The sequence below is a fragment of the Phycobacter azelaicus genome (assembly GCF_014884385.1).
In the GTDB taxonomy this organism is placed as follows: domain Bacteria; phylum Pseudomonadota; class Alphaproteobacteria; order Rhodobacterales; family Rhodobacteraceae; genus Phycobacter; species Phycobacter azelaicus.
In genome coordinates this window covers 510,182-567,852 of sequence record NZ_WKFH01000003.1, presented here as the reverse complement: position 1 = coordinate 567,852, position 57,671 = coordinate 510,182, and the positions used below count along the sequence as shown (strand labels likewise).

Annotated in this window: 45 protein-coding genes, 1 tRNA gene and 1 pseudogene; 21 read left to right on the top strand and 26 right to left on the bottom strand. The window is 59.2% G+C overall.

Going from position 1 to position 57,671, the window contains the following annotated elements; all coding sequences use genetic code 11:
• The first annotated feature begins 282 nt into the window (after positions 1 to 282).
• The 5 genes from INS80_RS03775 (at position 283) to INS80_RS03755 (ending at position 4,376) form a co-directional block, all read left to right on the top strand.
• Positions 283 to 486, top strand: a complete 204-nt coding sequence (locus tag INS80_RS03775; protein ID WP_192964340.1) for a hypothetical protein — start codon at positions 283 to 285, stop codon at positions 484 to 486.
• Positions 487 to 875: 389 nt separating this feature from the next.
• Positions 876 to 1,547 carry a CDP-diacylglycerol--glycerol-3-phosphate 3-phosphatidyltransferase gene (gene pgsA / locus INS80_RS03770; RefSeq protein ID WP_192964339.1) on the top strand — a complete coding sequence of 224 codons (672 nt, stop codon included), beginning with the start codon at positions 876 to 878 and terminating at the stop codon, positions 1,545 to 1,547.
• Positions 1,544 to 1,792 carry a molybdopterin converting factor subunit 1 gene (gene moaD, locus INS80_RS03765; RefSeq protein ID WP_192967175.1) on the top strand — a complete coding sequence of 83 codons (249 nt, stop codon included), beginning with the start codon at positions 1,544 to 1,546 and terminating at the stop codon, positions 1,790 to 1,792. The genes pgsA and moaD overlap by 4 nt, the downstream gene beginning before the upstream one ends.
• Positions 1,793 to 1,796: 4 nt before the next feature.
• A complete protein-coding gene (locus INS80_RS03760) occupies positions 1,797 to 2,243 on the top strand; it encodes a molybdenum cofactor biosynthesis protein MoaE (RefSeq protein ID WP_192964338.1) in 447 nt (148 codons plus the stop codon).
• 189 nt (positions 2,244 to 2,432) lie between these two features.
• A complete protein-coding gene (locus INS80_RS03755; RefSeq protein WP_192964337.1) occupies positions 2,433 to 4,376 on the top strand; it encodes an FAD-binding monooxygenase in 1,944 nt (647 codons plus the stop codon).
• On the opposite strand, the gene INS80_RS03750 is transcribed toward INS80_RS03755, so the two are convergent.
• The 6 genes from INS80_RS03750 to INS80_RS03725 form a co-directional block, all read right to left on the bottom strand.
• Entirely contained in the window at positions 4,358 to 5,332 is a 975-nt protein-coding gene (locus INS80_RS03750; RefSeq protein ID WP_192964336.1) for an ABC transporter ATP-binding protein, read from the bottom strand. The two genes, INS80_RS03755 and INS80_RS03750, sit on opposite strands and share 19 nt — an antisense overlap.
• Positions 5,329 to 6,309: an ABC transporter ATP-binding protein gene (locus INS80_RS03745; protein WP_192964335.1), complete on the bottom strand. Its 981-nt coding sequence runs from the start codon at positions 6,307 to 6,309 to the stop codon at positions 5,329 to 5,331. Before INS80_RS03745 ends, INS80_RS03750 begins: the two co-directional genes overlap by 4 nt.
• Complete coding sequence (locus tag INS80_RS03740; RefSeq protein ID WP_192964334.1) at positions 6,306 to 7,193, bottom strand: ABC transporter permease; 888 nt, start codon at positions 7,191 to 7,193, stop codon at positions 6,306 to 6,308. The genes INS80_RS03745 and INS80_RS03740 overlap by 4 nt, the downstream gene beginning before the upstream one ends.
• The gene (locus INS80_RS03735) at positions 7,193 to 8,170 is read right to left on the bottom strand and encodes an ABC transporter permease (RefSeq protein WP_192964333.1); all 978 of its coding nucleotides are present in this window, start codon (positions 8,168 to 8,170) and stop codon (positions 7,193 to 7,195) included. Before INS80_RS03735 ends, INS80_RS03740 begins: the two co-directional genes overlap by 1 nt.
• Before the next feature lie 77 nt (positions 8,171 to 8,247).
• A complete protein-coding gene (locus INS80_RS03730) occupies positions 8,248 to 9,804 on the bottom strand; it encodes an ABC transporter substrate-binding protein (protein ID WP_192964332.1) in 1,557 nt (518 codons plus the stop codon).
• A gap of 112 nt (positions 9,805 to 9,916) precedes the next feature.
• On the bottom strand, positions 9,917 to 10,876 hold the full coding sequence (locus INS80_RS03725) for a LysR substrate-binding domain-containing protein (RefSeq protein ID WP_192964331.1): 960 nt from the start codon (positions 10,874 to 10,876) through the stop codon (positions 9,917 to 9,919).
• A gap of 139 nt (positions 10,877 to 11,015) precedes the next feature.
• On the opposite strand from INS80_RS03725, the gene INS80_RS03720 reads away from it, so the two are divergent.
• Genes INS80_RS03720 through INS80_RS03705 form a run of 4 tightly spaced genes read left to right on the top strand, consistent with a single transcriptional unit; the run spans position 11,016 to position 16,707 of the window.
• Complete coding sequence (locus tag INS80_RS03720) at positions 11,016 to 12,602, top strand: amidohydrolase (protein WP_226892548.1); 1,587 nt, start codon at positions 11,016 to 11,018, stop codon at positions 12,600 to 12,602.
• 4 nt (positions 12,603 to 12,606) lie between these two features.
• Entirely contained in the window at positions 12,607 to 13,524 is a 918-nt protein-coding gene (locus INS80_RS03715) for a CobW family GTP-binding protein (protein WP_192964329.1), read from the top strand.
• Positions 13,525 to 13,583: 59 nt separating this feature from the next.
• Positions 13,584 to 14,282 carry a phosphoribosyltransferase gene (locus INS80_RS03710; RefSeq protein ID WP_192964328.1) on the top strand — a complete coding sequence of 233 codons (699 nt, stop codon included), beginning with the start codon at positions 13,584 to 13,586 and terminating at the stop codon, positions 14,280 to 14,282.
• A complete protein-coding gene (locus INS80_RS03705) occupies positions 14,275 to 16,707 on the top strand; it encodes a Lon protease family protein (RefSeq protein ID WP_192964327.1) in 2,433 nt (810 codons plus the stop codon). The genes INS80_RS03710 and INS80_RS03705 overlap by 8 nt, the downstream gene beginning before the upstream one ends.
• A gap of 46 nt (positions 16,708 to 16,753) precedes the next feature.
• On the opposite strand, the gene INS80_RS03700 is transcribed toward INS80_RS03705, so the two are convergent.
• Together INS80_RS03700 and INS80_RS03695 are read right to left on the bottom strand one after the other, a co-directional pair.
• Entirely contained in the window at positions 16,754 to 18,154 is a 1,401-nt protein-coding gene (locus tag INS80_RS03700; RefSeq protein ID WP_192964326.1) for a M20 family metallopeptidase, read from the bottom strand.
• 88 nt (positions 18,155 to 18,242) lie between these two features.
• Entirely contained in the window at positions 18,243 to 18,680 is a 438-nt protein-coding gene (locus tag INS80_RS03695) for a nuclear transport factor 2 family protein (RefSeq protein ID WP_192964325.1), read from the bottom strand.
• 263 nt (positions 18,681 to 18,943) lie between these two features.
• On the opposite strand from INS80_RS03695, the gene INS80_RS03690 reads away from it, so the two are divergent.
• Positions 18,944 to 20,599, top strand: a complete 1,656-nt coding sequence (locus tag INS80_RS03690; RefSeq protein ID WP_192964324.1) for an FAD-binding dehydrogenase — start codon at positions 18,944 to 18,946, stop codon at positions 20,597 to 20,599.
• Positions 20,600 to 20,612: 13 nt separating this feature from the next.
• On the opposite strand, the gene INS80_RS03685 is transcribed toward INS80_RS03690, so the two are convergent.
• The 11 genes from INS80_RS03685 to INS80_RS03635 all read right to left on the bottom strand — a co-directional run bounded on the left by INS80_RS03685 (position 20,613) and on the right by INS80_RS03635 (position 31,216).
• Entirely contained in the window at positions 20,613 to 21,263 is a 651-nt protein-coding gene (locus INS80_RS03685) for a TetR/AcrR family transcriptional regulator (RefSeq protein WP_192964323.1), read from the bottom strand.
• Complete coding sequence (locus INS80_RS03680) at positions 21,260 to 22,291, bottom strand: 2-dehydropantoate 2-reductase (protein ID WP_192964322.1); 1,032 nt, start codon at positions 22,289 to 22,291, stop codon at positions 21,260 to 21,262. Before INS80_RS03680 ends, INS80_RS03685 begins: the two co-directional genes overlap by 4 nt.
• Before the next feature lie 184 nt (positions 22,292 to 22,475).
• Positions 22,476 to 23,138: a GntR family transcriptional regulator gene (locus INS80_RS03675; RefSeq protein WP_192964321.1), complete on the bottom strand. Its 663-nt coding sequence runs from the start codon at positions 23,136 to 23,138 to the stop codon at positions 22,476 to 22,478.
• Between the two features lie 179 nt (positions 23,139 to 23,317).
• A complete protein-coding gene (locus tag INS80_RS03670) occupies positions 23,318 to 24,466 on the bottom strand; it encodes a M56 family metallopeptidase (RefSeq protein WP_192964320.1) in 1,149 nt (382 codons plus the stop codon).
• The gene (locus INS80_RS03665) at positions 24,456 to 24,851 is read right to left on the bottom strand and encodes a BlaI/MecI/CopY family transcriptional regulator (protein ID WP_192964319.1); all 396 of its coding nucleotides are present in this window, start codon (positions 24,849 to 24,851) and stop codon (positions 24,456 to 24,458) included. The genes INS80_RS03670 and INS80_RS03665 overlap by 11 nt, the downstream gene beginning before the upstream one ends.
• A gap of 319 nt (positions 24,852 to 25,170) precedes the next feature.
• Entirely contained in the window at positions 25,171 to 25,449 is a 279-nt protein-coding gene (locus INS80_RS03660) for a DUF2160 domain-containing protein (protein WP_192964318.1), read from the bottom strand.
• A 1-nt stretch (position 25,450) separates the two neighbouring features.
• Entirely contained in the window at positions 25,451 to 26,248 is a 798-nt protein-coding gene (locus tag INS80_RS03655; protein ID WP_192964317.1) for a carbohydrate ABC transporter permease, read from the bottom strand.
• A gap of 11 nt (positions 26,249 to 26,259) precedes the next feature.
• The gene (locus INS80_RS03650) at positions 26,260 to 27,123 is read right to left on the bottom strand and encodes a carbohydrate ABC transporter permease (protein WP_192964316.1); all 864 of its coding nucleotides are present in this window, start codon (positions 27,121 to 27,123) and stop codon (positions 26,260 to 26,262) included.
• Positions 27,120 to 28,205 carry an ABC transporter ATP-binding protein gene (locus INS80_RS03645; protein ID WP_192964315.1) on the bottom strand — a complete coding sequence of 362 codons (1,086 nt, stop codon included), beginning with the start codon at positions 28,203 to 28,205 and terminating at the stop codon, positions 27,120 to 27,122. Before INS80_RS03645 ends, INS80_RS03650 begins: the two co-directional genes overlap by 4 nt.
• Positions 28,206 to 28,213: 8 nt before the next feature.
• Positions 28,214 to 29,290, bottom strand: coding sequence for an ABC transporter ATP-binding protein (locus INS80_RS03640; RefSeq protein ID WP_192964314.1), 1,077 nt, complete (start codon positions 29,288 to 29,290; stop codon positions 28,214 to 28,216).
• 192 nt (positions 29,291 to 29,482) lie between these two features.
• Complete coding sequence (locus INS80_RS03635; RefSeq protein WP_192964313.1) at positions 29,483 to 31,216, bottom strand: ABC transporter substrate-binding protein; 1,734 nt, start codon at positions 31,214 to 31,216, stop codon at positions 29,483 to 29,485.
• Between the two features lie 658 nt (positions 31,217 to 31,874).
• On the opposite strand from INS80_RS03635, the gene INS80_RS03630 reads away from it, so the two are divergent.
• The 6 genes from INS80_RS03630 to INS80_RS03605 all read left to right on the top strand — a co-directional run bounded on the left by INS80_RS03630 (position 31,875) and on the right by INS80_RS03605 (position 43,591).
• A complete protein-coding gene (locus tag INS80_RS03630; RefSeq protein WP_192964312.1) occupies positions 31,875 to 34,160 on the top strand; it encodes a FecR domain-containing protein in 2,286 nt (761 codons plus the stop codon).
• Positions 34,161 to 34,188: 28 nt separating this feature from the next.
• On the top strand, positions 34,189 to 39,075 hold the full coding sequence (locus INS80_RS03625; RefSeq protein ID WP_192964311.1) for a PKD domain-containing protein: 4,887 nt from the start codon (positions 34,189 to 34,191) through the stop codon (positions 39,073 to 39,075).
• Positions 39,072 to 40,808, top strand: coding sequence for an adenylate/guanylate cyclase domain-containing protein (locus INS80_RS03620; RefSeq protein ID WP_192964310.1), 1,737 nt, complete (start codon positions 39,072 to 39,074; stop codon positions 40,806 to 40,808). Before INS80_RS03625 ends, INS80_RS03620 begins: the two co-directional genes overlap by 4 nt.
• A gap of 76 nt (positions 40,809 to 40,884) precedes the next feature.
• Positions 40,885 to 42,027 (top strand): THUMP domain-containing class I SAM-dependent RNA methyltransferase, encoded by a 1,143-nt coding sequence (locus INS80_RS03615; RefSeq protein WP_192964309.1) that lies wholly within the window; start codon positions 40,885 to 40,887, stop codon positions 42,025 to 42,027.
• Positions 42,028 to 42,106: 79 nt separating this feature from the next.
• Positions 42,107 to 43,345, top strand: a complete 1,239-nt coding sequence (locus INS80_RS03610) for a lytic murein transglycosylase (RefSeq protein ID WP_192964308.1) — start codon at positions 42,107 to 42,109, stop codon at positions 43,343 to 43,345.
• Positions 43,346 to 43,514: 169 nt separating this feature from the next.
• Positions 43,515 to 43,591: transfer RNA gene (locus tag INS80_RS03605), tRNA-Met, on the top strand.
• A gap of 478 nt (positions 43,592 to 44,069) precedes the next feature.
• Here the strand turns inward: INS80_RS03605 and INS80_RS03600 are convergent.
• The 3 genes and pseudogenes from INS80_RS03600 to INS80_RS03590 all read right to left on the bottom strand — a co-directional run.
• Positions 44,070 to 44,447, bottom strand: a pseudogene (locus INS80_RS03600) (integrase core domain-containing protein); the annotation flags it as partial.
• A 29-nt stretch (positions 44,448 to 44,476) separates the two neighbouring features.
• Positions 44,477 to 45,064 (bottom strand): hypothetical protein, encoded by a 588-nt coding sequence (locus INS80_RS03595; protein ID WP_192964307.1) that lies wholly within the window; start codon positions 45,062 to 45,064, stop codon positions 44,477 to 44,479.
• Between the two features lie 251 nt (positions 45,065 to 45,315).
• Positions 45,316 to 46,260, bottom strand: coding sequence for a tyrosine-type recombinase/integrase (locus INS80_RS03590; protein WP_192964306.1), 945 nt, complete (start codon positions 46,258 to 46,260; stop codon positions 45,316 to 45,318).
• Between the two features lie 180 nt (positions 46,261 to 46,440).
• Here INS80_RS03590 and INS80_RS03585 point away from each other — a divergent pair, with 180 nt between their 5' ends.
• Complete coding sequence (locus INS80_RS03585; protein ID WP_192964305.1) at positions 46,441 to 47,139, top strand: hypothetical protein; 699 nt, start codon at positions 46,441 to 46,443, stop codon at positions 47,137 to 47,139.
• Positions 47,140 to 47,744: 605 nt separating this feature from the next.
• Here the strand turns inward: INS80_RS03585 and INS80_RS03580 are convergent.
• The 3 genes from INS80_RS03580 to istA all read right to left on the bottom strand — a co-directional run bounded on the left by INS80_RS03580 (position 47,745) and on the right by istA (position 50,541).
• Positions 47,745 to 48,029 (bottom strand): hypothetical protein, encoded by a 285-nt coding sequence (locus INS80_RS03580; RefSeq protein ID WP_192964304.1) that lies wholly within the window; start codon positions 48,027 to 48,029, stop codon positions 47,745 to 47,747.
• 201 nt (positions 48,030 to 48,230) lie between these two features.
• The gene (gene istB, locus INS80_RS03575; protein ID WP_050687164.1) at positions 48,231 to 49,022 is read right to left on the bottom strand and encodes an IS21-like element helper ATPase IstB; all 792 of its coding nucleotides are present in this window, start codon (positions 49,020 to 49,022) and stop codon (positions 48,231 to 48,233) included.
• Positions 49,012 to 50,541 (bottom strand): IS21 family transposase, encoded by a 1,530-nt coding sequence (gene istA, locus INS80_RS03570; RefSeq protein WP_192964303.1) that lies wholly within the window; start codon positions 50,539 to 50,541, stop codon positions 49,012 to 49,014. Before istA ends, istB begins: the two co-directional genes overlap by 11 nt.
• 123 nt (positions 50,542 to 50,664) lie before the next feature.
• On the opposite strand from istA, the gene INS80_RS03565 reads away from it, so the two are divergent.
• The 3 genes from INS80_RS03565 to INS80_RS03555 all read left to right on the top strand — a co-directional run bounded on the left by INS80_RS03565 (position 50,665) and on the right by INS80_RS03555 (position 54,087).
• Positions 50,665 to 51,675, top strand: a complete 1,011-nt coding sequence (locus INS80_RS03565) for a FecCD family ABC transporter permease (RefSeq protein ID WP_369411362.1) — start codon at positions 50,665 to 50,667, stop codon at positions 51,673 to 51,675.
• Between the two features lie 288 nt (positions 51,676 to 51,963).
• Complete coding sequence (locus INS80_RS03560; RefSeq protein ID WP_192964302.1) at positions 51,964 to 52,380, top strand: universal stress protein; 417 nt, start codon at positions 51,964 to 51,966, stop codon at positions 52,378 to 52,380.
• A gap of 42 nt (positions 52,381 to 52,422) precedes the next feature.
• On the top strand, positions 52,423 to 54,087 hold the full coding sequence (locus INS80_RS03555) for a BCCT family transporter (protein WP_192964301.1): 1,665 nt from the start codon (positions 52,423 to 52,425) through the stop codon (positions 54,085 to 54,087).
• A 96-nt stretch (positions 54,088 to 54,183) separates the two neighbouring features.
• Here the strand turns inward: INS80_RS03555 and INS80_RS03550 are convergent, their stop codons facing one another.
• Positions 54,184 to 55,860 carry an alpha/beta hydrolase gene (locus tag INS80_RS03550; RefSeq protein ID WP_192964300.1) on the bottom strand — a complete coding sequence of 559 codons (1,677 nt, stop codon included), beginning with the start codon at positions 55,858 to 55,860 and terminating at the stop codon, positions 54,184 to 54,186.
• Between the two features lie 368 nt (positions 55,861 to 56,228).
• Between INS80_RS03550 and INS80_RS03545 the strand changes: the two genes are divergently transcribed.
• Complete coding sequence (locus INS80_RS03545) at positions 56,229 to 57,173, top strand: alpha/beta hydrolase (protein ID WP_226892547.1); 945 nt, start codon at positions 56,229 to 56,231, stop codon at positions 57,171 to 57,173.
• The last annotated feature ends 498 nt before the right edge of the window (positions 57,174 to 57,671 follow it).

The window sequence follows — 57,671 nt, the reverse complement described above, 5'->3', positions numbered from 1 at the left end:
GGAGCATCTATTAGTGGGGAAGGCGGGCACCTTCAGAAGGTGATGTAGCGAAAAGGCTTCTCGCCACGGTGCATGGGCCGTGGCGGGGTCGCGCCGCCTCGGTCGGCAAATCCTGTTGCCCTCCAGGACGGCGCCTTCCCTGCTGGTTCCCTCCTATGCCAATTTGATCACTGGGGCCTTCATGTTTGTGATAGGCTTTTCCTTTTCAGTCTTCCTGGGGCTTTCTTTTCATGCCCGGCTTGCAGGAGACGCGGCTATGCGAGGATCCCTGATGACCCTGTGATGCATCGTTACGACTGGCTGAACCCGGTGACCACCTTCCTGCGGGTGTTACCATCCTGTTCCTGGCAGCAAGAACACGGTTGGCTGTGGCTTCTTGGCGGCCCTGATATCGGCCCTCACCTGCGCCATGATCTGTGTGATTCTCTTGGGCATGCACATGCCAACCTCGCCAGCCTGATTGAAGGTGCGCTCTTGTTTGGGTGATTTTGGTCCAATCTGGGAGAGCTGTTTCGCCGCGCGTCTGGAGGCAGCGTTGTCAACCATTCCTTTGTTTTAACAAATATCGGGAGCTGTTGCAGGTCAAAGCGGCAGCGAACATCACTAAGGCATCGGTCGCACTCCCCCGATCACAGCCTGCTTTAGCACCGTTGATTGTGTTGCGCTGTTGTCGTTCGGGCTGTGTTTGCGCTGGTTCTAATGCGCGTCAGAGCGCAGTATCTTCCTTTCCAGATCAAAGAACACCGTCGAGACGGCGCAGAGATTAAGTGTGAATCGTGTTCCTCCGCCCCAGGATGCGAAGCCACGACCGGACGAGAAGCGAATTTTACACTGTCCTGCTTTCCACTTCTGAAACAGCGGGATAATGTGCCGCCATGATATGGACCTTGCCGAATATCCTGACTGTTGTGCGGCTGCTTGCTGCACCCGGTCTTGCCATCATGTTCCTCTACTTCCACCGCCCGCTCGCGGATTGGTTTGCGCTCTTGCTGTTCGTGGGGGCGGCTGTGACCGACTGGTTTGACGGCTATCTGGCCCGGGCCTGGAAGCAGGAAACCAAGATCGGTGCCATGCTGGATCCCATCGCAGACAAGGCCATGGTGGTGATCGCGCTGATGATCCTGGTCGGCTATGCGGCAGAACACTGGGCCCCCTGGCTGGTGCTGCCTGCGACGGTAATCCTGTTTCGCGAGGTCTTTGTGTCCGGCCTGCGGGAATACCTTGGCGACACGGCAGGCACGCTCAAGGTCACTCAACTGGCCAAGTGGAAGACCACAGCGCAGATGACGGCCATTGCCGCGCTGTTCTGTCAGGGTGTTTTTGAACACTATCTGGTGATGTCTTCTTTCGGGATGGATGATGCCCTGATTGAAGGCGTGTTATCCGGTACTGTTGAGGATACTGTCGGCCTGCGCTGGAAGTACGAGGGTATGGTCTGGACCGGTCGGGTTGGCCTGTGGCTCTTGTGGATTGCTGCGGCGTTGACGCTGATCACTGGCATTGACTATCTGAAAAAGGCCCTGCCTCATCTGAAGGAGACCCGCTGATGGACATTCTGTATTTCGCCTGGGTGCGCGAGCGGATCGGTCTGCCGCGTGAAACCCTTGATACTTCTGCCGCCACGGTGAGGGAACTGGTCGAGGAATTGCGCGCTCGTGAGCCACGCTATGAGGCGGCTTTTGCCGATGTTTCTGCGCTGCGCGTGGCGCTCGATCAGGAGCTTTCCGACTTCGATGCTTCCCTCAAGGGCGTGCGCGAGGTTGCCTTCTTTCCGCCCATGACCGGGGGCTAGGGCGATGCGGATCAAGGTTCAGGAGGCTCCATTCGATCTGGGAGCAGAGACCGAAGCCTTTGCCGATGCGGTCGATGGCGCAGGCGCGGTTGTCACCTTCACGGGTGTGGTCCGCGAGGCCGACACTGGCGCGATGGCCGCGATGGAGATTGAGCACTACCCCGGGATGACTCAAAAGGCGCTGGAGAAGATTGCCTCCGAGGCGATGACCCGCTGGGATCTGGCCGATGCGCTGGTGATCCATCGCCATGGACGGCTGGTTCCGGGTGATCGGATCATGATGGTCGCGACCGCTGCGCGCCACCGCAAGGACGCCTTTGAGGCGGCTGAATTCCTGATGGATTACCTCAAGTCCCGCGCCCCCTTTTGGAAGAAGGAAATCCTGAAAGGGGGAGAGGCGGAGTGGGTTGCCGCAAAGGACGCAGATGAGGATGCGCTCAAGCGGTGGTAAGCCTGCCTTTCGGGGTGCCTCATAAGAACCTGAAAAAGAATAATAAAGGGATGGTGCCTTGTCCGAATATAGGCGCTTGGAGGCGGCTTTGCGCCTATAAAAGTAAGTATGCATATGAATTTCTATTGACCCTGAGGTGCTGATTACATAAGTATGCTTATTAAATGGCGCGCCGCGGAGGGAGAACGCATGCAATATCATCTGAATGGTTTTCGCCCCGGTGATCCGGCAGTTTCACCAAAGGCAGGTCTGGCTGATGCAGGGACCTTGCCCGATGAGCTGGATGTTCTGATAGTCGGAAGCGGTCCAACCGGGCTTGTTCTGGCCAGCCAGCTTGCGGCATTCCCGGACATCCGCACTGGGATCGTAGAGCAGAAATCCAGCCCTCTTGAGATCGGTCAGGCGGATGGTATCGCCTGCCGCTCGATGGAGATGTTCGAAGCCTTCGGGTTCAGCGAAAAAGTTCTGAAAGAAGCCTATTGGGTCAATGAGACCACCTTCTGGCGCCCGGATGCAGAGGATCCGTCCAAGATCACCCGCAGCGGCCGCATCCAGGATACCGAAGACGGGCTGTCGGAGTTCCCCCATGTAATCCTCAACCAGGCACGGGTGCATGATTTTTTCCTGGAAACCATGCGCAATTCGCCGACCGGTTTGGAGCCCTGGTACAATCACCGCATCAAGGATCTGACTGTGGAGCAGGGCGCGGAGTATCCCGTCTCCGTCACTCTGGAACGCACCGATGAAGGCCATGAGGGTGAAACGCACGAACTCAGGGCCAAATATGTGGTGGGCTGCGATGGCGCGCGCAGCCGCGTGCGCGAGGCAATCGGGCGCAGGCTGACCGGGGATTCCGCCAATCAGGCCTGGGGCGTGATGGATGTGCTGGCCATCACCGACTTTCCTGATATCCGCATGAAGGCCACCGTGCATTCGGCGGAAGAGGGCAATCTCCTGGTGATCCCGCGCGAGGGCGGCTACATGGTGCGGCTCTATATCGAACTGGACAAGCTCAAGGCGGATGAACGGGTCGCCAGCCGCAACATCACCCTCGATAAACTGATCGCTGCGGCCCAGCGGATCCTTCATCCCTACACGCTGGACGTTAAAGAAACCGCATGGTGGTCGGTCTATGAGATCGGCCAGCGGCTGTGCGACAAATTCGACGATGTCCCGGCCGAGAATATCGACCATCAACTGCCGCATGTTTTCATCGCAGGCGATGCTTGTCACACCCACAGCCCCAAGGCGGGGCAGGGCATGAATGTCTCCATGCGTGACGGTTTCAATCTGGGCTGGAAACTGGCCGCCGTGCTGCGCGAACAGGCCGTGCCCGAAATACTGCACAGCTACTCTGCCGAGCGGCAGGGGGTGGCAAAGATGCTGATCGATTTCGACCGCGAATTTGCCCGCATGTTCAGCGCGAAACCCAAATCAGAGGACAACGAGGACGGGGTCGATCCCGAGGAGTTCCAGAAGTATTTTGTGCAGCACGGGCGGTTCACCGCGGGCACGGCTATTCAATACGCGCCCTCGGTTCTGATTGGTGAGGATACCCATCAGGCGCTGGCGACCGGTTTGCCGCTTGGCATGCGGTTCCACTCGGCACCGGTCATCCGGCTGCCTGACGCGCGCCCCATGCATCTGGGCCACGTGGTGCGGGCCGACGGGAGGTGGCGGCTCTTTGCCTTTGCGGGTGCAGATGATCGCGGCGGCGAAGGTGGCGCTCTTCATGCCTTGTGTCAGTTCCTGGAAACGAATGCCGCATCGCCGCTGCGTCGCTACACGCCAGCGGATGCCGACATCGACGCAGTCCTTGATCTGCGCGCAGTGCTGCAGCAGGACTTCCGCAGCCTGACACCGGGCGACATGCCTGAGCTGTTGCGTCCGCTCAAAGGCCGCTATGGCTTGCGCGATTATGAGAAGGTGTTCTGCCCGGATCTGAAATCAGGTCAGGACATCTTTGACATGCGCGGCATTGACCGCAAGCAAGGCTGCATGGTTCTGGTGCGCCCGGACCAGCATGTGGCCCAGGTGCTGCCGCTGGATGCCCATGAGCAACTCAGCCAATTCTTTGACGGCTTCATGATCCCGTGCAGTGATCTGCGCAGCGCTCAGGTGGCGGCAAAGTGACAGGCCACTTGGCTGGCACCGCAGGCCTTTAGAACCGGTTGCTCCTGGCGGCAGATCTCCTGCGCCATGGGGCAACGGTCAACGAAGGCGCAGCCCTTAGGCGGATTGATCGGACTGGGTGGATCGCCCGACAGTTTCAAGGGGCGCACGTAGCCCTTTGATTTCCGCCGTACCAGTGACGGCGCCGCCGCCAGCAGTGCCTGCGTGTAGGGATGTTTGGGACTGTCGAACAAATCCTCGCGACTGGCCTGCTCGACAATCTGCCCAAGGTACATCACCGCCACGTCGTCGCATAGGTGCCGCACCACGCCAAGGTCATGACTGATGAAGAGGTAGGAGAGTCCGAGTTCACGTTTCAGCCGTGCCAGCAGGTTCAGGATCTGCGCCTGAATGGCCACATCCAGCGCGCTGACCGGTTCGTCACAGACCAAAAGCTTGGGGTTGGTGGTCAGAGCGCGTGCGATGGATATCCTTTGCCGCTGCCCGCCAGAAAACTGATGCGGAAAGAGGTTCAGTTGATCGGGGCGCAAGCCGACCAGTTCGAACAGTTCCTTCACCCGCTCAAGACGGCTGGCGGCGTCGCCAATACCCATCAGGTCCATCGGCTCACGGACGATATCGACCACCCGGGCGCGCGGGTTGAGCGAGGAATAGGGATCCTGAAAGATCAGCTGAATATCCCGCCGCCGCGCCCGCATGGCCTCGTCATCAAGCGGGAGAAGATCTTCGCCTTCGAACAGGATCTCGCCGCCCGCAGCAGGAACCAGCCGGATCGTTGCCATGGCCGCGGTGGTCTTGCCCGACCCGCTTTCGCCGACAATGCCAAGGGCGCGGCCTTTCTCCAGTGTGAATGAGACACCGCGAACCGCCTCGAGGAAGGGGTGCGGCGCAAAGAGCGAGGGTTTGGGGAGGGCAAAGCGGACCTTCAGGTTCCGCACGTCCAAGAGCGCGCTCATATCCGGCCCTCCTCGACCGCGTGACAGGCCGCGGGGTGGTGCCCATGGGCGATCAATCGCGGCTGTTCGGTGTCACAGCGCATCTGTCGGTGGCTGCAGCGGTCGGCAAAGGCGCAGCCCGCGCCGAGCAGGTGCAAGGGCGGCACCACACCAGGTATTTCCGCAAGGGTATCCTGCATTTCACCTTTGCCGAGTGCCGGAATGCACGAGATCAGTCCACGGGAGTAAGGGTGTTGCGGATAGTCCAGCACGTCGTCGGCGCGGGCTTCCTCGATTACGCGGCCCGCATACATCACCGCGACGCGGTCCGCCATTTCACTGATCGCGCCCATGTCGTGGGTGATCAGAATAATTGCAGAGCCGAAATCGCGCTGGATCTCGTTCAAAAGGTCAAAGATCTGGGCCTGCACGGTCACGTCCAGCGCCGTGGTGGGCTCATCTGCGATAAGTACCTTGGGGCGACAGCTGACGGCCATGGCAATCATCACCCGCTGGCGCATGCCACCCGAAAGCTGGTGTGGATAGTCCCGCGCGCGGGTGTCGGGTGACGGAATGCCGACTCGGTCGAGCAGGGCAATGGCATCGCGGAAGGCCTGATCGCGGCTCACATTCTGGTGCAGCATGATCGCCTCGGCGATCTGATCCCCGACGGTGAAGACCGGGTTGGGCGAGGTCATCGGCTCCTGAAAGATCATCGCCATTTCTGCGCCGCGCAGTTCCCGCATGCGGGCCTCGCTGGCCCGGGTCAGATCCTCGCCATTCAGCCGGATGGCGCCACCGGCGATGCGGCCCGGTGGCGTGGGGATCAAACCCATGACCGACAGGGCGGTGATGGACTTGCCACAGCCGCTTTCGCCGACCACGCCCAGTGTCTCGCCCTCTCGTACCTGCATGGAAATGCCATCCAGCGCTGTCACCTCGCCGTAGCGGGTGTTGAAGGTGACCCGCAGGTCCTCGATCTGCAAGAGATGGGTCATCGTTCCCTCAGTTTCGGGTTGAAGGCATCGTTCAGCCCGTCTCCGATCAGGCTCACGGCAAAGACGGTGAAGAAGATGGCCAGCCCCGGAAAGGTCACCGGCCACCAGGCATCGAGGATGTACTCCCGGTTGGCGCCGATCATCAGGCCCCAGCTCATCACGTTGGGATCGCCAAGACCAAGGAAGCTGAGACCCGCTTCGAACAGGATGGCGACGCCGACGGTGAGCGTGGCGGAGACGATCAGCGGTGGCAGGGCGTTGGGCAGGATCACGGTCCAGATAATCCGCTTGTCCTTTGCGCCGATGGCGCGGGCGGCGGTCACATATTCGAGGTTCTTGATCTTCATGAACTCGGCCCGTGTCAGGCGCGCGGTCTGCGGCCAGCTGACCACTCCGATGGCAAAGGCGATGGTGAACAGGCTTGGCGACAGCAACGTCACCAGCACCATGGCGAACAAAAGCGCAGGCAGCACCTGGAAGAACTCGGTCACCCGCATCAACAGATTGTCGACCCAGCCGCCATAGTATCCGGACAAGGCGCCCATGGCGATCCCGATCACCATGGTGATCGCGGCCGCCACGGCGCCTACGGCAAGGGTTGGCCCTCCGCCGGTCAGCATGCCCGCGATGATATCGCGGCCAAGGTAGTCGGTTCCGAGTGGGAACTCGGGCGCTACGCCGGGTGGCTCATGCGGGGCCCAGACGATATCGAAGGGATCGCCACTGTAAAAGAAGGTGCCATATAGCGTGGCCAGGATGATGACCGTCAGCAGGACCACCCCGACCAGGGCCGGGATATTGCGACGGAACATGCGCCAGGCTTCCAGGGCGGGGCTTTCGGCCTTGTAGGCGGTCACTTGCTGCGGTGAGATTTCGTTGGTCATCAGCCTTTGCCCCTTAATCGCGGATCGGCGAGCCGGTAGCTCATGTCTGTCAGGATGTTTGCGATCACCACCATGGCGCTGGCAAAGAACAGAACGCCCATTATGGTCGGATAGTCGCGCCGCAGGATGGAATCAAAGGCCAGTCGCCCCATGCCCGGCCAGTTGAAGACCGTTTCGACGAGCAGTGCGCCCGAGATGAGGTTGCCAAATTGCAGCCCCGCGACCGTCAGTATCGGCAATGCCGCATTGCGCAGGGCGTGCTTGAACAGGATGGAGCGCTCTGAGGCGCCTTTGGCCTTGGCGGTACGTATGTAGTCAGACCCCAGAACCTCGAGCATTGAGGCGCGCGACAGCCGCGCGTATTGCGCCAGGTAGATGATCGCAAGCGTAAAGGCTGGCAGGATCAGGTGGTGGAGGATATCCAGCATCTGCACAAACAGGTTCGCATCACGCAGTTTCACCGATTGCATGCCTTCGACAGGAAAGATCGGCAGGACGCTGGCGAAGAGGATGATCAGCATAATGCCGGTCCAGAACACAGGCACCGCATAGCCGATGGTGGCAAAGATCGACACGAAGGCGCTCATCACCCCGTTCGGTTTGCGCGCCGCCAGGACCCCCAGAAAGACGCCGATCGCTATTGAGAGCACCTGCGCAGTGACCACCAAAAGGATGGTCGGCAGGATGCGCTGGGCGATCAGGGTGGCGACGGGCTGGTTGAAGAAGAAGCTCTCGCCAAGGTCCCCGGTCGCCACATTGCCAACATAGATCCCGAGCTGCACGATCAGAGGTTTGTTGAGGCCGTATTCCTCGCGGATGCTCTCCAGCATCTCCTCGGTTGCGCCGCCCATCTCTCCGGCGATGACCACGGCCGGATCTCCTGGAGCGAGCCGGATCAGCAGGAAGTTCAGCACCACGACGCCCAGCATCAAAAGCAGCCCGTAGCCGATCCGCCGTATTAAAAATGAAGCCTTCATTAAGTGGTCCAGATCAAAGGGAAAAGCCGGGCGCCAGAATGGCGGCGCCCGTCGTGTTTGGGTATAGGATCACACGTTCACTCGCCCCATGAGACCGTATCCAGCGGATGCATTGAGCCCCAGATGCCGGTGGGTACATTCTGCAGCTTTGCATCATAGGCGGTGTGGTAGGGCAGGGCGTTGATCCAGTAGACCGGCAGGTCTGTGGCCACGATCTGCTGGAATTCGGAGTAAAGCGCCTTGCGCTTTTCCGGGTCGATCTCAATGGCTGCCGCATTCAGCAGCGTGTCCACCTTGTCATTGGCGTATTGCTGGGTGTTCGACCAGATCACGCCCTGACGGATATTGTCGCTGAGGTAGGTGCGGTGCACGCCGATCACCGGATCGCCCCAGTTGAACACGATATCCATGGACAGTTCAAAGTCATGCCCGCCAACGCGCCCCGCCCAGGTCGGGAAATCCGGCGCGGCGCGCACGGTCACGTCGATGCCGATCTTTTTGAGTTGCGACTTCATGTATTCGGCAATGGATTGCTGCTGCTCCTTGGGGCCGGGAATGTAGTCGATGGTCAACTCCATGCCATCGGCAAAGCCCGCCTCGGCCATCAGCGCCTTCGCCTTGTCTAGATCGGTGTCATAGGCGGGGATGCTTGCATCAAAGAACGGAGAGCCTTCGATGATTGGTCCGCGCTGGGGGGCGGAAACGCCCCGGTGGAGTGCCTTGGTGATAAAGTTACGATCCACCGCATAGGCGATGGCCTGACGCACGCGCACATCGCTGAGCTTCGGAGAGGCGGTGTTGAACGCCAGCCAGTTGATCGGGCCCACGGCGGCATAGCCATCAGCGGTGACGGTCAGGTGATCGGCCTTTTCCAGACGGCGGATTTCCTGGCTGCCGGCCATGAAGGGGTACATGTCCGCTTCGCTATTTTCCATCGCGATCAACAGGGCTGACGGGTCCTTGATGATGCGGACGATGATCTCATCCAGCTTGGGGCGCCCTTCGAGGAAGAAATTCGGGTTCTTCTTGAGGACAATCGCCTCTCCCGGTTTGAACTCTTCCAGCATGAACGGGCCAGAGCCTACCGGGGTTGCGTTCATAGGGTGGGACTTGATGTCCTGCCCATCGTCGAACACATGCTTGGGCAGAACCGGCGCCAGCGCCGGGGACAGCGCCAACAAAAGCGCCGGGTGTGGGCTGCTTAGGTTGATCACGACCGTGTGCGCATCTGGAGTGTTGATGCTTTCCACCGGGGCGAACATGGATTTGAACGGGTGGTTCGCCTTGGTGGTCATGATGGAATAGGCGACGTCTTCCGATGTCACGGCTTCCCCATCATGGAAGGTGGCGTTATCAACGAGGTTAAGCGTGACGGTCAGGCCGTCGGGTGAGACTTCCCAGCTTTTGGCGAGATAGGGCTGCGGCTCCCAGTTCTCGTCATAGCGCAGCGGCGAGGCAAAGATCTGGGTTGAGGGAACGGCGGTTGCGATGCCTGACTGCACCGCGCCGTTCAGGTGGCGGGGCACCTGGGTTGAGGCGATGACCAGCGTACCGCCGTCTGCAAAGGCGGGCAGGGCGGTAGAGGACAGTGCGGCAAAAGCCGCCGCGCCAAAGAGGCGTGACATGAGTTTCATCTGGATCTCCCTGATCGTATTTTTGCTATTACGATCAGGCTAGTCCTGCCGCTTACCCGCAGAAAACAGTCTTTTACAGGGGTGAAAGTACTATTTTTTGGGGGAATGGGGGCTAGGGGAATAGATGTGCGGGTTTTTCGGGGGCCTGCGGTTTGGAGAAGAGAAGGTCGTCGAAATCCCCTCGTTCTGCGACCTCGCGGCAGGATTCCAGAACCGATTTCACGATGGCAGATTTTTGTGATGCGGCTGTGTAGGCTACCCCATATTGTGGGGAATCCAGCTCTCCCTTGATCATGCGCGCCACGTAGCCGCTTTGTCCGACGCGGTCATTCGGGCCGCAGATGTTCATCAGCGCATAGCCGTAGTTTGCCGCCACCAGACCGCGCAGCACCGATAAACTTTTGGTGGTGTGGGCAATATGCGGGCGCAGCCCGCGCACTTCGAACAAGCTGCAAAAATAGGCACGCGTGCCCGGCAGGTCCAAGAGGATCATGGGCAGTTCGGCCAGATCCTGCAGGTCGACCTCTTGTTTCTTCGCCAATGGAGAGACGTCGGGAATCAGCGCAATCGGGGTTGCGCGGAACATAGGGACAAAGGGTTGCGCTTCGGGTGTAATGCGCCGGTAGGTGAGGGCTACATCAATCGCGCCCGAGCTCAGAAGGTCCGATATCGACTGCATGTCGCCCTCTTTCAGCTCAATTCGGATCGAAGGGTAGTCCTCTGAGATTCGCTTTAGGATTGGCGGCAGCACATAAGGCGCCGTCGGAGCATAACACCCCATGCGCAGAGTTCCGGCCACATCTCCCGTCAGGGACATCAGATCGGATTCAAAGACCCGTGTTTGCTCCAGAAACGCTTGGATGCGCTCGCCCACCGCGAGACCGCTGCTGGTTGGAACAATGCCGCGCGCGGGCAGGCGTCGCAGCAGCTCGGCGCCGGTTGTCTCCTCGATCATGTCGATGGCCGCCGTGATCGAGGATTGCGAGATATTCATCTCCACCGCCGCCCGCGCGATGGAACCTGTTCTGAGGGCCGCATCGAAATAGCGCAGCTGTTTAAGAGTGAAATGCATGAACATTCCCGCATTCTATAAGGGATACCTTGACAGTAATTACATTTTTCCACTGTTCAAAGCTTGGATATCCCAAAAGGGCAACTAAAGGTGCCCCATGTCAAAAATCACTGTTTTCAAAGCAAAAAAAATTATCACTATGGATCCGAACCGGTCTGAGGCCTCGCATGTGGCGGTTCAAGATGGCATGATTTTGGCCGTTGGCGATGCAGATTGCGCGTTGCAGTGGGGCGGGGGCGAGGTCGATGACCGGCTCAAAGACGCGGTCCTGATGCCAGGTTTCGTCGAAGGTCACGCCCACATGATGTCCGGTGCGATGTGGAATTACGCCTATGCCGGATACCATGATCGCATCGATCCGAACGGCAAGATGTGGCGGGGTATGACCGACATCGGTGCGGTTGTTTCTGGTCTGAAAGACTATGCTGCACATCTGCCCGAGGATGCGCCGCTGATTGCCTGGGGATTTGACCCCATTTTCCTGCCCAGCGAACGGTTGAAACGGGGCCATCTGGATGAGATCAGCCAGGACCGGCCCATCGCGGTGATCTTTTCCAACTTTCACCTGATGTGTGTGAATTCCAGGGCGCTAGAAATGGCCGGATATGGTCGCGAAACCAATGCGGAAGGGGTGGTGAAAGGACCCGATGGTCTACCTACCGGAGAGCTGCAGGAAATGGCGGCCATGTTTCCGGTGATGCGCCGCCTCGGCATAGATTTCCGCAGCCTTGCCCAACAGGCGCAATCGATCCGCACCTATGCGGAGGTGGCCAAGCGGGCCGGAGTGACCACGATTACGGATCTCTTTTCCACCATGGAGGACAGCGATCTTGAGGTGATGCTGGAGGTCACAGGAGACGAGAAATTCCCGCTGCGCATCGTGCCTGCGCTGGGCGCCATGGGCGCTGCTCCCGACCAGATCGCTGCGCGCGCCAAGGCCCTGCGCGCCCGTTCTACCGACAAGCTGCGCCTTGGGGCGGTGAAGCTGATGACCGACGGATCGATCCAGGGCTGGACTGCCCGTGTGAAATGGCCCGGCTATGTAGGCGGGCAGCCCAACGGGATCTGGAACACCGCCCCGGATCAGATCTATGCCTTGTGCGAAGCCATGCAGCGCGCGGGCGTGCAGATGCATATCCACGCCAATGGGGACGAGGCGTCTGAAGTGTCGATTGCCGCGATTGAAGCCGCCTTGCGCGTGGCGCCGGGGCAAGGGCACCGGCATGTCTTGCAGCATTGCCAGATGATGGGGCGTGACCAGTTCGAACGCTGCGCTGAATTGGGGATTTGCGCTAATATCTTTGCCAACCATTTCTGGTATTTCGGCGATCAGCATGCGGCCGCCACCATTGGCGAAGATCGCGCCACGCGCATGGATGCCTGCCGTACGGCTCTTGATGCGGGCGTCCACATGACGATCCACTCGGACTCCCCGGTGACCCCGCTGGCGCCCCTGTTTACCGCCTGGTGCGCGGTCAACCGCCAGACCATGAGCGGGCGCACCCTCGGCGCGGCGCAATGCATCTCGGTCGAAGAGGCCCTGCATGCGATTACTCTGGGAGCGGCTTATACTCTGCGATTGGATCACGAGATCGGCAGTATTGAGACGGGCAAGAAAGCGGATTTTGCCATTCTGGGCGACGACCCCAGGGCGGTTGACCCGGCTGCGATCAAGGACGTGCCGGTTCTGGGCACGGTCTTTGGTGGTCGGGTCCATCTGGTCTGAGCTGATGGTTGAAGACACACGCCTGCCAATGACCGTGATCGGTGGCTATCTCGGCGCCGGGAAAACAACGCTGATCAACCGCCTTTTGGCCGCGCCGCATGGAGCGCGGTTGATGGTGCTGGTCAATGACTTTGGTGCCATCAACATCGATGCGGAACTGTTGCACAGCGCGGATGAGGACACGCTGACGCTCACCAATGGGTGCGTTTGTTGCACCATGGGAGCAGATCTTTTCATGGCCATCGGGGACGTGCTCGACCGGGTTCCGCGCCCCGATCATCTGATCATCGAGGCAAGCGGTATTGCCGATCCGGCCAAGATCGCAAATGCCGCCGTGACCGAGCCAGAGCTGCGCTATGGCGGCATTGTGACAGTTGTCGACGCTGAAACCTATCCCGCGCTCTCCCGCGATCCGCATATCGGATCGCAGATCCGCGATCAGGTGGCCTGCGCCGATCTTCTGCTGGTTAGCAAGGCAGAAAGCATACCAGACGCGCTGGCTCTCAGCCTGACGGCTGGCAACAGGGGAGCGCAGATCTTGTCCACCGATGCCGAACAGGTTGGAGAGTTGCTGCTGTATTTGTCCGCGCAGAGCAAAGCGGGCCTGCCATCGGTGACGTCTCACCCCAACTACATGAACTGGCATTTCAGCGGCGACATCGTCATTGACCGCGGGAAGATGGAATGGGCCATGCAGACACGGCCTGTGGGTCTGTTCCGGGTCAAGGGTTTTGTGATCGACGGGGCGGGAGAAGGCTGGCTGGTCCAGGTTGTCGGGCAGAATATCGGCCTCTCGCGGGCGCAAGTCACGGGGGCGACCCATCTTGTGGGCATTGGCCTCGCAAGCCTTGTTTCGGTAGAGAAGTGTGAGGACTGGTGGGCGGCTGCTTGCGGTATTGAGGTCGATCAAGGAGTCTCCTGATCCCATGGGTTAAGTCTGGTGCGTCCCGTCTGGGATGACGGCCGAAGGGAGGGTGCGAGATGATCTTTCAGGATCGTAGCGAAGCGGGCAAGGCGCTGGCTGCTGCGCTTGCGGCCAAAGAGTACGATTCGCCCGTGATACTGGCTTTGCCGCGTGGTGGTGTCCCTGTCGCGATTGAGGTGTCACGTGCGTTGAAGGCGCCAATGGATCTGATCATGGTCCGCAAGATCGGCGCGCCGGGTCAACCCGAACTGGCGGTGGCTGCCGTCGTCAATGGAGACGATCCGCAGATAGTCGTAAATGAGGCGATCGCCCGTTCCTTCAGGCTGTCGCGGGCGGAAATTGAAGAAATGTCAAAACCTCGGCTGGGGGAAATCTGGCGCCGGAGGGAACTTTATCTCAAGGGACGCAGACGGCTTCTGCTTGAGGGGCGCACGGTGATCGTGATTGACGATGGCATTGCGACCGGTGCGACCGTGCGTGCGTCGCTTAGCGCGGTGCGCGCGCGCGGGCCTGCCAAGCTGGTTCTGGCTGTGCCCATCGCAGCACCGGACGTGGCGCAGGAGCTTGCGGACGAGGTTGACGAGTTTATCTGCCTCCACCGGCCCACACCGTTTGGTGCCATTGGCCGTTTCTACGCCGATTTTCCGCAGACGCCGGATTCAGAGGTCATAGCGGCATTGGATGAGGCGGAGACTGTTGCGGAGGACGCGCTGGACAACGCCCAGATCAACCGACCAAGGACACTCCATGACTGACACGGCCTTGTCACCTGACGCGCTTCGGCGGACCTGTGATCCGGCAGAGCTTGCGTTCAATACCACCGCGGACCTTGATCCGCTTGAGGGCCAATTGGGTCAGGCGCGGGGGATGGAAGCAATCCGGCTTTCTGCCCAGATGAAGCATCGACGGTTCAACCTTTATGTGCAGGGTCCGCGCGGCAGCGGGCGAAAGGCGGCTGTCTTGCGTGTGCTGGAGGAAGAGGCCGCCAGCCGTCCGGTTCCCAAGGACTGGGTCTATGTGCAAAACTTTGATGACGCGGATCAGCCCAACGCAATCTGCCTGCCGCGCGGGCAGGGGCCGCTTTTGCGCAGTGCCATGGCGCGTCTTCTGGAGGAACTGGCCAATCACATTCCTGCGCTGTTGGTGTCTGAAGACTACCAGAACAAGCGAATGGCGCTGGAACAGGAGTTCAACGCCCGCCGGGAAAAGACCTTTGACGCCCTGCGCCAGAAAGCCGAAGCCCAGAATGTCGCGATCCTCAGCACGCCCATGGGGTTTTCGCTGGCAGCCAAGCGGGATGAAGAGATCCTGAAGCCGGAGGCAATCGAAAAACTGCCCGAGGAAGAGCGCGCACAGATCCGCGCGGCAGTCTCTGAGATTCAGGCCGATCTTGAGGACTTTCTGCTTGATCAGCCCGAACATGAGCGTCAGCAGCGCGATGCGCTGACCCACCTCAATGCCGATATGGCGCGGATTGCCGTGGATGCCGCCGTGGATCGGGCTTGTCGTGGGTTCGTAGAAATCGACGAGCTTGCCCCCTATTTCCGGGCGCTGCGCGACGATCTGGTGTCCCATGCGGATCTGTTCCTTTCGCTGGAACTCGGGCGCTCAAAAGATCCGTTTCCGGCCGGTTTGGCCGCGCTGCGCGAGGATCCGCGCTTCCATCGTTACCATGTCAATGTGGTCGTCACCCACGACCCCAAAGGTACCACCGCGCCTGTGGTTGAGGAGAGCTTGCCGACCCTTGCCAACCTCACCGGCCAGATCGACTACATGGCGATGCAGGGCGTGTTGGTTACCGATTTCACTCAGATTAAGCCGGGCGCATTGCATCGGGCCAACGGCGGTTTCCTGGTACTGGATGCGCGACGTGTCCTTGGTGAGCCCCTTGCTTGGGATGCGCTGAAACGCTGCCTTGAGACCGAAGCCGTGCATGTCATCACGCCGGGTGAGCGCTTGGGGCTTATTTCCACCACCACGATGAAGCCCGAGCCGATCCCTCTGGATGTGAGGGTGGTGCTGGTCGGGGATCGCATGCTGCATATGCTGCTGGCAGAGTTTGATCCTGATTTTGAAAAGTTCTTTCGGGTCACGGCGGATTTCGGCCCCGACATGGTGCGCGGCGACGAGAGCGTCACGCTTTTTGCCCAGAGAGTTGCCGCTCTGGTACGTGATGAGGGTTTGCGACAGGTTACGGCAGACGGGGTCGCGGCCCTCGTTGATGCGGCCACCCGGCTGGCTGCGGATCAGGAAAAACTGAGCCTCAGGATCGAAACGCTTTGGGATATCCTGCGCGAGGGCAACCACCGGGCCCGCAAGGAAAAGGCCCCCGCGATCACGGCAGAGCATGTCACCGGCGCGATCAAAGCCGCCGAGGAACGCCGCGGGCTGATCCGCGACCGAGTGCACGAGATGATCCGACGGGGTACCATCATGATCTCGACCCAGGGCAGCGAGGTTGGTCAGATAAATGGGCTGACAGTTTCCGCGCTTGGCGATGAGAGCTTCGGCGCCCCGGTGCGGATCACCGCGCGGGTCCGCGTTGGTGGGGGACGCGTGGTCGACATCGAACGCGAAGCCAAGATGGGCGGCCCGATCCATTCGAAAGCAGTCTTGATCCTCTCTGGCTATCTGGCTGCTCGTTATGTGCCTCAAACGCCCCTGTCGCTTTGGGCGAGCCTTGTCTTCGAACAAAGCTATGGAGGGGTCGAAGGCGACAGCGCCTCGCTGGCGGAGCTTTGCGCTCTGATGTCGGCACTGGCGGAGGTTCCGATTTCCCAGTCCTTTGCGGTGACCGGATCGGTCAACCAGATGGGCGACGTGCGGGCCATCGGCGGCGTCAATGAAAAGATCGAAGGCTTCTTCGAGGTCTGCAAGGCCCAAGGCCTGACGGGGCGCCAGGGTGTGCTAATCCCGCGTGCGAATGTGCCCAACCTGATGCTGACGCCCGAAGTCGTTGACGCCGTGCGCGCAGGCCAATTCCAGATCCACGCAGTGTCCCATGTGGACCAGGCCATCGAGCAACTTACGGGCTTACCTGCAGGGGTGCGTGACCTTCATGGTGAATTCGAGGACGGCTCTATCAACGGTAATATCGAGGTCAAGCTGCTGGAGTTTGCCCATACCCGTGCGACGATGGGCCATTCCAAGGATTCCTCGGGGACGGGAGAGGAGGTTTAGGAACAGCAAGGGGTGCTCAATTCGCCCTTTGTTGTTCAAGCTTTTGTTAGGGCTTCTCCGCCCCTGCCAGATCCCAGAACAGGCCCGCCATCAGCCTTAATGCATCGCGGCACAGGGGCTTCAGGACGTGTTCGTTGGGCGCGTGCTGAGAGCAGCCGCGATAGGAATGCGGGACCCAAACCGTGGGCAGGCCCAGGATATCGGCAAAACAGTCGTTTGGCAGCGATCCTGCAAGGTTGGGCAGGATATGCGGGGTTTTGCCTGCAGTGCGGGTCAGCGACTGGGACACAAGCGCCACCCAGGGGTGGTCCGGGTCCAGACGGGTGGCCTTGAAGGGACCACCTTTGTCCGGCACGATTTCGATGCTTTCAAAGCCATGCCGATCCAGGTGCCTGCGAAGTGCCGGGAGGATATCGTCGGGATCCGTGCCCACCACGTAACGCAGCTGGCAGGTGGCTTTGGCCCGCCCCGAGATTGCATTGACGGGGGCCTCGGGCACACCACTCGACATTGCCAGAACCGCAAAGGAGTTCCAGCCGAATGCACGCTCGGCCGGTGTCAGGCTTTCCTCGCCCCAGTCAGGGTCCACTTTGGGTCCGCTTTCTCCTTCGATCGGCAATCCCTTAAGCGCTGCGCGAACTTTGTCTGTCAGGCTGTCGGGGCGCCATTCGGGGATCTGGATCTGGCCGCGCCGATCGCAGATGCTGGCGAGGGCATGGGAAAGGATCATTGCAGGGTCTGCCAGCAAGCCGCCCCAGTTGCCTGAGTGATGCGCCCCTTCGCGCAGATCGAGGACCAGGTCGAAATTCACGCCACCGCGCGAGCCCATGAACATCGTTGGCGTTTCCGGTTGCAGACGCGGCCCGTCTGATGCGATCAGAACGTCCGCCTGCAGGAGGTCCCTGTGGCTGCGAAAGAACTCAGCGAGGCCGGCGGAGCCTGTTTCTTCGGACATTTCGATCACGATGCGAACGTTGAAGCCAAGATGCCCGCGTTCGAAAAGAACCACCTCAAGCGCAGCGATATTGATCAGGTGCTGGCCCTTATTGTCGGCTGTGCCGCGGCCATAAAGGCGGTCGCCGTCCTCGGTCAATGTAAAGGGGGCCAGACCCTCGCGCCATTGCTCGGCCTGTCCACGCACCACATCGCCGTGACCGTACGTGAGAATGGTGGTCAAGGCGGGATCCTCAATCCGCTCTCCGACCAGAATTGGACCACCACCCGATACCGGATTTTCAAAAATCTCGCAGGTGAAGCCAGCAGCCTCCAGCCGAGGACGGGTTGCGCATTCGAGATAACGTGTCAGCTCGGAGCCATTGTCCGGTTTCTGGCTCTCGGTCGGGTATGTGATCCAGTCGGCCAGCTCACTTTGAAAGGTTCCACCGTCAAAATAGGCTTCTGCGCGGGCAATGGCGCCAGTTCGGCTGGGGCGGGATGTATCGCTCATTTGATCAGAAGGCCTTTGCATATGTCTTGTTGAAAGTCGTGGCGGGCAAGCGCTGGGGAATACATGCGACAAGCAGTGACAGGATTTTTTACTTCCAGTCCAGTTCCGCCCCGGTGAGGGCCACCAGCAGGGTGTCTTCAGGCATCTGGCCCAAACCCTCGAACATCTTGATATAATTCAGGTTGGAGTGAACTTCCGTGATCTTTCCGTCTGTGATGCGAAAGACCATCTGCCCGTCAAAGTCAAACGGAGGGCGGTGTGGATGATCCTTCACGGCCACGGTGAAACAGGTAATCACCCAATCACCCAACTCTTCGAGCACGGTAAAGGTCAGTTCTGGCGGGCATTGAAACAGGGCCTTCAGGGCTGAGACGATATCTGTCGATCTGAAATCCTTGCCCGCAACATCCGATACGGGACCGGTTGCGGTCGTATCCGGTGAGAACATGTCGTCCAGGATTTTGTCGTTGTCTTTACTCCATACTTCTTCCACCCAAAAGCGCACGAGTTCCGTTTTTCTGGTCACTGCATTCCACCCGTTTAAAAAGTCTTGCTGACTGTAAGTCGGGCCGGCTGCGCCCGTCGAGAGGGTAGTTCCGGTTCGTTCAATCTGTGCCTGAAATGTCGAAAAAACACTCTGGGCTGACCTTTGGTCCTTCTGGGCAGCTTGGTGCGTGGATGGTAGGTTTCAGTCGCGGCGGCGGGCGGGCTGTCCACGCCGATGAGGAGGAGGACCCCGTTTGCCGCGCCGCCAAAGGGGCTGCGCGTGATGGGCTGTGGAGGACAACCATGCAAGACGCTGATATTATCATCGTGGGAGGCGGTCTGGCCGGACTTGTAGCGGCGGCCGAACTTGGCGATCGCGGCAAAAGCGTCATTATCGTCGATCAGGAGCCGGAATGTTTTTTGGGTGGTCAAGCTTTCTGGTCGCTGGGTGGGCTTTTGATGATTGACAGTCCCGAGCAGCGCCGCATGGGCATCCGGGACAGCCGAGAGCTTGCTTACTCTGACTGGATGGGCAGCGCTGGTTTTGACCGGCCCGAGGATCACTGGCCGCGCAAATGGGCCGAGAGCTATATTGACTTTGCCGCCGGAGAGATGCGCCCTTGGCTTCACGACATGGGTATGCGTTGGTTTCCCATCGTGGGTTGGGCAGAGCGTGGGGGATCCTTCGCTTCTGGCCATGGCAACTCGGTGCCGCGGTTCCATTTGACCTGGGGCGTGGGACCAGGGACGCAGGAACCTTTTGAACAGCGCGTGCGAGAACATGAAAAATCGGGGCGGATCAAATTGAAGTTCCGTCATCGCTGCTCGCATCTGTTGATGGAAAACGGAGCCTGCAAGGGGATAAGCGGAGAAATCCTTGCTGAGGATCACAGTGCCCGTGGTCACAAGACCAACCGGGATATCGTGGGGGATTTCGAGTTGCGGGCGCACAGCGTTGTCGTCGCTTCTGGCGGGATTGGCGGTAACCTTGATCTGGTTCGCAAAGCCTGGCCCGCTGGCCGACTTGGCCCTGCACCGAAGGAAATGATCTCGGGGGTGCCTGCCCATGTGGATGGTCGCATGGTGGCCATTACGCAAGATGCTGGGGGGCATGTAATCAATGCCGACCGCATGTGGCACTACACCGAAGGTGTGAAGAACTGGGACCCGATCTGGCCAAACCACGGTATCCGTATCCTGCCGGGGCCATCTTCGATGTGGTTCGATGCGACCGGCAACCGTTTTGCCCCACCTGCCATGCCTGGATTTGACAGTCTTGGCACCCTCAAGGCCATTCTGGCGACGGGCTATGATTACTCTTGGTTCATCACCACCCAGAAGATCATCAAGAAGGAATTCGCCCTTTCCGGCTCCGAGCAAAATCCCGATCTGGCCTCCAAAAGCTGGAAGGAGGTGCTGAAGCAGCGGCTTTTGAACAAGAAGGCGACGCCCAACGTCGAGGCCTTCAAAGAGCATGGAGAGAATTTCGTCGTGGCAGACAGGTTGGAGGATCTGGTGACCAAGATGAATGCATTGGAGGGCAACAGCCTTTTGGACGTGGAGAAGATCCGCGCCGAGATCACGGCACGCGATGTACAGATTGCCAACCCCTTCTCTAAAGATGCGCAGATGATGGCCATCCACGCTGCGCGCAATTATCGCGGAGACAAGTTGATGCGTACGGCCAAACCGCACCGCATTCTGGATCCGGAGAACGGGCCGCTCATCGGGGTGAAGCTCAACATCATCACACGCAAAACGCTTGGCGGATTACAGACCGATTTGAACGGACAACTGATTGATGCCCACGGCAATCGCATTCCAGGTCTGTTCGCAGCAGGTGAGGTCGCCGGTTTTGGTGGTGGCGGCTACCACGGTTACAATGCGCTCGAAGGAACTTTCCTTGGCGGGTGCATCTTCTCCGGGCGCCGGGTGGGGCGGTCGGATATGATTGCTTGATGTTGGCCTGTCATCAGTCGCTCAGGTAGTTGGAAAGGTAGGACGTCAGAACCGTCAGAGTTTCCTTGGCAAAGGTGTCGGCTTGATAGCGGCTGGGTTGGGCCGCGATCAGGTCTTCCATCGTGACAGCAATCTGCAGGACGGTTTGCGCAACAACTCTTGGGTCGCCTCCTTGGAACCCATCCAACCCCTGACGCCAGCGCATCTCCAGAAAGTCCGTGACATACTCACGTTCGTGATCCTCGGCGGCGACCGCTGGCCGCTGCGAGACAAAATGCATGAGCAGCGGTGGATAGTGGGGATTGTTCTGGATGTGGTCCCGTTGCGCCAGGATGATCTGGCGCACCCTGTCTCTCCAGCCGGGCCAAGTATCGCTGTTGTCAGCAATGTCCACAATCTTGTCACGGAGTTGCTGCGCGCTTTGCAGGTAAAGCTCGTAAAGAACATGGCTCACATCGGAGAAATAGCGGTAGATCGAACTGACCGGGATCCCGGCTTCTTTCGCGATCATGGTTGTGGTGATCGCACTGGGCTGGTTTTCGGTCAGAAGCTGTGCGGTGGCGTTCAGGATCAGGTGAATTCGCACTACGGCGCGGGCCTGCTTGGGGGTTTCACGCGTTTTCATAGGGCCAAAATTCAGACTGGGCAGGAGGCTAACGGTCATGTGATCCCCAGCTGGTTGAGAAGGGCATGCGCGGACCAGACCTGCGATGGAGGGCCGACGGCCTCCGCTTGGCGGATCAAGTCGGAAATGGCTGTGTTATAAGGCGCGGCTGTGTCAGAGCGCTCAGCCAGACGCAGGATCTCATTGGTGAGCGTCTCGATCTCTGTTGGGCGCCCTGCCGCGAGATCGGCTGCCATGGACGTCATGGAGTTTATGTCCAGTCTTTGGATCTTGAGCAGTGTGTTGTTGAATAAGGCGTTGGGCAGCAAGAGCAGACGGTGAACAAACCGCGGCGACAACGGGCCGACCTTTTGCCAGTCAATCCGGGCTGCATCGTAGACGCTAAGCGCTTCGCGCAGCACTTCGGCATAGACGCGCCGATAGGCCCTTTGACAGAGCATTGTGTGAAGTGGCAGCCCGCTCAACGCATTGATCGGGTTGATCAGATTGAGCAGCAGCTTGCCGTACTGCAGCGGCTTGAGATCGCCGTGCAACTGGATAGGGACTCCAGTCCCAGCAACCATGCCTTGCAGTGCCTCGCTGGTCCTGCAGCGCTGCAAGGCCAGCTCACCGGTGCTGGAGCGGTGCAGATGATTGCCAGACTTCCACACCACGTTCAAGGGCACCATGCCGGCAACCACTTCATGGTTCGGCAATGCTTCCCGCAAATGGTCTACCGGAGAGACGCCATTGAGCAATGAGACAATGGTAGCTCCTTCCGAAGCGTTCCCACGGATCTGCTCGATGGATTCCTGCAAGCCCGTTGATTTGTGCGCCAGCAGGATAAGGTCTGCATCTGCAAGGGTTGCTGGGCTGTCTTGTAGGTCCAGCATCGACAGTGGGGTTTCCAGCGTCTGCCCGCCCGTTACCCTGAGTGGCCCAGGTGTCAGTGTCTCCCAGGTCGCCGCGCGCCCGATCAGTGTGAGTTTTATACCAGCCGCATGACAGACAGATGCCCAATGCGTGCCAACAAAGCAGCCAATGGCGCCTGCTCCAAGGATCGCAACTTTACGGGGCAGCGTGCTCAACCGACTGTTCTCCGAAGGGGCCCAACCCGCGCATGGGATGCTCGAATCCCTGGTTGGGAGATGACGACGGCACAGCGTTCTCGGCCATCCCGCAACGGAAGGTCTACACAGGAACCGTGAAATCAGAAAGACATTTCCAAGATTGGTTCACGATAGATTTGCGATCTGTGGTCGCAATGTGACGTCACCGGAGCGAGGCAATATTTTCCATCAGAATGTCGCAGGCATCCAAAATATGCCGCCGGGTCAGCTCCGCGGCCTGCGCAGCATTGCCGTCGTTACATGCATTCCAGATCGCCATATGCTCTTCATGAGCGCGTTTCATGCCGTTTGAAAGAACCAACTGGGTCCGCAGATAGCGGTCGACCCTGTCCATGGCATTGTCGATTATGTCGAGATGATATTGCAGACCGCTGGCTTGATAGAGCTCTGAGTGGAAATCCCGGTTCAACCGCCCCCAAGTCATCGGATCGTCCGACGCGGAGAAAGCCTCAAGGCACTCTTTGGCCCGCTGCAAGGTTTCTTGCGACATCTGGGGAACGGCCCGGCGGATGACTTCTGGCTCGATCAGCGCGCGGAAGTCAAAGATTTCATGAGCTTCATCCGCGGATAGTCCGGCGACGACGGCCCCTTTGTAGCGTTGTGTTTTGACCAGGCCCTGTTCTTCGAGGCGTGAAATGGCCTCTCGGACGGGAATCCGGCTGGTGTTGAACATCCCGGCGATTTCATCCTGACGAAGGGGTTCACCTTCCTTCAGGTCCCCTTCGATAATCGCCTTGCGCAGCGCTTCAAAAACGATTGAAGAGGCTGAGGCGGTTTTGGATATGTCTACGGGATTGAGCTTCATTCGGCTTGGGTCCTCCATACAGCCTTGATAGGGGCTTTTTCCCAATCTGCAAAGCTTTGGTGGGCTGGATGTGCCACCGGATCGACCCAACCGCGTAGTTGGTCGCTTGGCGGTTGAACCGTTTCCATGCGGATCGAAACGAAAACCGGTCTGATCGGAGCAACCTGATTTCGGCCAGATCACTGGCTGGAGGCTGCAAAGCTGCCAGATAGAGCGCTGAGTGACATGGGCTGAGTTGCAGAAGTGCGGGTTGCCATACGTTCAAGATTGACGATGGTCGATAGCATGATCCGGTCATGGCTCCAGTCTGCAGGGCGTTGGAGCAGCAAAGCGGTCGTCATGACGGAGGCAACCAGCAGACTGGATACAATAGCCCACCCGAGGGTGTTGTCTGAGTTTGGCTGCGCGGCGGTCACGGCATGCAGCCTGCGAACGAGGGCGGACGAGCCGCGTCTGGTCTCCCGGCGATCCGCCAGCGCAACGGTCGGGCTTCGGCGGGCAAACAGAACCGGATCTCTGGAAGCGTTGGCGCAAGCCCGGATCAGGCATTCGCAATAGCCGCGCAGATCAAAGCTCGGACGGCTCATAAGGGCCTGATCGCAGGCGAATTCGCGGAGCTGCCGGACTTCGCGGCGCCATAGAAAGAAGGCCGGGTTCCAGAACAGAAGTGGGCGCAGCGCGCTCAGCAGGAATTCGCACTCGATATCGCGCTGCCGGAAATGCTGCAATTCATGGGCGACCGACAGGCGCAGATCCTTTGGGTGTTCCAGAAGGGATGTGGGCAGGACGACATAGCGTGCCCAAATGCCGCGCGTGGAATAGGCTACGCGCGGCTCATCCGACAAAAGCAGTTGCGTGCGGCCGATCCGCTTCCAGAGGAAGGCCTGTGTCAGGCTTTTCCGAAGTCTTAGGACAGACAGCCCCAGCTGCAAGGAACAGATTAGACCGCCTGCGGCAAAGCCGACCACCAGCAGCCGCGCCCAGGGGGCTTGGCCGTTCAGAATGGTGCGCACAACGTCTTCGCGCAGACCCAGAAGGTCTTCGAACCGAACCGCGCTCATACCAACGTTGCCTTGCAGGTATTGCGCCACCAAGAGGTCGGAGAGATTGGGGGAAGGGTGGATCAAAACAGTTGTCAGGGCCAGAACCAGAAGCGGTGACAGGGCCAGCAAAACCGTTACTGCATTCAGCAATCGAAGTTGTGGCCGGTAGGCTTTGCCAAGGCGCGTGCGCGCGAGCCCGCTGCGCAAGGCAAGCCATAGCATGGCTCCCGCAAGCAGCAGGATGTTCAGATCAATATAGGCATTCAGCAGAGCATCAGTTTGCATTGTCCCCCAGCCTTTCCTCCAGAAGCGCCCGCATTTCCTCGAGCATTTCGTCGGTCACGTCCTCATCATCGACGAGCCGGGCGACAAGTGCTGCCGGCGCTCCGTTGAAGAGTTTGCTCGAAAGGTTTTTCAGCGAGGTTTTCTGATACTCTGCCTTGGGAACGGCGGGGCGATAGACCAAGGAACGGTCGGCCCGCTCGCTGGTCAGAAAACCCTTTTGCTCCATTATCTTTAGGACCGTTGCAACCGAGGTATAAGCGCGCTCCTGAACCTTGTTCAGCTCTGCAAGAATATCCCGCACGGTGCCGCCCCCGGTTTCCCAGATCACGGTCATGAACTCGAGTTCGACCTCGGTCAGAAGCGATTTGTCCTGTTTCTTTCGCATGAGCGCTGATGCCTGGTCCTTTTGGGTCATCGTCTCATGCTAGGCAAAGCGAGGCGGGTTGAAAACTACTTTTTTAGAAGTTGCGCTGGGGTCGCGTGGCTGTTGTCAAATTGTGCGCTTTCGCGCGCTTTCATTCTGCAACGGGGAGGTGACGTGATTTCCCTTTGTTGTGTGCGGTGCTGGCGGTTTGTTTTTTGGCTGAGAGGGCCTTGAGGGGCAGGTGTGCCCTCAAGGCCGGTTTCAATTTTGGTTGGTATTGCGCGTCATGGACAAGCCGCCTTTGGCGGGGCCTGCGGCCCCCTTGACCCGCTAGCTAGGGTTAGACCTTCCAGAAGCAGAATACGCCCCAGGCAATGGCAAGGCCTAGCGGGGTCCAGAGCGGCATGCCGACAAGGCCCAGCCAGGCGAGGAAGATGTAGGCCGTGCCCAACAGGCTGATGAACAGCCGGTCCCCGCGTGTGGTGGTGAGACCCAGCACACCTTTGCGCATGTCGCCGCCGGGGTTGCGGATTTCCAGCACGATTAGCACCGCGATGGCAGAGAAGATACCGATGAATACCAAGGCCGTTGGCCAGGTCCAGGCCATCCATGACAGCATGTCAAACCCTCCCCATCGCAAAGCCTTTTGCGATGTAGTTGCGGACGAACCAGATCACGATGGCGCCCGGAATGATTGTAAGTGTGCCCGCAGCCGCCAGAAGGCCCAGTTCGTACCCTGCACTGGAGGCGGTCTTGGTCATGGTTGCGGCGATGGGTTTGGCCGCCACGGCTGTGAGTGTCTTGGCCAGCAGCAGTTCCACCCAGGAAAACATGAAGCAGAAGAAGGCTGCAACGCCGACCCCGGCTTTGATCGAGGGGATGAAGATCACCGCAAAGAAGCGCGGGAAGGAGTAGCCATCCACATAGGCGGTTTCATCCAGTTCTTTAGGGACGCCCCCCATGAAGCCTTCGAGGATCCAGACCGCCAGCGGGATATTGAACAGACAGTGGGCCAGGGCCACGGCCAGATGGGTGTCAAACAGCCCGACAGCGGAATAGAGCTGGAAGAAGGGCAGGGCAAAAACGGCGGCAGGCGCCATCCGGTTGGTCAGGAGCCAGAAGAACAGCTGCTTGTCGCCCAGAAACCTGTAGCGGCTGAAAGCGTATGCTGCAGGCAGCGCCACCGCGACCGAGATCACGGTGTTGATCGACACATAAAGGATCGAGTTGATGTAGCCCCAGTACCAAGTCGGATCGGTAAAGATCGTCTGGTAGTTCTCCAGCGTGAAGGTCTGGGGAAAGAGAGAGAACCCTGCAAGGATCTCATTGGTTGTCTTGAAGCTCATCGCCACCAGCCAGTAGATCGGCAGCATGAGAAACAGGATATAGACGATGGGAACGATAGATCTTTTCTGCACGTTTCCCTCCCTTAGTTCAGATCATCCTTGGTCATCAGCGTGTAGAACAACCAGCTGACGAGCAGGGTGATGGCAAAATAGATGAGCGACATGGCGGCGGCGGGACCAAGGTCAAACTGACCGAGCGCGATTTTCACCAGATCAATGGACAGAAGCGTGGTGGAGTTGCCGGGGCCGCCCCCGGTCAGGACGAAAGGCTCGGTGTAGATGTTGAAACTGTCCATGAACCGCAGAAGGATGGCGATGGTCAGGACGGTTTTCATCTTTGGCAACTGGATAAAGCGGAACACAGCCCAGTTTGAGGCGCCGTCGATCTTGGCCGCCTGGTAATAGGCGTCGGGGATCGACACGAGGCCCGCGTAGCTCAGCAGCACCACAAGCGAGGTCCAGTGCCAGACATCCATGGTGACGATGGTGACCCAGGCCGCAACAGGATCCTGTGTCATGTCATAGTTGATGCCAAGGACATGGTTCAGAAAATACCCCAAAAGGCCGATATCGGGCAGGGTAAAGATGTTCCACATGGCCCCCACGACGTTCCAGGGGATCAGCATCGGCAGGGCCATCAGCACGAGGCAGACCGGCACCCAGAACCCCTTGCGTGGCATTGACAGGGCAATTGCGATGCCCAGCGGCACTTCAATGATGAGGATCAGGAAGGTGAACAGGAACTGGCGGCCAAGGGCATCGTGGAACCGTTCTGAACGCAGGATCTGCTGGAACCAGTCGAGCCCTTGCCAGAAGAAGACGTTGTCGCCAAAGGTTTCCTGCACCGAATAGTTGACCACTGTCATCATCGGTATCAGCGCGTTGAAGGCGACAAGTGCCAGAACGGGCAGGACGAACAGCCAGGCTTTCTGGTTTTCGGTCTTCATGCCATGGCCTCCTTTGGCGTGGTGGCGAGCCAGCCATCGACATAAAGCCGTGTCTGATCGCGTCGGAACTCAAGGTGAACGGTTGCGCCTTTTTCCGGTGCATCGCCTTCGATGATGGCGTTGATGCGCTCTCCGCCTGCGGTGCATTCTACAACCGTGTGGCGGCCAACGTCCGAAACCTTGGTGACGGTTGCGGGCAGACCGTTGGTGCCGAGAGAAACGAATTCGGGGCGGATGCCGATTTCGGTCTTGCCCTGCGGTGTGCCTTTTATCGGGCCTTCCAGGGCAATCGCCTGATCGGCAAATTGTGCTTGGCCGTCCACCAGGGCGCAGGGCAGGATGTTCATCCCCGGCGAGCCGATGAAGTGGCCGACAAAGGTATGCGCGGGGCGTTCGAACAGCTCGACCGGCGTGCCGACCTGCACCACCTCGCCCAACTCCATCACCACCACCTGATCGGCAAAGGTCAGTGCCTCGGTCTGGTCGTGGGTGACGTAGATCATGGTCGCCTTGACCCGCTGGTGCAGCTCTTTCAGCTTGGAACGTAGCTTCCATTTCAGATGCGGGTCGATCACCGTCAGCGGCTCGTCGAACATCACCACATTGACGTCCTCGCGCACGAGGCCGCGTCCCATCGAGATCTTTTGCTTGGTGTCGGGGCTGAGGCCCGCGGCGCGGGTATTCAGCATCTCGGTCAGCTCCAGCATCTCGGCAATGGCCGTGACACGGGTTTTGACCGTGGCCTCATCCCGGCCGCGATTGCGCAGGGGGAAGGCCAGGTTGTCGTAGACCGTCATGGTGTCGTAGATCACCGGAAACTGGAACACCTGCGCGATGTTGCGCTGATCGGGGGGCAGGGTTGTGACGTCCCGATCATCGAACAGGATCTTGCCTTCGGATGGCACCAGGAGGCCCGAAATGATGTTGAGCAGAGTGGACTTGCCGCAGCCCGAGGGGCCAAGCAGCGCATAGGCGCCGCCATCGGACCAATCGAGATCGATTTCCTTAAGCGCGTAGTCGGAGTTTGAGGACGGGTTCGGAAGATAGCTGTGACGCAGCTTAGAGAGAGTAATCTTGGCCATGTTTTGCCTCACGCCACGCGGGAGCCATCGGGGGCAAAGACATAGGCCGCCGAAGGATCCATATAGAAATCATGCATTTCACCGACCTCGTAAGGATGAACACCCGCCGAAAGGCTGACCCAGCTGTCGTTTGATCCGGTCAGGCCGAGGTCAAAATGCGCGCTGCTCTCTGATCCTGAAAGTTCGGTCACCTGAACGCGGCCCGCGATGCGCACCGAAGTGCCTGCGCCCGCAGAGGGCAGCACGTGATGGGGGCGAATGGCGATGGTGTAGGTGCCATCGCGCAGATCCGCCGCCGCGCCATCGAGTGCCCAGGAGACATCCCGCGTCAGGTGGGCCATGTTGCCTTCTTTCTGTATTTCGGCGGTATTGATGGGCGGGTCCGAGAATACCCGTGCGGCCTCCACATTGGCCGGATCACGGTAGATATCTGCCGTTGCACCGAACTGGGTCACGCGTCCATCGCGCATCAGGGCGGTCTTGCCGCCCAGCAACAGCGCCTCTTCCGGTTCGGAAGTTGCATAGACCACTACCGCGCCGCGCCCTGCAAAGAGATCAGGAAGCTGGTCGCGCAACTCTTCGCGCAGTTTGTAATCGAGGTTCGCAAGCGGCTCATCCAGGAAAACCGCGCGGCTTTCCTTTGCGATGGCGCGGGCGAGGGCGGTGCGCTGCTGCTGACCACCCGACAGTTCGTGCGGACGCCTGTGCAGCATCGGGCGCAGCTGCAAGATATCGGCGGCTTCTTCTACGCGGCCTTCGATTTCCGACTTGGCCATGCCTGCGACCTTCAGGGGGGAGGCGATGTTGTCGAAGACCGTCATGTGCGGGTAGTTGATGAAAAACTGATGCACCAGGCTGATGTTGCGTTTCTGGGTGCTGAGGCGGGTGACGTCCTGCCCATCCATCCAGACGGTGCCGTCGGCGATCGGATCAAGGCCTGCCATCAGCTTGATAAGCGAGGTCTTACCTGATCCAGTAGCGCCCAGAAGGACGTTGAAGTGACCGCTGTCCAGCACCAGGGATGTGTCCTTGATGTGCTCGATCGCGCCGACGCGCTTGGTCACGTTTCTAAGTTCAAGTGCCATCTTGATTTGACTTTCCGGCATTGTGAGCCGCGAGGCGCCCGGCAAGGCGGTGTCGGCTGCATCCCTGCTGAGGGGCAGGGCAGAGGTGTCGTGTGTGGTGGTAAAGGCCCCGGAGCATCGCGGGGGAGGCTCCGGGGCTTCTCGCCGGGTCAGGTGCAGGGTGTCGCGCCCAAACCCGGCAGGAGGAAAGCCTTACTGCTTGGCCCAGCGGGCAACCAGTTCGTCATAGTTGACGGTCTGGCCTTGCGGCTTTTCGTTCTCCAGCTTCGGCTTGGCGCCGCCATTGGCGAACCACCACTCGGCGTCCTTTTCCTCGTTCAGACGCGGGCCGCAGCCACCGTAGACATTCGCCTGCTCGTCTGCGCGCTGCATCCGGGCCATGGTGATGTCCATTTCCTCGGCGAGGCGATCCATGGCTTCCTGCGGGGTGAAGGCGCCGGAGTTCACGTCGCCGATCTGCTGCCACCAGATTTGCGCCAGCTTCGGATAATCCGGCACGTTCACGCCGGTGGGCGACCATGCCACGCGGTCGGGCGAGCGGTAGAATTCCACCAGGCCACCCAGCTTCGGCGCACGCTCGGTAAAGCTCTCGTGGTTGACCGAGCTGTCGCGGATGAAGGTGAGACCCACATGGGATTTCTTCACGTCCACGGTCTTGGAGACCACGAACTGCGCATAGAGCCATGCAGCCTGTGCGCGGTCCAGCGGCGTGGACTTGAGGAAGGTCCAGGAGCCAACGTCCTGATAGCCCACCTTCTGGCCTTCTTCCCAGTAAGGACCATGCGGCGAAGGCGCCATGCGCCACAGCGGGGTGCCGCTTTCATCGACGGTGTTGTTGCCTTCGGATTTCGGCTTTACCATGTCGGCGGTAAAGGCGGTGTACCAGAAGATCTGCTGGGCGACGTTGCCTTGCGCCAGGGCGGGCAGGGACTGGTAGAAGTCATAAGACGCCGCACCGGGAGGCGCATATTTGCGCAGCCATTCGTCCCACTTGCGGATCGCATAGACCGCCGCCGGGCCGTTTGCTGCACCACCACGGGTGACGCTTGCGCCAGCCGGGTTACAGCTGCCCGCTTCCATGCGGATGCCCCATTCGTCGATCGGGACACCGTTCGGCTCACCCTTGGAGCCGGCACCCGCCATCGACAGCCAGGCATCGGTCATGCGCCAGCCAAGGTCGGGTGCGCGCTTGCCGTAGTCCATGTGGCCATAGATATCGACGCCATCGATGTTTTTCACGTCTTCCGAGAAGAACTCGGCGATGTCCTCATAGGCGGACCAGTTGACCGGCACACCCAGATCATAGCCGTACTTCGCCTTGAAGGCCGCTTGCAGGTCTTCGCGGTCGAACCAGTCCTTGCGGAACCAGTAGAGGTTCGCGAACTGCTGGTCAGGCAGCTGATAGAGGTCTCCATCGGGACCCGTGGTGAACTGGGTGCCCATGAAGTCAGCCAGATCCAGGCCCGGGTTTGTCACGCTGGCAAAATCGCCCGCCATCATGTCGGTCAAGTTGTAGGCCAGCTGTAGGCGCGAGTGGGTGCCGATCAGGTCGGAATCGTTGACATAGGCGTCATAGAGGTTCCGCTTGGTCTGCATCTGGGTCTGAACCGCCTGCACAACCTCACCTTCGCCGAGGATCTGGTGATTCACCTTGATCCCGGTGATCTCCTCAAAGGCCTTGGTCAGCACTTCGGATTCATAGCTGTGCGTGGGGATGCCCTCGGACAGCACGTTGATCTCCATACCCTTGTAGGGCTCGGCTGCCTGAATGAACCACTGCATTTCCGACAGCTGTTCGTCTTTGGTCAAAGCCGAGGGCTGGAATTCCTCATTGATCCATTTCTTGGCAGCGGCCTCATCGGCATAGGCTGCCTGTCCCGCAACCACGGCGCAAACCGCTGCTGCGGACAAAAGATACCTGCGCATCTTTCTCCTCCCTAAAGTCATTATTGTCAGTTGTGCGTTCAATGCACCTGACTGCATCAGACGTTTCACAGGGCGCGGCATCTTGTCAAACTAAAAAATTAGTAATGATTTAAGTACCTGATAATAAGTCAAAATAATAATGTCGCTTTGATGGATTGGGATGCTGCTGATGCAGAATTTATCGCGCTGCGTTGCGGCGTAAAGGTGGTGTGCCAGGCGAGCCGTGGAGAACTGTACCCGTGGCTGGGCAGCATTGCTTGGCTTTGCCGCGAAAGGCAGAGCGGGTCACAGATCTGCTCATACCCCGGGCCACAGTACCCGCCACAAACCCGGTTCTGCCGGCAAGACCTGCCTTTACTGGCTCTGCAATCAGGTTTGGGATCTTGGCGTTCGAAACAAGTGCAATAGGCACGATTTGGGCAGCTCGTCACGCGCCACGGGCCGGGGCCATGCGCAGGCAGGTTTAATTATTTCCTTTGAAACTGAGAGATTCTGGGGCGTAATTGGAGCAATACGACTACGACTGCGACGTTGGTCACGTCAGGTCCCGCGTGTGCCAGCCTCGTTTGATTGAACGGATTTGTTTATGCCGAGGCGATTTACAACAAGAACGGCAAAGCACCTGTTGGTCTCAGCGCTGCGGGTTTTGGGTTCTGTGTTGTTGGTATCGTTGCCGGTCTCTGGCCCTGCCCTGTCGCAGAATGACCCGCTGGATGTGCCACTCGTGCCGGTCGAATTCCGGCCCGGTGATACCATTCGTACCGTGGTCGACATGCATCTCAACGATCCGAATCTTTGGCCGACCGTACTGGCGTTGAACAACATCGCTTCGCCCGTGGATCTGCGGCCCGGGATGCGCTTGCTGCTGCCCGTAGGGCAGGTGCGTGCGGCGGACGCAGCGCTTCGGACGTCCTTGACGGCAATTCAATCGGCCAATGCCGAGGGTGCAGGCATCTTTGCGCCGGTCGAGATCGGACAGGCCATTGAAAACCGTGATCTAGCGGTCGGTCAGCGCAGTGCCGGAGCCTGGCGCCAGGTTGTAAGCCTTGCCGATCTGGCCACCGAATTTGCCGGGGCCGCGCTTGAACTCTCCATCGCCCAGCGAGACCGGGCCGCTGAGGCTATCGTGTCTGATGTGCAGGGCAAGGTAGAAGGTCGGGCGCCCACGGAGCCGGCCTGGTCAGGGCGGCAGTTGGACGACATCCTCGTCGAGTTCGAGCGCGTGCGCACGCTTTCAGCCAGTACCACGCAGATCACCTTTCGTGACCTCAGTCGCCTGCGTCTCAATCCCAATTCCAACGCAACGATACAGCGCATGCGCTCGGATCCTTTGACGGGCGGCGAAGTGACCAAGGTGACCCTTGCAAACGGGGATTTCTACGCCCTTCTCAACCAACTCACCGAGAAGACCACATTCGAAATCGATGTTCCCGGGCTGCGGACCCGGACCAATTCGGCCGATTTCTGGATCAAGAACGACGACAGCGGCGCACGCTTCGTGAATTACGACAGCACCGATCTTGAGATCGCTCAAGGCACGGACCGCATCGTGGTTGGAAAGAACGAGGGTGTGGTCATCGCGGACGGAAAGGCAGCGCGTGCACCTGTTCTGAGCGGACCTGTTTTACGCGCGCCTTTGCAGGGAGAAACCCTCTACACCGAGGCTGTCTCGCTCCGGTGGGAGCCTTTCCCCGATGCCAAGGCCTATTGGCTTGAGGTGGCCAGCGATCCGGCCTTCAACGTCATGAAGCTGTCGCAATGGGGCGTGAGCGAGCCTGGCTATGCCGCCGAGTTGCCTCCTGACCGGTACTTCTGGCGCGTGGCCGCGTTGGATCAACTCGGCTTGCCCGGCGCTTGGAGCACGCCACGGGGGTTTTCAATTCGTGAGGACAATGTGCCGCCCTATCTGGCCCTGCTCGCGCCGTCACAGCAGGCTGTCCTGTCAAAGCCCGATGTGCTGGTGCTGGGCGCAACAGAGGCCAATACGCGCCTTCTTCTGAACGGTGAGCCGCTCGAAGCGTCCAGCGACGGCACGTTCGAAAAACGGTTATCATTGGAGCCGGGAAAGGCGGTTCTTTCCGTCACAGCCGTTGATCCTGCAGGAAACCGCACCACGCGGGAGGTCACTGTCTTCTACAGACCGACTGTGGCTGTCACCATCGCTTTGGATGCCGATTTGCCGCGTATTGGCGGTGCGCTCGCCACCCGTGCGAAAGACGTGTCGGTCAGTGCGACAACGAATGCATCGCCAGGGGCGGAGGTGCTTATTCTGGGCGGGCAGGACCAGGAGGTCTTGCGGACAAGGGTTCTTGAGGGTGGCGCCCTGTCGTTCTCGGTTCCGGCATCTGACCCTGCGCTGGACTATAGGGTCGAAGTGCTTTCGCCTGACGGAGCCGCGGAAGGACAGCTGACTTTTGCGGCGCTCCGGGATCGGACCCCGCCGGAGATTATCTTGGATGCACCGGTCCCGCTCGCGGTCGGCGAAGACATCTTGCGGCTCGAGGGTCATGTCGGTGATGCGGTGTCTCTGTTGGTCAACGGTGATGAGATACCACTGAACGCAGAGCGCTTTGCCTATGATGTTCAGCTTGTGGCCGGACGCAACAAGATCGAGCTGCTGGCCGTGGACGCGGTTGGCAACGTGGCCGTCAAACAGCTCAACACAGTTTTTGACACAGACCCACCTGAAGTCCTTGGTGTGGAGGTGACACGCCCTGACGGCGCCAGCGGGGCAATCGCAATCGAGGTACAGGCGCGGGACGAATCCGGGCTGAGGCAGGCTGCCCCTTTTGTGATCGAAGTCGGTGGTCGTGAAGTCTCGGGGTATTTGCGATGTGAAACCTTGGCTGAAATGTGCCGGGGGATTTTGCCTCCTGAGCCGGGTGATCTGCTTTTGGTGGAAGTCATGATTGAGGACTACGTGGGAAATGCGGCTTTCCGCTGATGGGGACTGAAAGACAAAGGACCGTGATATGACTGTGAAGAGTCGCAGAACGTTTTGGTCTGCTTTGGTGGGGCTTGGCCTTTGGGGCTTGGCTTGCGCTGGTGCGGTTGAGGCGCAGGGGGGCAGCGCGCAACAGGCATTGATCGTGGTCTACGGGAAGGCGGCCCCAAGCCGCGAGGGCGATGTCGACAACAGGGAGCGGATCTTCTTTAGCGTTCCCAGCGACCAGGCGGATCGGCTCTTTTTGCGCCTTCTCGATCCCGAAACTTTCGGGGAAGGTGATTTTTCCTACGGTGGTACAGCCGACAGCGTGACCGCTTTTCGCCTGTTTGGTGGAGCAGGTAGCTATTCGGAGGTGGACCTGCCTGCTTTGGTTGAAGATGGAGCGCGGGTCACGCGGGGACTGGTCAAAGAGACCCCGGTCCCGCCGGGGCGGTTGCTGCGCGAAAGAGAATTTGGAAATGATCGATCCACAGATGGCCGCTGGGTGACGCTGACGGCCGTGCAGGCCCGTCAGGGCGAAATCATTGACGGGCGGGCCTACTTTCGCCTCGACGTGATCGGTTCCGGGGGGAATGACGGCAATGGGTTCTCACTGGCCTTGAGCCTTGCGCGTGATCGCAACATCGCACCTGAGGGGCTAGAGATGTTTTCCTACCGGCCAACCGTGCGCTGGCCCGGAAACAGCCCCCCAACCGAGTTGTGGTTCGCGGCTGCGCCCGATGCTGGCCCGCTGACGGTACAGAGCTTTGATGGGGCCAATGGGGATCTGAAGCTGGTCACGCAGTATGAAGACCAGAGCGTCCGGATCTCGGGACAGGACGTCTGGGTATCTGACAGGATCAAGCCGCGCTATGCGGGCGATGGCGAACAGATGGCGCTGGCTCTCTCGGGGGGATTTGAGCTGCCAAATGACGTCACACTGGCTGTCTTCGACGATAGCGGCGCACCGCTGCGACTTGGCATGCCGCCGCGGATTTCGCTTGTTCCTCGCAGACCTGTTGCGGTGGCAAGCGCGAGCCCGCTTGCGGATTGTCGCGCAGTCGGATTTGACGCCAGTCTGTCGGAGGGGCGCGTGCCGCTTTCATTTATGTGGGATTTTGGCGATGGTGCCATGGCATACAATGCTGCTGCCGTCCATCGCTACAAGGAACCGGGGCGCTACACTGCACGCCTGAGGGTGTTGGAGCCTGGAGCGCGTCCAGGCCGCGGTACAAGCCTTGATTTGCCCGTACACGTGCGCAATGCGCCTGTCGCGGTTCCGGGGGACGACATTCTTGTTGCTCCCGGCGAGACCGTGAGCTTTGACGGTAGCGCTTCGCAACCCTCGGACAGTCCGATTGTTCGACACCGCTGGAGCCTTGGTGACGGAACATCAGCCGAGGGCGCCAAGGTGTCTCATGTCTACGACCGACCGGGCACCTACCGAGCGGTCTTGCGGGTGGCAGATGACATGGAGCATCCCTGCAACTTCGGTGTCGCAACACGGCTGGTGTTCGTCAATGCCGGCCCTGTCGCCGAGGCAGGCGGTGATCAGATCAGCACAATTGGGCAGGCTTTACGGTTCTCTGCGGCGGCCAGCTATGACGTCGACGGTGACATCACTCGGTATTCCTGGGATATGGGCGACGGTACGGTTCTGGAAGGAGCCGAAGTTAGCCATGTCTATGACCGTTCGGGTTCCTTTCGTGTCTCGCTGCGCGTGACGGATGACAGTGGCGCTTCAAATCAAATCGCGACAGACGCACTGCGTGTCGATGTGAACATGCCGCCGGAGCCCCGTTTCACGATACCTGATCGGCCGATATCGGTTTCCGAAGTTGCCCGGTTTGACGCAGTTCAAAGTACAGATGAGGATGGGCAGATCCTGTCCTTCATCTGGGATTTCGGTGATGGGACGATGGGCGAAGGTGTGACTGCCAGCTATGCTTGGTCTGAGCCCGGAACCTATGAGGTCACGCTGCTGGTCGAGGATGACAGTGGGACGGCCTCTGCCTTGCAATCGCTGACCCGTGTGGTGCGGGTGGATGCGGCACCGGTGGCAAATGCCGGGCCGGACCAGTTTGTGACGGCTAGCGAGGTTGCCTTTGATGGCACGGCGTCGGTGGATTCCGATGGTGAGGTGATCGAATGGCTGTGGGATTTTGGCGACGGTAGCACGGGGCAGGGGCCAATGCCCCGCCACGCTTATAAACGGGCCGGTGTTTATGACGTTGCGCTGAAGGTGCGCGATGACAGCACGGCCCCGCGCAACACCGACCGGGACACCATGCGGGTCATCATAAATGCTGCGCCGATCGCCGACGCGGGTCCGCCGCAAACCGTGGCTCCCGGAGATGAGGTCGTCCTGTCGGGCCGTGCCTCGGTCGATCCGGACGGACAGGTAGCCCGCTATCGTTGGCAGTTCCCGGATGGCAGCGTGAAGGACGGGGAGCGCGTGGCGCATGTTTTCGATGAACCGGGCCTTTATGCGGTGCGCCTCAGCATCGAAGACGATTTTGCCGCGCAGCCCGCACGCGATGATAGCGAGGTTCTGATTACGGTAAATGCGCCACCCGTGGCCATTGCCGGGCCAGACAGGCTGGTGGCGCCGGGGGCAACCGTTGCGTTCGATGCCCGGCAAAGCTTTGACAGGGATGGTGGACTGGCATCCTACCGCTGGGAGTTCGACGATCTGGGAAGCCCACTTGACGCCGCCCAAGTGGAGCGCGCCTATGTCGCGCCGGGCGTTTGGTCGGTTCAACTGGTGGTCACGGATGAAGCCGGTGTGGCCAACAGCACTGCGGTCGACGGCCTGACTGTTCGGGTCAATCATCCCCCTATCGCTGATGCAGGCCCAGAAATCGAGACCGAGCAGACATATGTCACCTTTGATGGCGGCGCCTCAAGCGACGGGGATGGCGACGCCTTGATGTATGAATGGGATTTTGGTGACGATACCCCCCGTCGAAAGGGCGAGCAAGTCACCCATGTCTTTCCCGGACCGGGCGTCTATCCGGTTACGCTATGGGTGGACGATGGAACAGGGCTTAACAATGCGCGCTCTGTTTCTGCAACGCGCGTTACCATCCGCGCAAGACCGCTTGCAAATGCGGGCGGCAACCGTGAGGTCTGCTCGGGAGAACCGATCCTGTTTGACGCCTCAGGCAGCCGCGACCCGGATGGCGGGCTGTTGCTTTATGCCTGGGATTTTGGGGACGGGGATACTTCGGATTTGATAAATCCAAGCAAAACCTATGAAAACCCGGGCGTCTATCCTGTTACTCTGACCGTGCGCAATGAAACTGGGAGCACATACGGCAGCGCGGTGGACCGGATCGCAGCTGTGGTGCGGGAGGGGCCTATTGCCGCAGCCGGGCCAGACAGAACCGTTTGCACCAACCAGCCGGTGCGTTTTGACGGCACGCAGTCGACCGATGCGGACGGGGCCGTGAATGCCTTTGCCTGGACCTTCGGCGACGGCGGAAGCGGCAGCGGCGCTACGCCCGAATACCGATTCACAAGTCCTGGGACTTACACGGTGACCCTCACGATCTCTGGTGATGCCAGAAACAGCTGCAGCCCGCTTGATACCGATACGGCCGAGGTAATTGTCGTCGCCGCGCCCGAGCCGGTGATCTTGGCGCCAGATCGTGGGGGGGTGAACGAACAGCTGAGCTTTGCTGCTGAGATCCGCAACCTCGCAGAGGAAAGCGTTACAGCGCTGACCTGGGATTTTGGAGATGGCACCACCGCAACGGGCGCCGAGGTCTCGCACCGTTTTGCCAAAGCGGGGCGCTATCCGGTGGTGCTGACCCTCGCATTGGAGGGAGGCACAAAAGGTTGTGATGTCCTGATGACAACGCGCGAGATCACCATCAATGCGCCGCCCATGGCTGTTTTTGAGGCGCCGTTGCAGGTCTCTGTAGGTGAAGACTTTCGCCTGGATGCAGGGGGCAGTGCGGACTCTGATGGAGCTATCACAGGCTTTGAATGGGATTTCGGCGATGGGCGCAGTAACGATGGCGTACTTGCCTCTCATCGTTATGAAGAGGCAGGTACCTACAAGGTGCGCCTGAAGGTGACGGATGACGCGGGAGTTTCCAATAGCACTTCGGTCGCAGTGCAGCAGATCACGGCGAACCCGCGCCCCTTTGCAGGGCTTGCTCTGGAGAGAGCGGTTTGCCCCGGTGAGCCGATAACCTGGCAAATCCCGCTGGCTAGCTCTGAAACGGCCAGCTGGCTTTTTGATCGGACCACGGTGGCCAATGGCGCCAAGGTCAGCCACGCGTTCGACACACCCGGCAGTTTTCCGGTGTCGCTGACGCTGACGGATGGCTCGGATCTGATCGGCGCAACGCGGCGCGAAGAGGTCCATGTGCGCGTCAATGATGCCCCCACTGCCATGGCTGGACCGGACCGTCTTGCCTGCCCTGGAGACATGCTGCGTTTTGATGCTGGGGCCTCAGCCGATCTGGATGGGAACCTTATTGAATGGATCTGGACGTTCAGCGATGGGACGGTGCTTGAAGGAGCACAGGTGGAGCGTGCCTTTGACAGTCCCGGCGCAGGAACCGTAACCCTTTCGGTGCGCGATGATAGCGGCGCTTCCGAGTGTGATACGGGGATGGACACGGCCCAGATCCTGATCAATGCACCACCGCTGGTGGAGGCGGGACCGGATCGAGAGGTTCTGGTGGGGGCTGCCCATGATGTCGTATCGTTTGATGCCTCCGATGTGCAGGATCCGGAAGGGCAGGGTGTGCGGCTGACCTGGGCTTTTGGCGACGGCGCGCGCGCAAGCGGTGCTGTGACGCGTCATCGGTACGCAAGCCCCGGAGACTATACCGTGACACTCGAGGGGCGTGATGCCACCGGCCTTGCTTGTGGCGTTGCGCGCGATACAGCGCAGATCACCGCGGTGGCGCGGCCATGACGCGCCTTCGCTTTCCCCTGCGCGCCAAGTTCTTTCTCTTTGCGGTTCTGCTGGCAGTGGGACCGCTCATCCTCGTGGCCCAGAACATCAGTCGCCTCACAAGGGATGAGCTCAAGAGTGCCGCAAACGAAGATCTGACCTCGGTGGCCGCCGAACTGCGCACGAGCTTTGATAATACGTTTCAGGGGCGCTGGCTGACCCCTTTGATGGTAATACGCAACGGCGTGGATAGTCCCGATCTGGATATTGCGCAGAAGGTATCCTTGTTAACGCTCGGCTTGCAGGAGCTGCCACAAGTGGCGGCGCTTCAGCTCTCTGTTGCCGGGTCTGACCTGCCAATCCTTGTCACAAATTCCAAGTACAGCGGCAGGGTGATCGCTGCTGGCCTCGACCCTGTTGAGGTGCTTTCGACACCCGCGGATCTGATCACCTCTATTTCTGGAACAGGTCAGTTCGGCAGGCCGGTGATCAGCTATATGCCTGAAATCGACACCTGGATGGCTACGCTTGTATTGCCGCTCAACACCTATATCGCGGGGCGGGAGGTGACCATGGCCGCCAAGATCGATCTCGACCTTCTGGCACAGATGGTGGCCTCACATCCCTTTGCGCAGCGCGGTGTGATTGCCATTGTTGATCACGCCGGACGGTTGGTGCTAACCGATCAGCCCCGGGTCATTGCGGACCGACAGATCGTCGCCAGCGCCATGCCGTTGATCGTGGCGGGAGCGCGGGCCGATGCCCTGCAACCCTATGTGCGCCCGGATGGCGAGGCAGTTCTTGGCGCCTATGCCTTTCCCTCGCACTTTCCCTGGGCGGTGATCACCGAACTCAGCGAAGACAATGCCTACGCAGTGGTGAATGCACTGACATGGCAGATCGCCAAAGTGGGGCTGGTCGGGCTAGTGCTGGCCGCCATGGGAGCGTTCTTCATGTCGCAAGGCCTGACCGGACCCATTCTGAAAATCGGCGCCGTCGCGCAAAAGGTGGGGCAGGGGGATTTTGCCGTTCGGGTCAGAGGTGTGAGGAGCCGTGATGAGATCGGGCAGCTGGCGCGGGAGGTGGACCAGATGATCGCCCATCTGGCCGAGCGTCTAGAACTGATGAAGTTTGTCTCTCACAGCACCATGTCCGCCATTCGGAAGGCCGAGGACAGTGGAATGCGGCGCGGCGGTGAGCGGCGGCGTGTTTCGGTCATCTTCACCGACATTCGCGGCTATACCTCCTTTTCCGAAAGCGTGCCGCCGGAAACCGTGGTCGAGGTACTGAACCGCTACTTTGACGTGCAGGCGGGGCTGGTCAACAAATACGGGGGCGATGTGGACAAATTTATTGGGGATGCGCTGGTTGCCGTCTTCGAAGGGGAGCGGATGGAGGAACGCGCCGTTGCCGCCTCTGTCGAGATCATCGCAGACCTTCAAAAACTGCTCAGTGTCTATCCCGAATACAACCTGCATGTTGGCATTGGCGTGGCCTCGGGCGAGGTCGTCATGGGCGCAACCGGCGCGCGGGACCGAATGGATTTCACGGTTCTCGGCTCCACCGTCAACCTGTCGGCCCGTCTTTGCTCAAAAGCGGCCTCGGATCAGGTGCTGGTAGATGAGGCGTCGCAGAACGCGGCTTCCATTTCCGGTCGTTTCCGGTTCGAACCGCTGCCGGCGGTTTCGCTGAAAGGATATGCAGAGCCGGTGCCGGTCTTTGCGGCAAATTTGCGCGTGCCCGTTCGGGCCTGACCTCCGGCTGAACTCAAGTTGGTCTAGCTCAGTTTTTTCGTCGCGGCGCTGCGTCTTTGCCGCTATGGACGGTGCCATGACACATGCTGCTACATTCGAAATCTTCCTCACCGTCGCGCCAGGTCTCGAACAAGCGCTGCTTGCCGAGGTGCGCGAGCAGGGTTTCATGGAACCAAAAGCCGTTCCGGGAGGTGTTGTCGTGCAAGGAGGATGGAGCGACGTCTGGCGCGCCAATCTGTCTCTGCGCGGCGCGGCGCGGGTGTTGGCCCGGATCGGGGAATTTCGCGCTTTTCACTTGGCGCAGCTTGATAAACGCGCCCGAAAGTTCCCTTGGGCAGATGTGCTGCGGGCCGATATCCCCGTACGCGTCGAAGTGGCGACCAACAAGAGGTCAAAGATCTACCATGCAGGGGCTGCGGCCCAGCGGATTGAACGGGCACTGTCCGAGGAACTGGGGGTCGAAATCGTGCCACCCAATGCCCCAGAGGCGCAAAGCAGGGGGAGCGTCACGCTGAAATGCCGGATCGACGACAATCTATGCGTTTTCAGCGTGGATACTTCCGGTGAGGGGCTTCACAAGCGCGGTCATAAAGCCGCGGTGGGAAAGGCTCCGATGCGAGAAACGCTGGCGGCTCTTTTCTTGCGGGAGTGTGGATTTGAGGGATCCGAGGCCGTGGTGGACCCGATGTGCGGCTCTGGCACCTTCGTAATCGAGGCGGCTGAGATCGCGCGTGGGCTGGCGCCGGGGCGCAGCCGCGCCTTTGCATTCGAGCGGCTGGCGAGCTTCGATGCCGCGGCCTGGGAGCAAATACGAAGCACCTGCGAAGAGAAGGAGACGTCACTGACCTTCTTCGGTTCGGACCGCAACGCTGGCGCGGTCGAGATGGCGGCGGCCAATGCCGCGCGCGCTGGTGTTGATGGCTGTACATCGTTCGCGCAGGCGGCCGTCAGCGATCTGCAGCCGCCCGAGGGTGCGCCGGGTCTCGTCATAGTGAACCCACCCTATGGCGCCCGGATCGGCAACAAGAAGCTGCTCTTTGCCCTTTACGGTGCCTTGGGGCAGACTCTGAAGGAACGGTTCTCCGGCTGGCGCGTGGGGGTTGTGACCAGCGACACCGCCCTGGCCAAGGCAACTCAGCTGCCGTTCCTGCCCGTGGGAGCACCTGTGGCGCATGGCGGGCTGAAAATCAGGCTATTCCGCACAGATCCACTCCCCTGACTGGGTGCGATGGCCTCTTGCGACGCGATCTCAGATCGGGTGGTATCAGGCTGTTGGCAACCTGTCGGAGAAAGCCCCCATGCCGCGGCGACTGCTTCTTGTTGTGTCCATGCTCTTGTGGGGAGAAATGGCTGCGGCCCAGGATCGCGCGGTGATCGAGCGGCAGTTCCAAAGCTGGTTGCAGACTGAGATCTGGCCCAAGGCGCGCAAGTTTGGCGTCTCTCAAAAGACTTTCCGTGCGGCCTTTGATGGGGTGCGCCTGAACTGGAAACTTCCAGACCTGGTCCCTCCAGGCAGCACACCACAAGTGCCACGCAAGCAGCGGCAGGCTGAATTTGGCGCGCCCGGTCGTTATTTCAGTCGAGGCGCTGTCGACGGGGCAACATCTGTCGGTCGGCAATTGGCCAAGCGCTACAGCGGCCTGCTTGCGGAAATTGAGCGGCAAACCGGCGTGCCAGGGCACATTGTCCTCGCAATCTGGGGGCGCGAAAGCGCATATGGCCGGGCCGCTATCCCACACGATGCCTTTGAAGTGCTTGGCACCAAGGCATTCATGAGCACCCGGACCGACTATTTCACGCAGGAATTGATCGCGGCTCTAAGGGTGGCAGAGACGGGTGATGTTCCAGCGCGGGCGATGAAAAGCAGCTGGGCCGGAGCGCTGGGCCAGCCCCAGTTCATGCCGTCAAACGTGCTCAAACACGCTGCCGACGGCGACGGTGACGGGCGCGCTGATATCTGGAACTCTGAGGCGGACACCATTGCCTCCATCGGGGCCTATCTTCAGCATCATGGCTGGCAGACAGGGCGTGATTGGGGGTTCGAAGTTTCAGTGCCGCCGTCAGTGTCCTGTGCGCTGGAGGGACCGGATCAGGGGCACAGCATTGCAGACTGGGTTGAGATGGGCGTTACCAGGGTCTCAGGCCGTCCGTTCCCGGATCACGAGCTGTCCGGCCAGGGATTTCTCATGCTGCCTGCGGGACGCCATGGCCCCGCGTTCCTAGTGACCCCTAACTTCTATGTCTTGAAAGACTACAACATGAGTGACCTTTACGCCCTGTTTGTCGGCCATGTGGGCGACCGTATCGCCTTTGGAGTGGGCGATTTCCAGACGCAGTGGTCACCGGTCGATACGATGTTGCGATCCGACGTGGCAACCATGCAACGGGCGCTTGAAAAGCAGGGTTATGATGTCGGTGGTGCGGACGGTTTGGCGGGGTTCAGGACCAGGCGCTCCATCGGTCGCTGGCAAGAATCTTTGGGCTTTGCCGTCACATGTTTTCCCGACGCAGCGGTCCTGTCCGCTCTGGCCGACTGATTCCTTCACTCAAGGGGCTACCGTCGAAGAAAGCCGCCTTCATACAAGCATATGAAAACGCAGTTCTATTTCTGCTTCGACTGATTTTTTTCAAAGAAATGCATGTCACGCCCAGATTCTAGCTTGACCCTTACGGCCCCATTCCGTAAACGGCCACCACACAGCGAGTGGCGGAGTAGCTCAGCTGGTTAGAGCAGCGGAATCATAATCCGCGTGTCGGGGGTTCAAGTCCCTCCTCCGCTACCACATTTCCCTTAGAAGAATGACTTGATCCTAGATGGGAAAGCCGCTGGGGAGCGGTGTGCGTCGTTCTGCTTCTTCGATGCCATGAGTTAACGCTGGAGGGTACTCGTTCCAGTGGCGGATGCGCATCGTCAATGCGTTCGGCGAAGTAGGGGGCTCCTTGTCAAAGCCTGGGGTACGACCTGACCAAGATCCGCCATTGATGCAAGAGGGCAGGTCCCAGCCCGAAGCGGACATGACCTGTGCAGCCGCAGCACCGGAGCCACCAGGCAAGGGGCGGCTTCCTGTCATTCGCTGCAGGTGCGAGATGACGAAGTAATTCAATCCTTGTGGCTCTTGGTTGCCTTTAGTTCCACATACAAGGATTTTGGTGTGGGGCGGAAATTGCATTCCGACCGGGCTCATTGCTCAACTCCTCAACTGCAGACAGTTTTCCGTAGAGCCAACTGATCAGCCCCACCTGAGTGGTCCGTTTTGATTGTTAGTGCATGACCGGTCTCGGGTCCATCGGGATGATGGTTTCCGGGGCGGGAGGGCGATAGCCCAAGGCACTATGTGGTCGTTTGGTATTGTAGTGTTTCCTCCATTGTTCGATCAGGATTTCCGCTTCCCGAAGGCTGTAGAAGACTTCTCCGTTGAGCAGTTCATCGCGGAACCTGGCATTGAGGCTTTCGCAGTAGCCGTTCTCCCAAGGTGACCCGGGCGCGATGTAGGCGGTCTTGGCGCCGACGGCCCTGATCCAATCTTGAACGGCCTGAGCCACGAACTCCGGGCCGTTGTCAGACCGGATGTAATCCGGCACACCCCGCATGATGAACAGGTCGCTCAAGGCATCGATCACGTCACCCGAGTTCAGCTCGTTTCTATTCTACATCGATGATCCGGCAATCACGGCTGCACCTCAGATTGAAGACCGCTTACTTTGAGTGTCCGGCGATCCAAGAGTCCGGCCGCGATAAGGCCGTTGAGTTTTTGCGCTGCAAATGACGCATTGAGCCAGCCCGAGGCGTCTTCGACGTTCATCTTGTAACGTTTGTCGCCCTGGCCAGCCCGTTCAATGTGGTCTTCAAACAGGCCGCTCAGTTCTGACAATCTGAACAGCCCACCTGCGTAGGGCGCCGGGAGTGGTTTCAAACGAAGGTTTTGCCTAGTCGTTGAAAGGTGATTGGCGACTTCCTGGAGGCTCACCAGATCCGGATGGGCCTCGTGCAAATAGGACCCTTCCGGTAGAACAGCCAGAACTCGGCGCGCCGCATCCAGCATGACGTCCTCGGCGCAGCTACCGGATAGGTCAAGCATGACACCCACCTGCCCTTTTCGCCCAAGCCCGATGATTGGATCGTCTTCGGGAACGGCATTGCAGATGTCAGTGACAAGGACGTCCTGGCTGAGCTCATCACAACCGGATAGCACGAAAGAAAGCTCGAAACTGAACCGGCGCTCGATCCCGGACTGAGAACTCATAGGAACTTGCATGGATACCCCTCAACGACCAAGGCTGAGCGCCTCCTCGCCTCCCTATTCAAGTGAGATTCCATGAGGTCAGCCGCTGCCAATAGGGCAGCTTCGTAGGCACAGACATATTTATTGTCAATCGACAAGCATATGTCACGGTTTACCGTGGAGCACCACAGCGAAAGCTTAGCCCCAAGGGCGCCGCCGATTTTCCCCAGCTCTTGCGACAACAGCCGTGTCTCAAGTTCGCGTACCAGGAAAACCCAACTGACCTAGGCAGCGAGCAAGTCACCCTGCATCTTGGCGAAGAGTTCAACATCCTCTTCCGGGCTTTCGAAGAGGTGCCCGTAGACATCCATCGTCATGTTGATCGATGAATGACCAAGCAGCGCCTGGATCTTCTTTGGCGGCCAGTTCTGCTCAATGAACAGCGAGGCTGCAGCATGGCGCAAGGCATGGAAGCTGAACTTTGGTCGCCCTTCCTCGTCTACGATCCCATTCTCCACAAGAAGGGGCACCAGAACGCGATTGTGGATGTTGGAGTGGTTCTCGATCTTTCCCTTACCATTCGGGAATACGAGATCGAGATCCCCCTTTGGGCAATCATCACGCCATGCGCCCAGAACATTGAGAACGATCGGGGCCATCGGAATGCTGCGCTTGCTGGTCCGGCTTTTCGGCTTGCCCATATCGTTGAAGCGGTCAGCCCGTTTCTGGACGTGAATAAGCTTGCGATCAAAGTCGACATACTCCCACGTCAGGCCACGCAGTTCACTGATCCGCATGCCGGTAAAGATCGCCGTGACGATCAGGGGCCGGTGACGTTCCGGCACGTTGTCGAGCATGGTCCGGATCTCATCCTTGGTGGGAATGGTGCGCTCCTCTTCGTCTCGCCGGTTTCGCGGCAACTTCACATCCCTTGCCACATTGTGACTGATCCACTCCCGGTCCAGCGCCTCGCTCAGTGCAGAGCGAAGGCTTCCGAGAACCTTCTTGGTCATGGCCCGAGAAAGGCCCTCATCCTGAAGATCGTCCAGAAAGTCCTTCACATCCGCCCGGGTCAGATCTGTGACCAGCAGATCCCCAATCTTCTTGTCGATGTGATGATCGACGTGACCCCGATAGCTCCGGATCGTTGCCCGCTCCAGATTGTTGCGTTCACACTGTTTCAGCCAGGCATCGCAGGCATTGCGGACGGTCTTTGCAGGACGGCTCATATGCACCTCTACGTTTGAAACTCTCATGTGAGCATTATACTCTGCCCGGGAACGTCCGTCGGGCTATTTCCCTGTCCGGGCGCAAGAAATTCAAACGGATGAGGTATTGCGCAATAAGGGATGCCAGTGATATGCAAATATCGCATTTACGTACTGACTACGCAAAAGATAAACCCAACAATGCCCACCTTCTATGCGCTGATTTCACATGGACCAAACCCACGTTACCGGCCCCAAGAGTATCGTCAGACGCTCGCCTCGTATAAGCTCTTCGAGCTCGCTATGGAGCGATCAAGCGTAGACAGCGATTTCAACTTCCTATTCGACTACGCGCGGAAGGTGGACGATCTTTCGTCACTTCCGGTCCTGAAGGAATTGCTCAAGGTCTCAATGACCCAAAATGCAAGGTTTATCACAGATGACTTCCGCCGGATCTTTGCGCGATGTCCCCTTGATAACCGCATAGCTCTCCTCAACGAAATCCGAGAGCACGGGCAGCATTTCAAAGATCTCCGAACTCGCCAATCCATTACCGAGCTCAGTGACAATCTCGTCAGATCAATCGTCCTCCACCAAGGCCCAGTCAGGTTTCAGCTACCGGGAACCAACAAGAAGACAGAACCCACGGCCAAAGGGAGACGTCAGACAGCACTGGCAACAGCAGTATCGAAACACATGCGGGGGCGCATGGCAGACATGAAAGCAGAAGAACTCGCAAAGCTAAGGGAAGAGCTTTCTTCAGCTGATCATACCCCCACGCTGAAACAGATCGCAGATGAAGCAAACGCCCGGGGCATCCAAACCACACGGGGAAAAGACTGGTCTGCCGCTTCAGTGCAGCGACAGTTGAAACGACTGGAGAAGAAGAAGACACCGTGACCCTCAGCCCCCCGTAAACGCAAGCAATACAGGGGAAAGAGCAAAGCAGTAAGATCAACATGCGTCCCAAAGGGGCAACACAGCACAGAGAGGGTTCTATAAGAGTTGGGTTGGAGAGAACTGATGCTCACCTTCTTTCAGCGCCCCAGAAGGTTCATCTCTTACAGAGACGCAGCACTGGCTCAAATTCGTCAAAACGCCGTGCTCGTAATATTTAAAGAATTTAAGAAGTAATAGTTAAGAGAAGAATCTAGTCATTAGGTGGGCAGATCCGCGCTCAGTCGCGAAATCAGCGGAAAATCGACGATTCACTCAACCCTGGTTGCCCCGGACAAAGCTGATGCGATCTGAGCCCTAAAGTGCCCAAAACACTCATTCTGGTGAAGAAAAGTTTCGGGCACGCGGATGATGGGCCGGTATTGTCGTCGGCATTGCATGCCAACTGGCGGCACACAGGACAGCGTGCCTCTCAAATGTCGCCCCTGACGGGCACCACCCTCTCAGCAGCACACTACCCTTCAAAACCCCACACCCTGCGTTCACGCGCAATATTTGAGCCCCTCAGAGCACATCCGGGCGCAAGGGGGTGGATCCTGATGCACGGGTCAGCCTGCCCAGTCTTTTGACAGGCGGTCCAGGGCACGGTTCACCTTCTTGTTCATCTCCTCCCAGGAGACCAACCGGCCCTTACGGCGCAACGTGACGGGCTTATCGGTAAGTTTCCCCTGCTGATGGCGGCAGAGGTTTATATCATGGATGGCCCGGTGCAGCCGATCTAGCCCGTAGACGCCGCTGCGCTTGAAGACCTCGATCTCGCTGGCCTTCACCGGAAAGCCGAGCGAGACGGTCTCGCAGGGGGCGCCAAAGGTTGGCAGGAAGAACTCGAACACCAGCTTGCGGAGTTCTTTCTGGAAGTCGAACCCGTATAGGTCCGCAACCCGCTCCAGACCAAGGGCTCCATGGCCACCAACGTCTCCCGGCTCCCCTTTCAGGGTTACTTCAAGGCGGGCGCGGCAGTCTGTTGATTGTCACTGAGAACTGACCCGGTATTTTCACCGAGATTTGACCCACCCTCAGTTATGCGTCGTGGTTTATGACGCGGTCAATGTTTTGGCCTCCTTTCGTGTTTTTTTTGCAGCCTCAGCGCTGGCCTTGAAGCGGTAGCTGTCGTTTCCGGTTTCGAGGATGTGGCAGCGGTGAGTCAGCCTATCGAGGAGCGCGGTTGTCATCTTTGCATCCCCGAAGACCTGCGCCCATTCTGAGAAGCTGAGGTTTGTGGTGATGATGACGCTGGTGCGCTCGTAGAGCTTGCTGAGCAGATGGAAGAGCAGCGCCCCGCCAGATGAACTGAACGGCAGGTAGCCGAGTTCGTCCAAGATGACCAAGTCGACCTTCGTCAGCATCTCAGCCAGTTTCCCTGCCTTACCAAGCGCCTTCTCCTGCTCCAGCGCGTTGACCAATTCCACGGTCGAGAAGAAGCGCACCTTACGCCGGTGATGTTCGATGGCTTGGACGCCGATTGCTGTGGCTGTGTGGCTCTTGCCCGTTCCGGGACCGCCGATCAAAACGACATTCTCGGCCGCTTCGATAAACTCGCATCGGTGTAGCTGCCGCACTGTCGCTTCGTTGATCTCACTCGATGCAAAGTCGAAGCCCGTCAGATCCTTGTATGCGGGGAAGCGGGCGACCTTCGTGTGGTAGGCGATGGACCGTACCTCGCGTTCGGCGATCTCGGCCTTGAGCAGCTGTGACAGCATTGGTGTGGCAGCTTCGAACGCTGGCGCGCCCTGGGCGACCAAGTCTTCAATCGCATTTGCCATGCCATAGAGCTTAAGACTGCGCAGCATGATGACGATAGAGGCTCCTGCTGGGTCATGACGCATGGCGCTTCTCCTCAGTCTGTCGCAACCCGTCATAGCGACCGACGTTGGCCACTGGCGTTGTCTGCAATGCCAGTGCGTCCGGCGGATCGACCTCGGGGTGATCTGTCGGTCTGCGGTCGATCAATCGATGCAACAGGTTCAGGATGTGCGTCTTGGTGGGGACGCCTGCTTCAAGTGCCAGCTCCACTGCACACAAAACGTCCTCTTCGTTGTGCTGAAGGACCAAAGACAGAATGTCGACCATCTCTCGGTCACCGCCTTCTTTACGCAGCATGTGATCCTGCAATTGACGGAAGGCATCCGGCATCTCCGTGAACGGCGCACCATTCCGAAGTGCGCCCGGTTTGCGTTGGATAACAGCGAGATAGTGGCGCCAGTCATAGATGACCTTGCCGGGCTTGCGATGAGACCGCTCGATGATCCGCGCATGCTTGCAAACCGTTTGCCCTTCAGCGACCACGATCAGCCGTTCGGGATAGACATGCAAACTGACACGGCGGTTCGCAAAGCTGGCGGGAACGCTGTAGCGATTGCGTTCGAAAGTGATCAGGCATGTGGGTGACACACGCTTACTGTGTTCGATAAAGCCATCGAATGCCGGCGGCAGTGCCATCAGCGTAGGCTTCTCGGCCTCCCACACGTCAGCGATGGACCCCGGCAAAGCCTTGTGCGGCGTCTCTGTCCAAAGGGCGATACAGCGATCTTCAAGCCATTGGTTCAGCTCTGCCAGATCGGCGCAGACCGGCATGACCTGCCACATGCGGTTGCGCGCATCCTGCACGTTCTTCTCAACCTGGCCTTTCTCCCAATCGGCCGCCGGATTGCAGAACTCGGGCTCAAACACGTAGTGGCTGGCCATAGCCTTGAAGCGTGCATTGACGTCCCGCTGCTTGCCTTTGCCCACACGATCAACGGCGGTCTTCATATTGTCATAGATCCCGCGACCAGGCACACCGCCGAACACGCGGAATGCATGCCAGTGGGCGTCAAACAGCATCTCGTGCGTTTGCAGCGGGTAGGCCCGCACCAAGAAAGCGCGGCTGTGCGATAGCTTGATATGAGCGACCTGAAGTTTGACGCGCTCACCGCCGATGTTGGCCCAGTCCTCGCTCCAATCGAATTGGAAGGCTTCGCCGGGCGCGAACACCAAAGGCACGTAGGTGCCGCGCCCCGTCGTCTGTTCCGCTCGATGCCGATCTTCACGCCATGCCCGGGCGAAAGCTGCCACGCGTTCATAGGAACCATTATATCCCAGCTTCACAAGATCAGCATGCATTTGCTTCACTGTCCGCCGCTCTTTGCGTGACTTCCGCGTCTGGATTAAAAGCCAGGCTGACAGCCGATCCGCGTAGGGGTCCAGCTTGCTTGGACGCTTGGGCGTCTTGAACTGCGGTTCCACCGCACCTTCACGCAGATACTTCTTGATCGTGTTCCGAGACAAACCCGTCCGCCGGGCAATCTCCCTGATTGGCATTTTGTCACGCAATGCCCAGCGTCGAATGACACTCAAAAATCCCATGTCGATCACTCCTAATCCCCCCAACCAAAACCGTCGGGGAAGTGTGTTCACATGGGTCAATTCTCAGTGACAATTTATAGGGCTACCGGGTCAGTTCTCAGTGACAATCAACACTGTTCTAACGTGGGCAGATTTCGCCTCACGCTGATGGGAGGGGCGGCCTTGCTGGTCGCCCTCATCCTGCTGTCCGTGCTTTATGGCACGACCGCCATTCCTCTGGCGGAGGTTTTTGCCGCAATACCCTCTGGACTTGGCTGGACAGAATCGGAGCCGACCCCGATGGGGCGCATCATCTTTGATCTGCGGCTGCCGCGTGCTCTGTTCTCTGCGATCATTGGGGCTGGCCTCGGAATCGTTGGTGTGGTTCTACAGACCACGACTCGCAATGATCTTGCAGATCCTTTCCTGTTTGGCCTGTCCTCTGGCGCTGCCGCCGGCGCGGTTCTTGTTATCACCGTGACCGGTGATGTGCTGGGCATCTGGACCCTGCCTCTCGCGGCCTTCTGCGGCGGCATCGTGGCCTCCGCAATCGTGCTGATGCTGGTACGGCGCCTTCGCACCAGTGCCCCCGAAAAGCTGATTTTGGCGGGGCTGGCCGTCTCTTTCCTGTTCGCGGCCATAACCAATTACCTGATCTTCGCCGGAGACAGCCGCGCGGCCCATTCTGTAATCTTCTGGATGCTTGGCGGGCTGGGCCTGTCACGCTGGCAAACCTTTCCGCTGGTCCTCGCCGGCCTCAGCATGATCTTTGCTTATGCGCTCTACCGTCGTCGCTGGCTGGACGCGTTGCTTGCCGGAGATGTAACAGCCATCAGTCTCGGCGTGCCTGCCCACCGGTTGCGCATGATGATGTTTTTCGTGTCGGCTCTTGCGACCGCAACATTCGTCTCCGTGGCGGGGGTGATCGGGTTCGTCGGGCTGATGGTGCCCCATTTGGCGCGCGGATTGGTAGGCCCGCTGCACACGCACCTCTTGCCAACTGCGGCCCTGATCGGGGCCATACTTCTGACGGCTTCTGACATCCTGTCCCGTCTGCTCCTTGCGCCGCAGGAGCTTCCTGTCGGTGTGGTCACGACATCTCTGGGCGCATTTTTTGTTTTTGCTCTGCTCCTTGGCAAACATGCGCGACACTGACAGAGAAAACACGCCGCTTTCCAGTTTCGCGGCCGGTTCATATTAGGCCAATGCCTGTCGTTGCTGAGCCCTGCTGAAAGCCTCACCGCGTAGCACGAAGCCTCGCGGCGAAGTCATCGAGGGCGCTGAAGTCCTGCGCATGCAGGCGACTTGTTTGCTTTTGCCAACTGTCTGGGACTACCCTCGGTCCACCGATCGTACAGCGCTCGGTCCTGCACATGAAGCGAGTTTGTGTGGCTCATCCGTGTTGGAAAGCACATCGCTGCCCACGCTCTCTAAGGAGGGAATATGTTTAAACGAATAATGGCGCCGGTCGATCTGGCTCATGTCGAGCGGCTCGCTGCCGCGCTCGACTGCGCGGCGGATCTGGCAAAACACTATGGCGTACCGATTGTATATGTGGGGGTCACCTCGCCGGCTCCCGGCAAATTGGCCCATAACCCGCAAGAGTTTGCCCAAAAGCTTGATGCTTTTGCCACGTCAGAGGCTGCCAGGCACAACATCGAAGCACTGTCGCATACCGCGATCGCACACGACCCCACGACCGAGATCGACGATGCGCTGATGCGAGCCATCGGTGAAACCGGCGCTGACCTCGTCGTCATGGCGAGCCACGTACCCAATGTTATCGACTACATCTGGCCGTCAAACGGCGGAAAACTTGCTGAGCGTGCAAAATGCTCAGTCATGGTCGTGCGGGCGTGACGCGCCGCACCGAACTTCAAAAATGACAGGGGGAGTCTAATGATGTCCGATAACACCGACATAGACGAAACCACAGGGATACCGGCGCCCGAGGGCGCTTCGGAACTTATCGACACCGATTACGAAATCGGTCAGGACAATATCGAAACGCAGATCGGGCCGGTCGGCCTCGACATTCACAATCCGGTTTTTCTGATTTCGGGTCTGAGTGTAGTGGTTTTCGTGATCTATGCGCTGCTTGCCCCGCAGCAAGCGGCCGATTTCTTTGGTTGGTTGCGCCCGACACTGACATCAACATTTGACGGGTTCTTCCTGTCGGCCGCGAATATCTTTGTTCTATTCTGCCTTGTTCTTGTCGTTTCGCCCTACGGTTCGGTCCGTTTGGGCGGCGCTGAGGCGACACCGGATTACGGTTATGCGGGCTGGTTCGCGATGCTCTTTGCTGCCGGTATGGGTATCGGGCTTATGTTCTTTGGCGTCCTGGAACCGGCCTATTACTTTGGCACCCCTTGGGGGGATGAACCATTGGGGGCTGTGCGCCCGTTCACCGAAGATGGTGCCCTGATACCGGAGAATGTGGATGCCGCCCGGCGAATGGCGCTTGCGGCGACCTCCTATCACTGGGCGCTGCATCCTTGGGCGATCTACGCGATCGTCGCACTTGCCCTTGCACTTTTCAGCTACAACAAGGGGCTGCCGCTTTCGATCCGTTCGGCCTTTTACCCGATCCTCGGGGAACGTGTCTGGGGTTGGTGGGGTCACACGATCGATATCGTTGCGGTCTTTGCGACACTCTTCGGACTTGCGACCTCGCTGGGTCTGGGGGCACAACAGGCGAATGCAGGTCTGGAGTATGTCTACGGCATCCCGAGCAACGTAACCGTTCAGGTCATCCTTATCATTGGCATCACGGCTGTTGCGCTGGTATCTGTGCTGCGGGGTCTTGATGGCGGGGTGAAGGTCCTGTCCGAGATCAATATGATCGTGGCCATCGCGCTGCTGCTCTTTGTGCTATTCACAGCCGGCGCAGTTGGGATCTTTGTCGATTTCGGCAAGACGCTTGCGGCCTATGCGCAGGAGTTGATCCCGCTCTCCAACCCCTTTGGCCGCGAGGATGATGGCTATCGCGAAGGCTGGACTGCGTTCTACTGGGCGTGGTGGATTTCCTGGTCGCCTTTCGTCGGCATGTTCATCGCTCGTGTGTCGCGTGGCCGCACTGTCCGCGAGTTCATCACCTGCGTGCTAATCATACCATCTGTGGTCTGCATCTTCTGGATGGCCGTTTTTGGTGGCACCGCAATCAACGACATGATCGCAAATGTCGATGCCAGCGCGGTGAAGGCCAATGTGATCGACGCCTACAAACCGGAATTGTCCTTGTTTGCAATGCTGGATGGGCTTCCTCTGGCCGCGATTACGTCAACCGTCGGTATCGTGCTGGTGATTGTTTTCTTCGTCACATCCTCGGACTCCGGCAGCCTTGTGATCGACACGATCACCGCCGGTGGCAAAATCGATGCGCCGGTGCCACAGCGCGTATTCTGGTGCACCTTTGAGGGCCTGGTGGCCATCGTACTGCTGATCGGCGGCGGGCTCGGCTCGTTGCAGGCGATGGTCATATCAACCGGCTTGCCTTTCACCGTTGTACTGCTGGTGATGTGTTGGTGCATCTTCAAAGGTCTGATGCAAGAGCATAAGCATATCTGAAATTCTAGCCAGGAACGGGCGCGGTGTCGGGCCCGTTCCATACATTCTAAACCCACTCCTTATTTAAGCCAGATGAGGTGCGGTGTTGCGTGTCGATCAGCGCTGGCTGTTGGCGCAGCCCATTTGGTATCCCAAGTTGCAATGCGCTTTCAGTTGCTCCGTGTCTTGCGGTGACCATCCTTCAGGGGCGGTCACCTCAACCCAGGGCGCGATATAGTCCTGTGCATGATAGGCATGTCCGTGGCCGGGCGGCGCACCGAAGGACAATGCAAGATCGAGCGCCAGTTGAAATTGTGTCACAATCGGGATGAAAACGAGGTCGTCTGACACGTCCGCGGCCGGCGGATCGTTCATCCAGGGTGGTGCGCGCCACAGCGAATAAGGATCGTAAAAGACGACCGGATCGCTGGAGTACTGCAAGAACATGATCCGCATGGCACCCCAGTCTGACGCAGCCTTGGAACCATTAGCCGTGTGTGACGCGTAGCGGATCAAGGACCCGTCTCCGATGGTCGGCTGAACCCAGGGTGAGCCGGGAGTGCGGCGTTTTTGAACGTAGTTCCAGAAGTCGGACGAGAAGGGCGGTCCGGCCCAAAACGCTCCGTCGATGGGATCGTCGAGCAATCGGAACATATTCGTCGCGTGCATCGAGGACCAGGCTCCGAGGCTGAGTCCGTTGACGTAAAAGCGGGGTCGGTCATCACTGGGCAGTGTCTTCCAGTAGCCATGAACAACGTCCTGCAATGCGGTTGCCTGCTCCAGTCCGGTGTTTGTCTCAAGGATCAGGGCGAGGGGGGACTGAAGATAGGAATACTGCGCGACGACTGTCGCGATGTCCCCGCCGTGCATGTATTCGACAGGGTCCTGCAGACCAGGATCAATCCAGCCTGTGCCTGTAGGGCTTGCGACAATGAGAACCTCGCGTTCGAAGGCCCCTTGCCGGATCAGCTCTGCCAGTGCGAGTTCCGCCCGTTCGCGCGGAGTATCGCCATTGGCACGCCCGACATAGACGCGGATCGGGTCCAATGCGGGCTTTCCGGTGAAGGCCGTGATGTCTTGCGCGTCGGGGCCCGAGGTCACGAATTCACGGCCGTATTTGCCCATCGCTGTCCAGTCGATCAGCGAGGTCGCGCTCCCTGTCATACGGGCGGTGGTCGGTCGCGCGGGGGCGTCCTGAAACAACTCCTGCGCAGCTTCATAGCTTTCGTCGAGGCCGGTCACTACGCGGTCAAAGATCCCGTCGCGGGAGACGATAAACAGTATCAATATCACCGCAACAACGCCAAGAACATTTGCGCGCCGTGGGGGCATGATGCGATAGAACCGCGCTCTGATCAGGCGGAACAGCGAAGCGACAAGTCGGCCCATAGCGAAGGCCACTGCGAAGGTCGCAATGGCAAGCGGCAGGAGTGTCGCGAGATGGAGCGCATCCGCGGGCTCCATGCCCATCTTTTGCCGTATGTCATTCTGCCAGCTGAGACTGGAGCCAAAGACCCAGAAATAGAATGCAAAGAGCGGGATCGAGATCAGCGCAACCAGCACCTTTGCAGGGCGTCCCGACAGGCGCGGCAGATCGGCCGCCTGCCAGCCTAGCGCGATAATCTGCCCGATCAGGTATCCGATCGCGGTGACCAACCCTCCGAGTATGCCTTGCAGGTCCGGGCCACGGGGGAGCAGTGACGGGGTCAGAGAGGCCGCAAAGAACAACAGACCAAGCAGAAGGCAGGGGACGGAGACTGGGCCGATTGTTTTTGCCAAGTACCGATTGATCATTCTATCCTCAAATTTCCTGAACTAGCTGTGTGAAACGTGGTCTTGGATCCGGCTGCGCGACACCGCCAAGGGTGTGCATGCCTCGCTTTGCTCTTTGCTCCGGACCGGTGTGAGCCGCATTTTTTTGCAGTCTTCGCAATGTTGTACTGCGGTGCAACCCATTTCATTGCCTGACGGAAAGATGCATAGTCCATTCATGCAACCCGCAGCGCGTGCATTTGTGCAGCGTCGACCGTTCACGGATTGAAACACCAGGTATGAAAATCACACTATTCGCTCTTGTCCGCTCTGTTGGCATGTTCCTCGTTCTATTCGCTTCGATATGCGCACTCCCCATGCCTTCCGCGGCGCAAACGGAGGCTCGGGCCATGGAGTTTCCCTATGTCACCTTGCGAAACAGAACAGGCTCGGCTGAGTCGGGTGAAACCTATGGTGATGAAAGGAGCGACCTCAAGGCAGGGCATTGCGAGGTTGGCAAAGTTGACCTCGGCGTTCTGTCCCCTCTTGCTGAGGTAACACCGGCATTCATGCGCGAAGAATTGCTACGCGTAAAGAATGTCCGGGAAATGGAGCCCGCCGCCGTTCTTGACGGGCTTGAGGCGAGTGCGGGAGCGCGTGGCCCAGCGATCTACGTTCACGGCTATTATATCAGCTTTGAGAAAGGCTGCCGACGCGCGGCGCTTTTACAGCAGAACGCAGAGCTGGAGGGGCGGTTCCTTTGGTTCAGTTGGCCCTCGGATGGATCTGCTGCCTTCTATACCCATGACGAGGCAGACCTTTACTGGAGCGTACCCGATCTGGCTGACACGATCATCAAGCTGGAACAGCGTTTTGGAACAATGAATGTTGATGTGGTCGGGCACAGTCTTGGTGCGCGTGGCGTGGTGCTGGCGCTCTACGAGGTTGCCAGCAGGCAGCCCGATATCCGGCTGGGGCATGTCGTGCTCCTGGCCCCGGATATGGATTTCGACATTTTCGCCCGAATGCTGCCCCGCATCGAACCCATCGTGGACAGCCTTACCGTCTATGTCGCGTCCGGTGACAAACCGCTTGCCCTTTCCAGGCAGGTTCATGGGTATCCTAGGCTTGGCGAAGCGGGAAATGATGTTTCCAGGATCAAGGGCGTAGAGGTGATCGATCTCAGTGATCTGCCGGGCAATAGCCCGACCGGGCACCTTTATCACATCTACAGTCCTGATGTTGGCGCAGATCTGCAGCAGCTCCTGAACGAAGGAAAGCTGGCGGGCGAGCGTAGTGGCCTGGTGGCGCAGAGCGACAACCTGTGGACGTTCAGCCTGGTCGCGCAGGATTAAATCCTGCCTCGGAGGGGCCAGCACCTATTTCTTGGCCCATCAAGGCAACCTGATCCCGGCAGCCCAGCAACACCCGAGGGTCGCGTCAATGATACGTAACACTCGTATCCCGCTGAGCTGCAAGCCAGCTGACCAGGGAACAGGATTCACGGCCCTTGGTTAGGCGTTTGGCTAGTCGCTCGGGAGATGTCGCGTCGATGAAGCCGTTTGTCCCAATGTGATCGTCCATCCCCAAATCCGAAATCGCAGGACAAGGATCAGTTGCCGAGGACCCTGTTGCGGTTGGTGATGTGCTTGATTTGGAAAAACGGCTAGGTGCCTGGCCGCTGTGCAGAGTAAATTCCCGGGCGGTTGTGACCGCTGCCCGGCTCATATTTCACAAAGATGCTGACGACCGGGGATCATATCCGCCCCTATTTTTTCGCCCTCTGCAGCCAACCCCGTCACCATCGTGTGGTGTGCGTTGTCACTTCTGGAGTATTGTTTCAGCATGCGCCA

What these genes read in the sequence shown, in the direction of transcription:
- INS80_RS03710 (WP_192964328.1), top strand. Translation starts at nt 13,584, where the DNA reads ATGATCTTTCAGGATCGTAGCGAAGCGGGCAAGGCGCTGGCTGCTGCG.
- INS80_RS03690 (WP_192964324.1), top strand. Translation starts at nt 18,944, where the DNA reads ATGCAAGACGCTGATATTATCATCGTGGGAGGCGGTCTGGCCGGACTT.
- INS80_RS03595 (WP_192964307.1), bottom strand. Translation starts at nt 45,064, where the DNA reads ATGCAAGTTCCTATGAGTTCTCAGTCCGGGATCGAGCGCCGGTTCAGT.
- INS80_RS03635 (WP_192964313.1), bottom strand. Translation starts at nt 31,216, where the DNA reads ATGCGCAGGTATCTTTTGTCCGCAGCAGCGGTTTGCGCCGTGGTTGCG.
- INS80_RS03615 (WP_192964309.1), top strand. Translation starts at nt 40,885, where the DNA reads ATGACACATGCTGCTACATTCGAAATCTTCCTCACCGTCGCGCCAGGT.
- INS80_RS03555 (WP_192964301.1), top strand. Translation starts at nt 52,423, where the DNA reads ATGTCCGATAACACCGACATAGACGAAACCACAGGGATACCGGCGCCC.
- INS80_RS03775 (WP_192964340.1), top strand. Translation starts at nt 283, where the DNA reads ATGCATCGTTACGACTGGCTGAACCCGGTGACCACCTTCCTGCGGGTG.
- INS80_RS03650 (WP_192964316.1), bottom strand. Translation starts at nt 27,123, where the DNA reads ATGAAGACCGAAAACCAGAAAGCCTGGCTGTTCGTCCTGCCCGTTCTG.
- INS80_RS03735 (WP_192964333.1), bottom strand. Translation starts at nt 8,170, where the DNA reads ATGAAGGCTTCATTTTTAATACGGCGGATCGGCTACGGGCTGCTTTTG.
- INS80_RS03585 (WP_192964305.1), top strand. Translation starts at nt 46,441, where the DNA reads ATGCCCACCTTCTATGCGCTGATTTCACATGGACCAAACCCACGTTAC.
- istB (WP_050687164.1), bottom strand. Translation starts at nt 49,022, where the DNA reads ATGCGTCATGACCCAGCAGGAGCCTCTATCGTCATCATGCTGCGCAGT.
- INS80_RS03550 (WP_192964300.1), bottom strand. Translation starts at nt 55,860, where the DNA reads ATGATCAATCGGTACTTGGCAAAAACAATCGGCCCAGTCTCCGTCCCC.
- INS80_RS03725 (WP_192964331.1), bottom strand. Translation starts at nt 10,876, where the DNA reads ATGCATTTCACTCTTAAACAGCTGCGCTATTTCGATGCGGCCCTCAGA.
- INS80_RS03675 (WP_192964321.1), bottom strand. Translation starts at nt 23,138, where the DNA reads ATGAAGCTCAATCCCGTAGACATATCCAAAACCGCCTCAGCCTCTTCA.
- INS80_RS03720 (WP_226892548.1), top strand. Translation starts at nt 11,016, where the DNA reads ATGGATCCGAACCGGTCTGAGGCCTCGCATGTGGCGGTTCAAGATGGC.
- INS80_RS03745 (WP_192964335.1), bottom strand. Translation starts at nt 6,309, where the DNA reads ATGACCCATCTCTTGCAGATCGAGGACCTGCGGGTCACCTTCAACACC.
- INS80_RS03620 (WP_192964310.1), top strand. Translation starts at nt 39,072, where the DNA reads ATGACGCGCCTTCGCTTTCCCCTGCGCGCCAAGTTCTTTCTCTTTGCG.
- INS80_RS03665 (WP_192964319.1), bottom strand. Translation starts at nt 24,851, where the DNA reads ATGCGAAAGAAACAGGACAAATCGCTTCTGACCGAGGTCGAACTCGAG.
- istA (WP_192964303.1), bottom strand. Translation starts at nt 50,541, where the DNA reads ATGGGATTTTTGAGTGTCATTCGACGCTGGGCATTGCGTGACAAAATG.
- INS80_RS03705 (WP_192964327.1), top strand. Translation starts at nt 14,275, where the DNA reads ATGACTGACACGGCCTTGTCACCTGACGCGCTTCGGCGGACCTGTGAT.
- INS80_RS03590 (WP_192964306.1), bottom strand. Translation starts at nt 46,260, where the DNA reads ATGAGCCGTCCTGCAAAGACCGTCCGCAATGCCTGCGATGCCTGGCTG.
- INS80_RS03670 (WP_192964320.1), bottom strand. Translation starts at nt 24,466, where the DNA reads ATGCAAACTGATGCTCTGCTGAATGCCTATATTGATCTGAACATCCTG.
- INS80_RS03755 (WP_192964337.1), top strand. Translation starts at nt 2,433, where the DNA reads ATGCAATATCATCTGAATGGTTTTCGCCCCGGTGATCCGGCAGTTTCA.
- INS80_RS03560 (WP_192964302.1), top strand. Translation starts at nt 51,964, where the DNA reads ATGTTTAAACGAATAATGGCGCCGGTCGATCTGGCTCATGTCGAGCGG.
- INS80_RS03730 (WP_192964332.1), bottom strand. Translation starts at nt 9,804, where the DNA reads ATGAAACTCATGTCACGCCTCTTTGGCGCGGCGGCTTTTGCCGCACTG.
- INS80_RS03610 (WP_192964308.1), top strand. Translation starts at nt 42,107, where the DNA reads ATGCCGCGGCGACTGCTTCTTGTTGTGTCCATGCTCTTGTGGGGAGAA.
- INS80_RS03750 (WP_192964336.1), bottom strand. Translation starts at nt 5,332, where the DNA reads ATGAGCGCGCTCTTGGACGTGCGGAACCTGAAGGTCCGCTTTGCCCTC.
- INS80_RS03715 (WP_192964329.1), top strand. Translation starts at nt 12,607, where the DNA reads ATGGTTGAAGACACACGCCTGCCAATGACCGTGATCGGTGGCTATCTC.
- pgsA (WP_192964339.1), top strand. Translation starts at nt 876, where the DNA reads ATGATATGGACCTTGCCGAATATCCTGACTGTTGTGCGGCTGCTTGCT.
- INS80_RS03645 (WP_192964315.1), bottom strand. Translation starts at nt 28,205, where the DNA reads ATGGCCAAGATTACTCTCTCTAAGCTGCGTCACAGCTATCTTCCGAAC.
- INS80_RS03625 (WP_192964311.1), top strand. Translation starts at nt 34,189, where the DNA reads ATGACTGTGAAGAGTCGCAGAACGTTTTGGTCTGCTTTGGTGGGGCTT.
- INS80_RS03660 (WP_192964318.1), bottom strand. Translation starts at nt 25,449, where the DNA reads ATGCTGTCATGGATGGCCTGGACCTGGCCAACGGCCTTGGTATTCATC.
- INS80_RS03700 (WP_192964326.1), bottom strand. Translation starts at nt 18,154, where the DNA reads ATGAGCGATACATCCCGCCCCAGCCGAACTGGCGCCATTGCCCGCGCA.
- INS80_RS03740 (WP_192964334.1), bottom strand. Translation starts at nt 7,193, where the DNA reads ATGACCAACGAAATCTCACCGCAGCAAGTGACCGCCTACAAGGCCGAA.
- INS80_RS03685 (WP_192964323.1), bottom strand. Translation starts at nt 21,263, where the DNA reads ATGACCGTTAGCCTCCTGCCCAGTCTGAATTTTGGCCCTATGAAAACG.
- INS80_RS03760 (WP_192964338.1), top strand. Translation starts at nt 1,797, where the DNA reads ATGCGGATCAAGGTTCAGGAGGCTCCATTCGATCTGGGAGCAGAGACC.
- INS80_RS03640 (WP_192964314.1), bottom strand. Translation starts at nt 29,290, where the DNA reads ATGGCACTTGAACTTAGAAACGTGACCAAGCGCGTCGGCGCGATCGAG.
- INS80_RS03545 (WP_226892547.1), top strand. Translation starts at nt 56,229, where the DNA reads ATGGAGTTTCCCTATGTCACCTTGCGAAACAGAACAGGCTCGGCTGAG.